Consider the following 53467-nt stretch of genomic DNA (forward strand, 5'->3'; position numbering starts at 1 on the left):
GCCGTTGGTCTTGGGCTGGCTGATGTAATCCTTGAACCGCCCCGGCACCGCGCGCCAGCGCTGATGGATGGCGCCCAGCACCGAATAGCAGTCCTGCTCGCTTTCGGTGATCACGCGGAATCCGTAGATGTCGGAGAGGCGGGAAAACCCCTGCTTCTTCTCCTCCATCTTGCGCCAGATCGAATAGGGTTTCTTGGCGCGGCCGAACACATCGGCATTGATGTCGCGGATTTCCAGCTCGTGCCGGATATCGTTGGTGATCTTGTGGACCACATCGCCGGTTTCGCGCTGCAACGTGATGAACCGGCGCAGGATGGAATTGCGCGCCTCGGGGTTGAGCACGCGAAAGGACAGATCCTCCAGCTCCTCGCGCATCCACTGCATCCCCATGCGCCCGGCCAGAGGCGCATAGATATCCATCGTTTCGCGCGCCTTCTGGCCCTGCTTTTCGGGCCGCATCGCCTTGATCGTGCGCATGTTGTGCAGCCGGTCGGCCAGCTTGACCAGGATGACCCTCAAATCCTTGGACATCGCCATGAACAGCTTGCGGAAATTTTCCGCCTGCTTGGTCTCGGTCGAAGCCAGTTGCAGGTTGGTCAGCTTGGTGACGCCGTCGACGAGCTCCGCGATTTCGGGGGTGAAGCGTTCCGCCAGCTCGCTGTAGGTCGAGCCGGTGTCCTCGATCGTGTCGTGCAGCAGGGCCGTCACGATGGTCGCGTCGTCAAGCTGCATCTCCGTCAGGATCGCGGCGACCTGAACGGGGTGGGTGAAATAGGGTTCGCCCGAGTGGCGGAACTGGCCTTCGTGCTTGATCTGCCCAAAGGCATAGGCGTCCGCGATCATCCGCGCATTGCTGCGCGGATTGTAGTTGGCGACCAAAGCGATCAGATCTTCGACCTCGATCATCCGAGCCGCCGGCGTCGCACGGTCAAGGGATCAGCCCTGACCCTGTGCTTCCATGAGGGCACGCAGCAGCTTCTCCTCGGACATGTCGTCCTCGGCGGGCTTGTCGGATTCGACGCCCATCAGCAGGGCCATCGCATCTTCCTCGGGCTCATCGACCTCGATCTGCGACTGGTTCGCCTCGATCATGCGCTCGCGCAGCTCGGCCGCCGACTGGGTTTCATCCGCGATCTCACGCAGCGACACGACGGGGTTCTTGTCGTTGTCGCGCGCCACGGTCAACTGGCTGCCCGAGGCGATTTCCCGAGCGCGATGCGCAGCGAGCATCACCAGCTCGAACCGGTTCGGAACCTTGTCAACGCAATCTTCTACCGTCACGCGGGCCATGAGGGGACTCCAGTCTTACTCAGGAAGGTATCAGTCGGTGTATGTATGACCTTCGGCACCGAATGGCAAGGCCCGGACCGCCCGCCCGCGCCTGTGGCGCCCGCGTCATTCGATCCTGTCCACCTCGCCCGGACCGGGGGTCGCGATCTGCTGCACATCGGCCACCTGGTCACGCGGCAGCCGGGCGATCATCTGGTCGATGCCCTGCCCCAGAAGCGGGTGGCGCCAGTCCGGGGCGACGTCGCGCATCGGCACCAGAACGAAGGCACGATCCTGCAGGCGCGGATGCGGCAGAATCAGTTCGCCGGGGGCGTCGGCCTTCTGCTCTTCCAGCGGCAGCTCCATCCAGCTCAGCAGGGTCTGAGGGTCGGGCAGAATCAGCTCCCCCGCCGCCACGAGATCCAGATCAAGCGTCCGCGGCCCCCAGCGCTGCTGCCGCTGTCGGCCGAATTCCGCCTCCACCCGGTGGAGGGTTTTGAGCATGTCCTGCGCCGTCGCGTCGCAGCGGATGCGCAGGGCGGCGTTCACGAAATCCGGCCCCGATCCGACAGGAAACGCAGATGTGCGGTAAAATTTACTGATTTTCTCGGCCGATAGGCCCAATTCGCCGAGCCGCAGGACAGCCTTCAGCAGCGTCCGCGTCGGCGATCCGGCCGGTGACGTTGCGTTACTTCCCATCGCGACTATACCAAAGGTTACCCGTTCGTAACGTCCTTTAGGTTGCGACAAAATGAAATCTCCCTATTTTCTCGGGTACCCCTGCGGTACGGCGCCACTCATCTAACGACCCACTCACGGACGCTCGCCGGGGCTTTTTACCGGAAGGACACTTGATGTTTTACAGAGACGAACGATTGGCGCTCTTTATTGACGGCGCCAATCTTTATGCCGCGGCTAAGGCGCTTGGCTTCGATATAGACTACAAGCTGCTGCGGCAAGAATTCATGCGCAGGGGAAAGCTGCTGCGGGCGTTCTACTACACCGCCCTGCTGGAAAACGACGAGTATTCGCCGATCCGGCCGCTCGTCGACTGGCTGCATTACAACGGCTATTCCATGGTGACCAAACCCGCAAAGGAATACACCGACAGCCAGGGCCGCCGCAAAGTCAAAGGCAACATGGATATCGAACTGACCGTCGACGCGATGGAACTCGCGCCGCATGTCGACCATGTCGTGCTGTTTTCGGGGGACGGCGATTTCAAACCCTTGCTGGCCTCGTTGCAGCGCCAGGGCGTGCGGGTTTCCGTGGTTTCCACGATCCGCTCGCAACCGCCGATGATTTCCGATGACCTGCGGCGTCAGGCCGACAACTTCATCGAGCTTTCGGAGCTGAAGGACGTGATCGGCCGTCCGCCGCGCGAAAACAACGAGGACGCATCGCGCACGACCGAATCAGTCGACGGCTGAGCGTCCTTGGGGTGGGGCAATGAAAAGGCCGGGGTTCGCCCCGGTCTTTTTTGTTGGCGCCTCGCCCTTTACGCCGTCGACGCCGACGCCGACAGCCGGGCGCCGTCGGGGCTGGAACCTGATCCGCAGAAGCTTTACCTGTACCGACAGGAGGACGCCGATGACCAAACCCCCGCTTGATCTCTATCTTGCCGCCCCGCGCGGCTTTTGCGCGGGCGTGGACCGCGCCATCAAGATCGTCGAAATGGCCCTGGAAAAATGGGGCGCGCCGGTCTTCGTGCGCCATGAGATCGTGCACAACAAATTCGTCGTCGACGGGCTGCGGGACAAGGGCGCCGTCTTTGTCGAGGAACTGGACGACTGCCCGGTGGACCGCCCGGTGATCTTTTCCGCGCATGGCGTGCCGAAATCCGTTCCGGCAGAGGCCGCCGATCGTCAGATGATCTACGTCGACGCCACCTGCCCCCTGGTCAGCAAGGTCCATATCGAGGCCGCGCGGCACCATCAGAACGGGTTGCAGATGGTGATGATCGGTCACGCGGGCCACCCGGAAACCATCGGCACGATGGGCCAGCTGCCCGACGGCGAGGTGCTGCTGGTCGAAACCCCCGACGATGTCGCCACGCTGAAGGTGAAAGACCCCGAGCGTCTGGCCTTCATCACGCAGACCACGCTGTCGGTCGATGACACCCGGCACATCGTCGCCGCGCTGCGCGCCCGGTTTCCCGCGATCATCGGCCCCCACAAGGAAGACATCTGCTACGCCACGACCAACCGGCAGGAGGCGGTCAAATCCGTTGCGCCCCGCGTCGACGCCATGCTCGTGATCGGCGCACCCAACTCGTCCAACTCCCGTCGTCTGGTCGAGGTCGGCGCGGCCGCGGGCTGCCGGTATTCGCAGATGGTTCAGCGGGCCGCCGATATCGACTGGCGCGCGCTGGAAGGCATCCGCTCGGTGGGCATCACCGCCGGCGCCTCGGCGCCCGAGGTTTTGATAGAGGAGGTCATCGACGCCTTTCGCACCCGCTTCGACGTCACCATGGAAATCGTCGAAACCGCGCAGGAAAATGTGGAATTCAAGGTGCCGCGCATCCTGCGCGAACCTGTCTGACCCCGCCCGGAGGAAAAGACGGATGACCGCCCGACCGACGCTCTATTCGATGCCCAGTTCCGGCAACAGCTACAAGATCCGGCTGCTGCTGGCGCATCTGGGGATGACCTATGATCGGGTCGATTGCGAAAACGCCACGCCAGAGCTGGCGGAGGTCAAAGCACGGGGATTGCTGCCGCAGGGAAAGCTGCCCGTGTTCGTGCTGGCAGACGGCACCGCGCTGGTCGAATCGAACGCCATCCTGTGGCACCTGGCGCGGGGCTCCGACTGGATACCGAAAGATCCGTTGCCGCAAACGCAGATGCTGGCATGGATGTTCTTTGAGCAAAACCGCCATGAACCCGTGATCGCCATACGCGCCTCGATCCGCTGCTATGCCGACCGCAGCGATCAGGCCACGCCGGAACGGTTGTCGCAACTGCTCGAACAGGGTCACGCCATCCTGGGCGTGATGGACGACCACCTGCAGGGGCGCGACTGGTTCGTCGGTGACGCACCCAGCCTGGCCGATATCGCGCTTTACGCCTATACCCACAGCGCCGCGACACGCGGCGGCTATGCGCTGGAACGGTTCGCCGCGGTCGGGCGCTGGCTGAACCGTTTCGCCGCCCTGCCCGGCCACATAGCACTGGACCATGCCGCATGACCGAACTTCTGGCCTATACCGACGGCGCATGTTCGGGCAACCCGGGCCCCGGTGGCTGGGGCGCCCTGCTGATCGCCCGCGAGGGAGACAAGGTTCTGAAACAAAAAGAGCTTCAGGGCGGAGAGGCGCAGACCACCAACAACCGCATGGAATTGATGGCCGCCATCAGCGCGCTGGAATCGCTCAGCCGCGCGTCGAATATCATCGTCGTGACCGACAGCGCCTATGTGAAGAACGGCGTCAGCCAGTGGATTCACGGCTGGAAGCGCAACGGCTGGAAGACCTCCACCCGCAAGCCCGTCAAGAACGAGGATCTCTGGCGTCGTCTCGATGCGGCGCAGACACGACACACCGTCGAATGGCGCTGGATCAAGGGCCATGCCGGACACGCGGAAAACGAACGCGCCGACGAATTGGCGCGCGCCGGAATGGCCCCGTTCAAACCCGGGCGCGCCCGGGCGTGAGCGCCCGGCCCTGAAAAAACCGGGCCTGAAAAAACCGGCCCCGAAGACCGGGCAACCCGCCGCCGCGCGCCGCCTGCCTAAGCCAGAAAGGCGGGCAGCGTCGCCCCGCGCAGGAATTCCGCGCTGTCCATCGGCTTTTTGCCCTGCCGCTGCACCTGGGTGATGGTGACCGCGCCCGAGCCACAGGCGACGATCAGGTCGCGCAGCACCTGACCGGGCGCGCCCTTGTCCCCCGCGCCCGCGACGCAGGAGCGTAACAGCTTGACCCGCTCCCCGCCGATGTCGCACCAGGCGCCCGGGAAGGGCGACAGGCCGCGGATCAGACGGTCGACCTGATCGGCCGGGGCGTTCCAATTCACCCGCGCCTCCGACTTGTCGATCTTGGCGGCATAGGTGACGCCCGTGTCCGGCTGCGGCGTGGCCTTCAGGTAATCGAGCGACAGCAGCACCTCCTCGATCAGCCCCGCGCCCATGATCGACAACCTGTCATGCAGATCGGCGGTCGTCTCCTGCGGGCCGATTTCGGTGGCCTCGCACATCAGAACCGGGCCGGTATCCAGACCCGCTTCCATCTGCATGATGCACACGCCGCTTTCCGCGTCGCCCGCCATGATCGCCCGGTGGATCGGGGCCGCCCCGCGCCAGCGCGGCAGCAGGCTGGCGTGAATGTTCAGACAGCCGCGCGCGGGCGCGTCCAGAACGGGCTGCGGCAGGATCAGACCGTATGCCACCACCACGGCCGCCTCCGCCTTCAACGCGGCGAATGCCTGCTGCGCCTCTTCGCTTCGCAGGCTTTCGGGATGGCGCACCGTCAGGCCAAGCTCTTGCGCCCGCGCGGCCACGGGCGAGGGACGCGGCCGCCTGCCCCGCCCCGCAGGCCGCGGCGGCTGCGTATAGACGGCGGCGATGTCGTGCCCGGCCTGCGCCAGCCCGTCCAGGGCGGGCACCGAAAACTCGGGCGTGCCCATGAAAACAAGCCTCATCTCGCCATCTTTCGCGCTTTCCTCAACAGCATGTCGCGTTTTGTCCGCGACAGGCGGTCAATATAAAGCAGACCATCCAGATGATCTATCTGATGCTGCACACTGGTGGCCCAAAGGCCGGTGAACAGGCGGTCCACCGGCCGACCCGCACGATCGAGAAACCCCACCCGGACCTCTGCCGGGCGCCTTACCCGTGCGGAAACGCCGGGCAGATTGGGGCTGGCTTCCTCATGCGCGCGCAACCCGGCGCTGACCGAAAGCAATACGGGATTGGCCATCGCCACCGCCTGCCCCCGTCCGTCCGAGGCGTCGACCACCGCAAGGCGGCGCGAAATGCCGACCTGAGGCGCCGCCAGCCCGACGCCCGGCATCGCCTCCATCGTGTCGATCATGTCGTCCCAGATCGCGCGCACCGCGTCAGCCACCACCGCCACCGGCTGCGCCTTGGACCGCAGGCAGGGATCGGAGTAGGCGACGAACGGCAGCACGCTCATTTCCGCGCCAGCTCGCGCTTCAGCTTCTGCATCTTGCGGGTGATCATCTGACGCCGCAACGGCTTGAGGTAGTCGATGAACAGCCGACCGTCCAGATGGTCGATCTCATGCTGCACACAGGTCGCCCAGAGCCCACCGAAATCTTCCTGTTGCTCGACCCCGTCGCGGTCGATCCAGCGCACGGTGACCTCTGCCGGGCGCACGACCTCGCCGTATTGTTCCGGGATCGACAGGCAGCCTTCCTCATAGGTGTTCAGCTCATCCGAGGCGGCCAGGATCTCGGGATTGAACATCGCGAGCGGACGCGGCGCCATGCCTTCGCCCTTGACGCAGTCGAGCACGATCAGCCGCTGCAACCGTCCGATCTGCGGCGCCGCCAGCCCGATGCCCGGCGCGTGATACATGGTCTGAAGCATGTCATCGGCCAGCACGCGCAGCTCGTCCGACAGGTCGTCGATCGGTTTGGCGAGGCTTTTCAGACGCGGATCGGGGTGGATCAGAATGGGGTGCACAGTCATGACGCTGATGTAGGCGAAGGCACCGCCCATCGCAACGGCCTTGCGCCGCCTTGCCAACACGTTAGCTTGCCCAAAACAGGAGAACGCCATGAATTTTGACGAAGAAATCAACCGTTTCGGCACCCACTCCTCCAAGTGGGACATGATGGAGCCGACCTACGGCGTGCCGGCTGCGGACGGGCTGGCGATGTGGGTGGCCGACATGGATTTCCGTCCCCCCGCCTGCGTGCAGGAGGCGGTCGAGCAGATGGCGCGCATGGGGATCTACGGCTATTTCGGGGATGAGCGCGCGTATCGCCAGTCGATTGTGTGGTGGATGGCGAACCGCCACGGCTGGCAGCTCGACCCGGACGCCATCTTTTCGACCCATGGTCTGGTGAACGGCACCGCCATGTGCATCGACAGCTTCACCAGCCCCGGCGACGGCGTGGTGGTGATGACGCCCGTCTATCACGCCTTCGCCCGCGTGATCCGGGCGGCGGGGCGCAGGTTGGTCGAATGCCCCCTGCGCCTGTCCGAAGGCCGCTATGAGATGGATTTCGATCGGTGGGATGCGCAGATGACCGGCAGCGAAAAGATGCTGATCCTCTGCTCGCCGCACAATCCCGGCGGACGCGTCTGGACCCGGGCCGAATTGCAAAGCGTGGCGGATTTCGCCCGCAGGCACGACCTGCTGCTGGTCTCAGACGAAATTCATCACGATCTGGTCTATCCCGGCCACCGCCACACGCCCGCCGCGCTGATCGATGGGATCGAAGACCGGCTGGTGATGATGTCCGCGACCACCAAGACCTTCAACATCGCCGGCAGCCATCTGGGGAACGTCATCATCGCGGATATGGATCTGCGCCGGCGGTTTGCCGACCGCATGGCCGCGATGGGCAGCAGCCCGAATTCTTTCGGCCTCTTCATGGCAACGGCGGCATATTCCCCGCAGGGCGCGCAATGGGTCGATGCGCTGATGCATTATCTGGACGGCAACCGCCGCGTTTTCGACGAAGGGATAGCAGACCTGCCCGGTGTCCGCTCCATGCCGCTGGAGGCGACGTATCTGGCCTGGGTGGATTTCTCGGGCACCGGCATGACAGCCGCCGAATTCACCGGCCGGGTCGAGCGTCACGCCCGGATCGCCGCCAGCCACGGCCACACCTTCGGCACCGGGGGCGAGACATTCCTGCGCTTCAACCTCGCGATGCCGCGCGCCCAGGTGGTAAAGGCCGCGGAAAGGCTGCGCGAGGCCTTCGCCGATCTGCAATAGCCCCTTGCGCTCGCCGCCGCGCCGCTCCGGCGCACTCTGGCGCAGATCACGCCGCCACCGTCGGCCCCTATCGTCCCAGCAGCGCGATGGGGGCTTCCGGGTCGGCATAGAAATCCAGCGGGGCGGTTGCGCTTGCCGGGGTGTGGCGTTTGAAATCGTAGCAAATCTCGCCCTCCTCGACATGGGAGGCGACGATCAGGCAGCTATAGAGATGCCGCGCCCCGCTATAGAGGTCGACAAACCCGCGCAGACGCGGGGCATCCTCGCCTTCCAGCGCGAAACCGTTTTCCCAGATGCGCTGGACCGGAAATTCGGCGCCATCGGCACGGATGCACAACCGTTCCTTCTTTGATTTCTGGCGCTGACGAGCGATTTCCAGCTCCGCCCGCACCTCTTTCGGCAAGAAATCCGACATCCGTTCCCCCCTTCAATTCCCGCCGTCGCGACGAATCGAGCGGCTCATGACAACCATACCCCAAGATCTAGAACGGTCTAATGAAAGAACCATGAATGTGCGGCAATCGCTTGGCAGGTCTGCGCTGGCGCGGCTTTTCCAATCTTAACTTCGGCTTAAGTGTCGCTGGCGTAACAGAAGGGGCGGTGCGATGGGTCGGCTGAACAAGGGTGAATGGACGACGGACTGGTACGATACGACGTCGACCGGCGGGCGGTTCGAGCGGTCCACGACCGCCTTTCGCAACTGGATCACGCCGGACGGGGCCCCCGGCCCCAGCGGCGAAGGCGGCTTCAAGGCAGAAGCGGGCCGGTATCACCTCTATGTCTCCTACGCATGTCCCTGGGCGCATCGAACGCTCATCTTTCGGGCGCTCAAGGGGTTGGACGCGCTCATCGACGTCTCGGTGGTCCACCCGCATATGCTGTCGGACGGCTGGAGCTTCGCGACGGATTTCCCCGGCGCCACCGGCGACACGCTCGCGGGCGCGCGATTCCTGCGCGAGGTTTACACCCGCACGCAGCCCGACATCTCCGGCAGGGTGACGGTCCCCGTCCTGTGGGACAAGCAGCGCGGCACGATCGTCTCGAACGAATCGTCAGAGATCATTCGCATGTTCAACAGCGCCTTCGATGAGATCACCGGCAACACGCAGGATTTTCACCCTGCGGATCTGCATACGGAAATCGAGCGGGTGAACGCGCGGATCTATGACACTGTGAACAACGGCGTCTACAAGGCCGGGTTCGCGACGACCCAGACCGCCTATGACGAGGCCGTGACGGCGCTGTTCGATACGCTTGACCGGGCGGAGGAACTCCTGTCCCGGCAGCGCTATCTGACCGGCGCGCGCGTCACCGAGGCCGACTGGCGCTTTGCGGTCAGCCTGTTCCGCTTCGATCTCGTTTACCATCTGCACTTCAAATGCAACCGGCGGCGGATCGTGGATTACCCCAATCTATGGGCCTATACGAGAGAGCTCTACCAATGGCCCGGCGTCGCCGCCACGACCCGTTTCGATCACATCGTGGAACATTACCACTACAGCCACGATACGATCAATCCGCACAGGATCATCCCGATCAATCCGATTCTGGACTGGACCGCGCCGCATGGGCGCGGCTCTCAGGAGGCCGCGGAATAATGCTGGGCCAGCGCGCCCAGATCCTCGGGCGCGATATCCTCGGGCACCATCATGCAGGCGTTCTTGACGTGCTGGAAAAGCGAGCCGTCTGAAAAGAACGTCGAGCTTGTGACGAAGATGATCTTGGCCTGCGGCCGCCGGTAGGCCGCGAAATCGGCAATCGCGAAGGCGCTTTCGCCCGGCAGGATCAAATTCAGGATCATCAAGCTAATGGGTTGATTGCTGAGCGCGGCGATCGCCTCATCCTGCCCGGAACACAGGAACGCATCGGCGTTCTGGCGCGCGATATGCCCGTGCCACAGCCTGCCCAATTCACGGTTATGCTCGACGATTAAAATCAAACCTCTTGCCTCACAGATTCTTCGTTCTTTGACGTTTCAACTCAAAATCAGGCAACATCTTTAACATTCTGTTAAATTGAGGTGTCCGCGCCAGCTGACGGCCGAAACCCGCGGCCGGAGCCTTGCAACATTCCGCCAAATCCTTTTCAACACGTCCAAACCGGAGGCGCGATGACAACCTGGATCACAGTGTGCGACACATGCAAGCAAGCTGACTGGGCCGACAGATCCGTCGAGCGCACCGATGGCGAGGTCTTTGCCGAACGTATAGAGCATCACGCCCAGGCGGTGAGCGGCCTGCGCGTGCGCCGCCATTCCTGTCTGATGGGCTGCGCCAATGCCTGCAATGTGACCATACAGGCAACGGGCAAGCTTTCCTACACCATGGGAAAATTCGACGGCACCGAGCCGGATGCAGAAGGCGTGGTCGCATACGCGGCGCTGCACGCGCAGTCACCGGCCGGGCAGGTGCCCTATCGCCAGTGGCCCGCGGCGGTCAAGGGGCACTTCATCACGCGCCACCCGCCGTTGCCGGACAACGAAAATTAGCGGCCGCGCCGCCCCTGGCCGCGATCACGGCGGCGGCATCGACGCGGCGCGGCAGCGCTGGGGCGGAGCGCGCGCCGACTGGATCGACCTGTCCACGGGCATCAATCCCGTCCCCTACCCCTTCGGCGCGATCCCGTCCGAGGCATGGACCGCCCTGCCGGACCGCGGCGCACTTGACCGGCTGCTCGATGCCGCACGCCGGTTCTGGTCCGTCCCCGAGGGTGCCGCCATCCTCGCCGCGCCGGGGGCCTCGGCGCTGATCGCACGGATGCCCGAGCTGCTGGCGCCAGGCAGCGTGCGCATCGATGCGCCGACCTATAACGAACATGCCGCGTCCTTCGAACGTGCGAAATGGCGGCCTGCGGACGCCGCCGCGCCGCCTGCGGTGCGGGTCGTCGTGCACCCGAACAATCCAACCGGCAGCTTCTGGCGCGAAACGGGTGCGGGAACCGAACTGACGATCATCGACGAGAGCTTTTGCGATGTCGCGCCAGGGCGCAGCCTGATCGCCCGTACCGCGGCCCCCGGCACGGTCGTGCTGAAAAGCTTCGGCAAATTCTGGGGGCTGGCAGGCGCGCGACTGGGGTTCGCGATCGCAGAGCCGTCACTGATCGCGGATCTGGCCGAGCGCCTGGGGCCCTGGCCGGTGTCGGGTCCCGCGCTGGACATCGGCGCGCAGGCACTGACCGATACCGGCTGGGCGAGCGAGACGCGCGCGCGGCTGGACCGCGACGCGGCGCGGCTGGACGCGCTCATGCAGAGGCACGGGAACCACCTGGTCGGCGGCACGAGCCTGTTCCGCCTGTACCGCCTGTCTAAGGCCACGCAATTGCGCGACCGGCTGGCCCGCGCGCACATCTGGACGCGCACGTTCCCCTATGATCCGACCTGGCTGCGGCTGGGCCTGCCGGGACCGGTCGAGGCCTGGGAAAGGCTGGAACGCGCGCTGGCTGAACCGCCGCGGACCTCATGACGACCGCCGCCATCCTGGCGATCGCCCTGATCCTCGATGCGCTCTTCGGCGAGCCGGAATGGCTGTGGCGGCGCTGGCCGCATCCGGCCGTCATGATGGGCGCGCTCATCGCGCACATCGACCGGCGGTTCAACGAGGGTGCGGCGCGGCGGTGGCGCGGCATCGCGGCCATGGCGGTGCTGTCCGCCGGCGCATGGGCCCTCGGTCTGGTGCTGGACACCCTGCCGGCGGTGGCGCAGGCGATTGTGGTGGCCGTGTTGCTGGCACAGCGCAGCCTATGCGATCATTTGCGCGATGTGGCCCTTGCCCTGCGCCGCGACCTGCCCGAGGGACGGCGCATGGTTGCGCGCATCGTGGGCCGCGACGTCGAGACGCTGGACCGATCGGATGTGGCGCGGGCCGCGATCGAAAGCGGCGCGGAAAACCTGTCGGATGGCATCGTGGCGCCCGCGCTGTGGTTTCTGGTCTTCGGCCTGCCGGGGCTCATCTTCTACAAGATCACGAATACCGCCGACAGCATGATCGGCTATCGCACCGAACGTCATGCGGAATTCGGCTGGGCGGCGGCGCGGCTCGACGACGTCGTGAACTGGCTGCCCGCACGGGCGACCGCCGTGCTGATCGCGCTCAGCCACGCCAGCAGGGGCGCAATTCGGATCGCGCGGCGCGATGCCCGCCTGCACCGCTCCCCGAATGCGGGCTGGCCCGAAGCCGCAATGGCGGCTGTTCTGAACGTCGCGCTCGCGGGGCCGCGGTATTATCACGGCGAATTGACCGCATATCCGCTCGTCCATCCCGAGGGGCGCAAAACCCTCTGCCCGCAAGACATCGAGGGCGCGATCCGGGTGCTCTGGCGGGTCTGGCTGCTGCTGCTCACAGGCGCGATCCTGCTTGCCGCGCCGGGCTGAGCGTTGCGGCGCGGCTAGGGAATGCTAGGCTCAGCCCGCATTCAGGAGGACTTCATGCAACGCAAGGCACTGCTCACCGCCACGACCCTCACGCTCGCTGCCGCCGCTATGTTTGCCGCCACGATCACCGCAGGTGCCGGTGCCGCGCGCGCCCAGACGCAGCCCCAGTGCGGCGGCGATTTTTCATCCTGGCTGGACGCCCTGCGTCAGGAAGCGCAAGCCAAGGGGTACGACCAATCCACGATCGACGGTTTCCTTCGCACCGCGCGGCTGGACCGGAACGTGCTGAAAGCGGATCGGGCGCAGGGGGTTTTTCAACTGCCCTTCATCGAGTTTTCCCGCCGCCTGATCAGTCAGAACCGGGTGGAAAACGGGCAAAAGCAGGCCAGAAAGTGGAACGCCGTTTTCGACCGGGTCGAACGGGACTACGGCGTCAGCCGGGGCGTGCTGCTGGCCTTCTGGGCGTTCGAGACCGATTTCGGACAGGTGCAGGGCGATTTCAATACCGTCAACGCGCTGCTCACCCTCAGCCATGACTGCCGCAGGCCGGAGCTTTTCCGCCCGCAAGTCATGGCCGCGCTGGAGCTCTACAAGCGCGGAGAGATCGACCCCGCCACCACCACCGGCGCCTGGGCCGGAGAAATCGGCATGGTCCAGATGCTTCCCGCCGACATCCTGGAAAACGGCGTGGATGGCGACGGCGACGGCAAGGTCAGCCTCAAGTCCTCGCCCCCCGATGCGCTCATGTCCGGGGGGAGGATGCTGCGCGCGCTTGGCTGGCGCGCGAATGAACCCTGGCTGCAAGAGATCGAGATGCCCCGCGATTTCGACTGGGCCAGCACCGGCTTGAACCACACCAGGACCGCCAGCGAATGGGCGGCGCTGGGGGTGCGGCCGCGCGAAGGCGCACTCAAGGGGCCGGACCTGCCCAGTTCGATCCTGCTGCCGCAGGGCCGCAAAGGTCCCGCCTTTCTGGCCTATCCGAACTACAGCGTGTTTTTCGAATGGAACCGTAGCTTCGTCTACGTCACCACCGCGGCCTATTTCGCCACCCGCCTCGAGGGCGCGCGCATATACGATGCGGGCAACCCCGACCCCGCATTTTCCGGCGACCAGATGAAGGAGCTGCAACGCAAGCTGGTTGCGCGCGGCTACGATGTCGGTTCCGTCGACGGGATATTGGGCGAGCGCACGCGCGAAGCCGTTCAGATGGAGCAGATCCGTCTCGGCCAACCCGCCGACGCCTGGCCCACGCGCGCCCTGCTGGACGCGCTGTAAGCGGCTGCTTCTTCTGGTCTCAAATATCCAAGTCCCTGCGCCGGACAGAATTCCGGCGCAGGGAAGACCGCGATGGGCGGGATCTGGATATTTTCCGACCAGAAGAAAACCCGCGTCACGCTCAGGCGACCATGGCCTCGGCCTTTTTCAGATCGACGCTGACCAGCTGGCTGACCCCCTGTTCGGCCATGGTGACACCGAACAGCCTGTCCATACGGCTCATGGTGATGGCGTGATGCGTGATGATCAGAAAGCGGGTGCCGGTGCGGCGCGACATCTCGTCCAGAAGGTCGCAGAACCGCGTGACATTCGCATCATCCAGGGGCGCGTCGACCTCGTCCAGCACGCAGATCGGCGCGGGGTTGGCCAGGAAGACCGCGAAGATGAGGGCCATCGCGGTCAGCGTCTGTTCTCCCCCCGACAACAACGACAGGGTCGAGAGTTTCTTGCCGGGCGGCTGGCACAGGATTTCAAGCCCGGCGTCCAGCGGGTCGTCGCTTTCGACCAGGACCAGCCGCGCCTCGCCGCCGTTGAACAGATGGGCGAAGAGCATGGCGAAATTCCTGTTCACCTCCTCGAACGCGTCCAGCAGCCGCGCGCGGCCCTCCTTGTTGAGGCTCGCCACCGCCAAGCGCAGCTGCGCCACCGCATCCGCGAGATCCTGCCTGTCGCGGGCAAGGCCGTCATGTTCTTCGCGCACGGTGCGGGCGTCCTCCTCTGCGCGCAGGTTGACGGCGCCCAAGGCGTCGCGTTGGCGCCGCAGCCGATGAACCTCGGCCTCCACCGTCGCGGCGGGCGGCAAGGGGGCCGCCCCCAGGCCCAAGGTGCCCTCCAGCGTCTGCGGGTCGCAATCCAGCGCCTCCTCGATCCGGGCGGCGGCCGCTTCGACAGCCTGAAGCGCCGCGTCCGAGCGCGCGTCGGCCACCGCGCGGCGTTCGCGCGCGGCGGAGGCCGCGCGCTCGCCGTCGCGTTCGGCCTGGTCCGCCTGTTGCAATTCCGCCTCCGCCCGGGACAGGGCATGTTCCGCCCGCTCATGCCGATCGGCCGTTTCGGCGGTCCGTTGGTCAAGCGAGGCGGCTTCCGCATCCAGGTCCCGCGGCAGCGCCCGCGCGGCGCTCAGCTCCGTCTCGCTGGCCTGCAATCGCTGGGATAGTTCCGCGATGCGGGTCTCCGCGCTGCCGCTGCGCGTCAGCCACATCGCATGATCCTGCGCGATCTGACGCAGCCGGGCGGCGCGCGCCTCGTCATCGCGGCGCTGCTCCGATTCGGCCGCGCGCCGCGTCAGCATCGTCAAACGCGCGGCCTCCACCGCCAGGCGCAGCTCATCGACCTGCACCTCGAGCTGGCCCAGATCGCCCAGCGCGCTCAGACGTCCGCGCGCCAGCGCCAGCTCTTCCTCCGCGGTCTGATGCTCCGCGCGCAGCGCTTCCAGCGCGTGCGTCGCGGTCTCGACCGCGGTATTCGCGCGCGTGCGGTCGGCCTCCGCCTTGCTGTCGGCGCGGGATGCCTCGGCAAGGCGTTGGTCGGCGGATTTGACGGCGCCGCGACAGGCTTGCTCCTCTTCCCTGCACTGGCGCAACTCCGCCAGCAGGGCCCCATGGCGCTGCGTGCAGGCATCGAGATCGCGCTGCATCTCATCGATCTGATCTTGCAGGGCGGCGCGGCGATTGACTTGCTGCAAGTGCAGCGCGGCGGCCGAGGGCGCATCATCCACCGAAAGCCGCAGCCCGTCCCAGCGCCACAGATCCCCCGCCTGACTGACCAGTCGCTGCCCCGTCGCCAGCCGCGCCTGCATCGCGGCCCCCTCGGCAGGGGCGACGACCCCGATCTGCGCCAGCCGCCGCGCCAGCACCTGCGGCCCGCCGACAAAGCGCGACAACGGTACGGCCCCCTCGGGCAGCGCCGGCATGTCGTCCCGCACCGGCAGCGCGATCCAGCCCGTGTCCGCGCCCGCCTCGGCCTCCGCCTGCCGCAGATCGTCGGCCAGCGCGGCGCCCAATGCGGGCTCGTAGCCCGGCGTCACCTCGACCAGATCCAAAAGCCGCCCCCCCGTCGCCGCGTCGGGACGCAACAGCCGGTCGAGCGCCGAGAATTCCGCCGTCAGGGCAGCCGCCTCACCGGCAAGCGCGGCTTTCTCGCGCGCGGCGTCGGCCTCCCGAACGGCAAGCTCGGCCCTGGTCTTTTCCGCCTGGTGCAGATCCTGCACGGCCCTGTCCGCATCCTCTTCGGCCTGCCCAAGGGCCTGTGCCGTCCGTGCGACCTGCGCGGAAAGATCGCTGAGCGCTGCTCGCGCCTGCGCGGCATCGCCTTCGCGGCGGGAGATCTCCGCCGCCACGCGGTCCAGCTTGCGCTGCACGTCCTGCTGTTCCTGCACCGCCGCGTGATGCAGGGCGGATTGCCGCGCCAGCTCCTCGGCACGGCGCGCATGTGCCGCCTCCCGCTCGGACAGGAACGCCCCGGCCTGTTCAGCCGCGGCATGTGCGGCATGAAGCCGGTCCGCCGCGCCCGCGTCCTGCTGCTGCAATGCCGCCTGTTCCTGCGCCAAGCGCGCGATCGTGCTGCCCGCGTCCTCGCTGAGCGCGGTTTCGCGTTCCATGTCGCGGCGCAACTGTTCGATGCGCGCCTCCAGCCGGGTGATCGTCTCGGCCGCGCGGGCACGCTTTTCTGCTAGCTGGTCCATGTCCTGTTGCAACTGTTGGCGCAGCGCGGCCGCGATCGTGCGCTCCTCGCGCAGGGGGATCATCGCGGCTTCCTGCGTCTGGCGCCGCGCGCGTGCCTCTTCGGCGCGGCGTTCCATCGAGACAGCCTCCGCGGCCAGGTTCGCGGCCTCGTCGCGGGCTTTGCGCGTCTGCTCTTGCGCCGTGTGCCAATGGCGGTAGAGCAACAGCCCCTCGGCCTGCCGCAGATCGGCGCCGATTTCGCGGTAGCGTTCGGCCTGTCGCGCCTGACGCGCCAGTTGCGCCAACTGTCCGGCAAGCTGTTCGAGCACATCCTCGACGCGGGCCAGATTGGTCTCGGTACCCTTCAGCTTCAGCTCCGCCTCGTGGCGGCGCTGGTAGAGCCCGGAAATACCGGCGGCCTCCTCCAGAATGCTGCGGCGCGCTTTCGGTTTGGCGTTGATCAGCTCCGCGATCTGGCCCTGACGGACCAGCGCGGGCGAATGCGCCCCGGTGGAGGCATCCGCGAACAGCATCTGAACATCGCGCGCCCGCGCCTCCTTGCCGCCGATCTTGTAGGACGAACCGGCATTGCGCGTGATCCGGCGCACCACCTCGAAACTGTCGGCGTCGTTGAAACCGGCAGGGGCCAGACGCTCGGCATTGTCGATGGTCAGCACGACCTCGGCGAAGCTGCGTGGCGGCCGCGTCTGCGCGCCGGCAAAAACCACATCCTCCATCCCGCTGCCGCGCATGGCGCTGGCCCGGTTTTCGCCCATGACCCAGCGCAGGGCCTCCAGCAGGTTCGACTTGCCACAGCCGTTAGGCCCCACCACGCCCGTCAGCCCGTCGGAGATCACCAGATCCGACGGGTCCACAAAACTTTTGAAGCCGTTCAGTTTCAATCTGCTCAGACGCAAGGATCAGGGTCCGTTTTGATTCCATCAAGTCCGCGCTTGTCGAAGCGTGAACCGCCCCTGTCAATCGCTGCCCGCAGGATAAGGCAATAGATCGCCATCCCGCCAGCCGACATTGTCCGGCAGCCTGCGGCGCGACCGACCCGCCAGGGCACGATTCCCGCCCATCCTGCGCGCGCGCCCTTGACCCTGCCCCGCCGGTAGGTCTAGCGTCAGGGTCACATGGTCTTCCGCGGGCGCAAAGCGCCTGGAAGTGAAATGGGAATTCGGTGTGGGTGACCCAATCAGGGGCCCGATGCCGAAGCCGCCCCCGCGACTGTAAGCGGTGAGCGCCCCGTCGATATGCCACTGGCGCAAGGACGCGCCGGGAAGGCGACGGATGCGTTTTGACCCGCAAGCCAGGAAACCAGCCGTGTCACAAGTGAAACCTCCTGTCGGGTGTGACAGGCAAAGGAGTATGACGATATGACCACCAAGGCAATTCTGGCTTCCAGCGAGACCTCCGATCTGCGCGGCATCGGTGCCGCCGTGCTGGCCGGGCTCGTGCTGCTGTTCGCGGCGGGCATTTCGCAGGCGTCGGTGCTGCACAACGCGGCCCACGACCAGCGCCACGCCATCGCTTTCCCCTGCCACTGATCCGATGACCAAACGGATTTTCGTCAGCGCGCTGTTCGCTGGCCTGGCCGCGGGGCTTGTCGCCGCGGCCCTTCAGCTGTGGCTGATCGTGCCGCTGATCCTGCAAGGCGAGCTTTATGAGACCGGCGCGCAGGTGCATTTCACCGACGGCGCCGCCCAAAGTGCGGCCCCGATGACCGGCATCGGCGCGGATCTGTCGCGCCACGCGATGACCGTCGGCATGAATGTGGTGGCCTTCACCGCCTTTGCCTTGTTGATGGTCGCGGGGTTCGCGATAGCCGGGCTGCGCGGCCGCCCGGTTTCTGCCCGCGCCGGCGTGATCTGGGGGCTGGCCGGTTTTCTCGGCTTCGCGCTCGCCCCGTCGGTGGGCCTGCCGCCGGAGCTGCCGGGCACGATCGGCGCGGCGCTCGAATCGCGACAGCTGTGGTGGGGGCTGACGGTGATCTGTTCGCTCTCGGGGCTGGGTTTGATCGCCTGGGCCGGGCGGTGGTCGGGCATCCTTGCCGGAATCGCGTTGATATTGCTACCGCATCTCATCGGCGCGCCACGTATCGACACCTATTTCGGCGTCGCCCCGCCGGAGCTCGCCTCGCTTTTCGTGGCGCGAAGCCTTGCTGTCTCCGCCGTGAGCTGGGCGTTTCTGGGGGCTGTCGCCGCGTGGTTCTGGACCGGTGGTGGACGGGACGCCAAAGCGGCCGATAACATCCGCCCATGACAAACCGATATGTGGAAATCACGGTAATGTCGGCCCTGGCCGCCGAAAGCCGGGATCTGATCGACGGCAGCCAACGGGCGCTTCTGGCGGTATATCCGCCGGAAGAGGTCTATTCCCTTTCGGCCGAGGAGCTGGAGGCACCGGACATCCGTTTTTACGTGGCCCGGCTGGACGGGACGGCGCGCGGCTGTGTCGCCGCGCTGGAAAAGCCGGACTATGTCGAGGTCAAGCGCCTCTACGTCGCCCCCGAAGCCCGCGGCCACGGCCTGTCGCGCCACCTGATGCAGCGGCTGGAAGCGGATGCGGCGCGCGGTGGCCACCGAGTTGTGCGGCTGGAAACCGGTCCCGGCCTGCAAGCGGCGGTCAGCCTGTATCGCCGGATGGGCTACAGCGAAACCGGACCCTTCGGCGAGTATTCCGATCATCCGTCGAGCCTGTTCATGGAAAAGGCGCTGTATCAGGCGATGAGCGGCGCCGACTGACCACGCACAGCGCCGCTTGAGGCCCGGCCCGCTCCTCTGGCCGGGGGGTCGCCAGACCCCAAGCCCGATGCCCGCTTTTTCCGAAGCGGCATCCAATACCCCCTGCACCGACAGCCCCCGCCGACGCAACGCCGCCGTCCACCCATCGCGGAAGCCATTGTACTTGCCTTCTCAGAGCACTGCTGACAGGACTAGCTCATGCAAGAGCCTCCGCAACAGACACAAAGCGTCCACGACCCGCTTGACCCGGCACGGGTGATAGCGCTGCATCACACGCTGGGCCACAGCGGCACGGCGCCGGATACCCTGCCTCCCTTGGGCCATTACCTGTATTTCTGGGACCCTCGGCCCCCGGACGCGCTTGGCCGCGACGGCCATCCGAAGGTCGGCGATTTCATCCCCGATCTGGGTCTGCCGCGCCGGATGTGGGGCGGCGGACGGTTGACATTTCACGCACCGATCGCACTGGGCCAGCCCGCCGAAAAGCGCAGCAGGATCATCCGGGTCACGCGCAAGAAGGGCAACAGCGGCCCGCTCGGCTTTGTCACCCTATGCCATGAATTCTTTCAGAATGGTGAACGCTGCCGGATCGAGGAACAGGACCTGATCTACCGCGAAGATCCCCGCCCCGACGCGCCCGCGCCGCTGACGATCGACGCCCCCATGGACGAGGACCACCTGGAACACGCCGGTTTCGACAGCACGCAGCTGTTCCGATATTCGGCACTGACCTTCAACGGGCACCGCATCCACTACGATCAGGATTATTGCAGCCGGGTCGAAGGTTATCCTGGGCTGGTCGTCCACGGGCCGTTGCTGGCGCAACTTCTGGTAGATATGGCGCAGCGTCTGATCGGGCCGATCGCGTCTTTCAAGTTCCGCAGCACGGCGCCGCTGTTCCTGTTCGAGACGGCGGAGCTCTGCGCGCGCGAACGCAACGGCGGGTTGATGCTGTGGGTGCGCGGCCCGGACGGTCGGCAATGCATAGTGGCCGACGCGACGCCGCACCTATCCTAGCAGGTCGCGTCACAAGTTCGCCTTTACCGCGAACCGCTCCGGGATCTCGTCGCGCCCCTCCAGGATCAGCCCGGCCATCACCTCGCCGACCTTCGGCGCCATGCCGAAGCCGATCTTGAAACCGCCGTTGGCGATGAAGACATCGGGCAGCGTCGGATGCCGCCCCAACATCGGCGCCCGGCTGCGCGCGCGCGGGCGCACCCCCGCCCAGCGGTCGACAACCGGCGCGCGCGCCAGCGCCGGCATCGCGGCCATCGCGCGATCATGGAGCGCATCGAGCTGCGCATCGACGCGATCCGGCGCATCGAAAAACCGTTCGCTGGTCGAGCCGATCGCGAGCGTGCCGTCGTCATGCGGCACGAAGTGCAGCGTGTCGGCAAAGATCTGCGGCAAGCCCGCCGCGTCGTGGCGCAACAGCAGCGCCTGCCCCTTGACCCCGGCGCCGACCGCGCGCGGCGCCCCCTTGGACAGCGCGGCCAGGCCTTGGTATCCCGTCGCCCAGACCTGAATGCCCGCAGGCGGCGCGGCCTCGGTCACCTCGATCACCCCCCCGCGCGCCACGAAGGCCCGGGCCAGCGCCAGGGTCGCCCGCCGCGGATGGATCAACGCCGAAAGCGTGTCGTGGATCAGATAGCCGGTGGCCGATGGCGGCGCCCAATGCGGAAAATCCGATGTCTTGCACACCCGCCAGCGCGCGGCCCCCTGCCAAAGCGCATCGGCCGATGCCTGCCTGTCGCGCGCACGGTCAAGTGCGGCCGCATCGGGGACCGGCTGCAACCGACCGCTGCGCCGATAGCCGCTGGAACAGCCCGAAACCTGCTCCACCTCGGTCCAGAAGGCTTCCGCCGACAGCAGGCTTTCAAACTGGAACGCCTTCTTTTCATTCCAGTTTTCCGGCGTGTGCGGCGCCAGCGCCCCGACAATGCCGCCCGATGCACCCGCCGCCACCCCCCGGCGGTCGACCACCCGCACGCGGGCACCGCGACGCTGGCAGGCCCAGGCCACCGAAAGGCCGAAGATCCCCGCTCCCACGACGGTCATGTCCCGCATTGCCATTACCTCGCCGCTCGCTCATCTTGCCCGGGAAATTCTGACTTAGGACATCCGATGCACCGCGACCAGAGCGCAGAGCTGGACTGGAAAGACGATCTCATCCCGGTGTCGACCAGATTCGCGGATCCGTATTTTTCCATCCACGACGGGCTGGAGGAAACCCGTCACGTCTTTCTCGCGGGCAACGACCTGCCCGCGCGGTTTCGCGCCGGGTTCCACATTGCGGAGCTCGGCTTCGGCACCGGGTTGAACGCGCTCGCGGCCTGGCGGTGCTGGCGCGAAAGCGGCGCGGCGGGGCCGCTGCGGTTTACCAGCTTTGAGGCCTATCCGATGTCCGCCGATCAGATGGCGCGCGCGCTGCGCAGCTTTCCGGCGCTCGACGAGGAAGCCGACGCGCTGGTCCGGGCCTGGGCGCGCGCGCCGGGGCGGCTTTTTGCGGAGGGGCTGGAGTTGCGCGTGATCTTCGGCGATGCGCGCGCGCAGCTGCCGCGCTGGCCGGAACGCGCCGATGCATGGTTCCTCGACGGGTTTTCGCCCGCCCGCAACCCGGAAATGTGGGGCGCCGATCTGATGCGACAGGTCGCGGCGCACACAGCCCCGCAGGGCAGTTTCGCGACCTATACCGCCGCGGGTCACGTCCGCCGGAGCCTCGGCGACGCCGGCTTCGCCGTGCAGCGCAGCGCGGGCTACGGCACAAAGCGGCACATGAGCAGCGGACGCATTGGAATGGCCCGATGAGAGAGCAAAACGTCAGGCTGGGCATCTTTCTGATGATCGCGACGACCCTGGTGTTTTCAGTGCAGGACGGCGTTTCGCGGTATCTGGCCGGAGAATACAACATCTTCATGGTCGTGATGATCCGGTTCTGGTTTTTCGCGACCTTCGTCATCACCGTGGCCAGCCGCCGGGTGGGCGGACTGCGCGCGGCGGTCCGGACCGAGCAGCCATTTCTGCAAATCTTTCGCGGTTTCCTGCTGGTCGCCGAAATTTGCGTGATGGTGCTGGCGTTCGTCACGCTGGGCCTTGTCGAAAGCCATGCGGTCTTCACGACCTATCCGCTGCTGATCGCGGCGCTGTCCGGCCCGGTGCTGGGGGAAGCGGTCGGATGGCGGCGGTGGCTGGCGATCGGTTTCGGCTTTCTCGGGGTGCTGATCATACTGGAGCCGGGCTACGGCGTGTTTACCCCGGCCGCGATGATCCCGCTGGCGGCGGCGCTGATGTTCGCGCTCTACGGCTTGCTGACCCGCTACGCGGCGCGCAAGGACAGCGCCGCCACCAGTTTTTTCTGGACCGGGGCGACCGGGGCCCTGGCGATGACGCTGATCGGGGTCTGGTTCTGGGAACCGATGACCCCCACCGACTGGATCTGGATGGGCAGCCTGTGCATCACGGGCGCGCTGGGCCACTGGCTGCTGATCAAGTGCTACGAGGTGGCCGAGGCCAGCGCCGTGCAGCCCTTCGCCTATCTGCAACTGGTCTTCGTGTCGGTCATCGGGTTGAGCGTCTTCGGCGAGACCATTCGCCCCAACGTGGCCCTGGGCGCGCTGCTGATCGTGGCGGCGGGGCTCTTCACGCTCTGGCGCGAACGCCAGGCGCGAAGACGGTCCGCCTGACCTGTCGGCCTAGCGCAGCTTCAGCTCCTCCGTCGGGCGCAGGGGCTGCACCTCCCCGATCAGGCGCATCTGGTAGATCGGGATCGATTCCATCACCCGCATGATATAATTGCGCGTTTCGCGGAACGGCACATGTTCGACCCAGTCGACGGGATCGACCTTTTCGCTGCGCGGATCGCCGTAGCGCGCCATCCAGGTGCGCGGACGCCCCGGCCCCGCGTTGTACCCGGCCGCGACCAGCGCCATGTTGCCGTCGAACTGTTCGATCAGCTCGGCCAGATAGGCGCTGCCCAGCCGCGCGTTGTAGGGACCGTCCGTGACCAGCCGTGCCGAGGAATAGGCAACGCCCTCCTGCTTTGCCATCATCTTGGCGGTGCCGGGCATCAGCTGCATCAGACCGCGCGCGCCCACCGGGCTGATCACTGCGGGGTTGAACTCGCTCTCGCGGCGCGCGATCGACAGGGCCAGGGGTTTGCCCACCGGCAGAACCGACTGCGTCAGCTCCGTCACCGGGTAATAGGCCTCCTGCAAGACGAATCCGCGCTGCGCGGCGTCCTTCGCCAATTTCAGCGCGGCGTAGGTTTCGTCGAGGTCCAGCATGAGGCGGGCCAATTTGCCCATCGTCGCCTCATCGAGGGTCTCGCTCAACTGCCGCACGAAACGGGTGCCCAGCATCCGCTCGTTCGATTTGAAGAGCATCAGGCTCGCCCTCAGCAGATCGGATTCGATCAGCGCGGTCTTTTGCCAGCCGGTATGATCCTGGCGCCCCATCAGCGCCGGATCGGTCGGTGCGTCGATCTTTTCCGCGGCGAGTTGTCCGTAAAAGCTGGTCTGGTGCTTCGCGCCCTCGGCATATGCGGCGCGCGCCTTTTCGGGCTGGTTCATCGCCTCATAGGCACGCCCCATCCAATAGCCGGCCCTGCCCAGGCTGATCGGGCTGGAAACGGCATCGCGGTGATTGGTGAAATGCTTCAACGCCAGGTCGGGCTTGTCGAGCTGGCGCAGCGCGACATAGCCCGCGATCCATTCCAGATCCGCATAATCGGAACCGCTCGAAAGCCCGTGCTGGGAAGCGAGCGCATAGGCTTCTTCGCCCTTGTCGTCGCGCATGGATTGGCGCGCCATGGCGCGGCGGCGATTGGCCCAGGCCTCCGCCTCGCCCAGATCGCCCGACGCGCTCTGCGCGCGCAGCAGATCAAGGGCGCTGTCGTAGCGCTTCTTGCCGAGGCGCCACAGGAACCGCTCATAAGCCAGACCGGGATCGTCGCGCAGCTTTTCCGGCACGGCGGCGATCGCGGCGTCCACTCCGGCCTGTTTGCGCCGCAGCGCGATCCGCGCGCGCGCGAGGGCCTTCATGTCGTCGCCGACCAGCGGGAACATCGCCTCGGCATCCGAAAAGCGGCCGCGCCACAACAGCATGTCCAGGCGCGCATCATGCTGATCCTTGAGCAGGCGGGAGTGTCGCGCGAGGTAGAGCGCCTGCATGTTCTCGTTCATCGGGATGGTTTTCCACGCCTCGACGATGACGCGGTCCGCATCTGCGGCGCGACCTTGCGCGCGCAGCGCGGCACCGTAGCGCAGCGCACCGGCCGAGGTGCCGGGCGCGGCGTCGGCGAAATAGGCGATCACCTGCGCATCGGTGACCCTGCCGTCGATGCTGCGCTCGCCCTTGATGCGCAGCAGATCCAGCCCCGGCCAATCGGCGTGATCGCGCAGGAACGCGACGTATTCGTCAAAGTCGCCCACCCCCGCGCGCAGCCGGTGCCATTCGCCCAGCGCCTGCACGACCGGATCGTCGGAGGTGGTCAGATTGTCCCAATCGCGTGCCCTGACCCGCATCATCAGGCGCGACACGTCGCGCACGTCGGCAGCCTGCGCCAGGGCCGCCGCATCGCGGCGCGACGCCAGCACCGCGGCGGAGGGCAGATCGCGTGCGACGGGGCGAAGCATCTGCTCCTCGACGCTGTCGGGATTGCGCGTGCTCGCCCTGGCATCCACCGGGATCGAGTCGATCACCTCCGGCCGCGGGATCGGGCCGTCTTCCACTTCGGCGAGCGTGCCGCCCGCGGAAAGCCCGCCTGCCAACATTGCCGTTACAAAAATACCACGCACCATCACAAACTATCCTCCTCGGTTAACGCAGGACTGTATCGTGAACGGAAGTTCCAGCAACTCACATCTTTCAAATGGCCCATCACCCGGCTAGGTTCCGCCAGTTTTCAACAGCGGCGACTCGACCGCGGAGAGGAGAAGCGCGAGATGTTCAGAGGTTCCATTCCTGCCCTGGTCACGCCGTTCAAAGACGGCTCCGTGGACATTGATACGCTTAAATCCTTAATAGAATGGCATATTTCCGAAGGCACCAACGGGCTCGTCCCGGTCGGCACCACCGGCGAGAGCCCCACGCTCAGCCATAGGGAGCACGAAGCCGTCGTGACCGAGACGGTGAAGGCCGTGAACGGGCGCATCCCGGTGATTGCGGGCGCGGGGTCCAACAACACCACCGAATCGATTCGCCTGGTGGAACACGCGCGCTCGGTCGGCGCCGATGCGGCGCTTGTCGTCACGCCCTATTACAACAAGCCCACCCAGGCCGGATTGATCGCGCATTACAACGCGTTGAACGAGGTGGGGCTGCCCATCATCATCTACAACATTCCCGGCCGCTCGGTTGTGGATATGTCGCCCGAGACGATGGGCACCCTGGCCCGGCTGGAAAACATCATCGGCGTCAAGGATGCGACCGGCGACATTTCCCGCGTGTCCTTGCAGCGGATGCGGTGCGGCACGGATTTCATTCAACTCTCGGGCGAAGATGACACCGCGCTGGCCTTCAACGCGCATGGCGGCGTCGGCTGCATTTCCGTCACCGCGAACATCGCGCCGCGCCTCTGCGCCGAATTCCAGCGCGCAACGCTCGAAGGCGACTTCGCCAAGGCGCTGGAATATCAGGACCTGCTGATGCCGCTGCATCAGGCCGTCTTCACCGAACCGGGGGTCGTCGGCGCCAAATACGGCATGTCCTTGCTGGGCAAATGCCGCGAGGAGGTCCGCCTGCCCCTGACCGAGATGACGGCCGGCACGCGTCAGATCATGAAGGACGCGATGGTGCACGCGGGGCTTTTGACCTAGGTGGCGCGCAACGGACGCGGCTTGGCCATCGGCGCGATTCACACTATATCGGCCTGATCATGGCAAATGCGAAATCAGACCCGAATTACAAGGTGATCGCCGAAAACCGGCGCGCGCGCTACGACTATGCGATCGAGGACGACCTGGAATGCGGCATCATGCTGGAAGGGTCCGAGGTCAAATCGCTGCGCACCAAATCCGCCAATATCGCCGAAAGCTATGCCGCCGTCGAAGAGGGGGAGCTGTGGCTCGTCAACAGCTATATCGCCCCCTATGAGCAGGCCAGGACCTTCGGCCATGAGGAACGGCGGCGACGCAAGTTGCTGGTCTCGCGCAAGGAGCTTGCGCGCTTGTGGAATGCCACCCGCCGCGAAGGCATGACGCTGGTGCCGCTGGTGATGTATTTCAACCACCGGGGGATCGTGAAGCTCAAGATCGCGATCGCCAAGGGCAAGAAGAACCACGACAAGCGCCAGACGGAGGCCAAGCGCGACTGGCAGCGCCAGAAGGCGCGCCTGTTGCGGCACAACGCCTAGATCCCTTGCCAGCCCGTCGGTGCGTCGGTAGGTCAGTACCACGCGCTGAAGGAGGCCGAGATGAGCGAAAGCGATCCCAAGACCCTAGTTTCCACAGATTGGCTGGAGCGCCATCTGAAAGACCCCGATCTGCGCATCCTGGACGGCTCGCTCTATTTGCCCGACGCGCAGCGCGACGCCCGTGCCGAATACGACAACGCCCATATCCCCGGCGCGCGGTTTTTCGACATCGACGACATCTCTGACAATCGCTCGGATATGCCGCATATGGCGCCCAGCCCGGAAAAGTTCATTTCCCGCCTGCGCGCGATGGGCGTGGGCGACGGACATCAGGTGGTCGTCTACGACGGCGCGGGATTGTTTTCGGCCGCGCGGGTCTGGTGGCTTTTCCGGCTGATGGGAAAGACGGATGTGGCCGTGCTGGACGGCGGAATGCCGAAATGGCAGGCCGAGAACCGCCCGACGGAGGACCTGGCCCCGATGATCCGCGACCGCCACATGACGGTGCAGAGACAGGCGCCGCTGGTCCGGGATGTCACCCAGGTCGCCGCGGCGTCCAAGCTGGGCGATCATGAGATCATCGACGCCCGCTCGCCCGGCCGTTTCCGCGGCGATGAGCCCGAACCGCGCAAAGGGCTGCGCGCGGGCCACATCCCCGGATCGCGCAACGTGCATTACCGCAGCCTGCTGAACGACGACGGCACGATGAAGGACGCCGAGGCACTGCGCGGCATCTTCACCAGGGCCGGCGTGGATCTGGACAAGCCTGCCATCACCACCTGCGGATCAGGCGTCACCGCGGCGGTCCTGTCGCTGGCGCTGGAACACCTCGGCCACCGCGACCATGCGCTCTATGACGGCTCATGGGCCGAATGGGGCATGTACGGCGACCTGAAAGTCGCGACAGGAGACGCCTGATGTTCGAAAATCTGAAGGAACACCCCGCCGACAAGATCCTGGCGCTGATGCAGACCTTTCGCGACGATCCGCGCGACGACAACGTGGATCTGGGCGTCGGCGTCTTTCGCAACGCGCAGGGTGCCACCCCCGTGATGCAGGCGGTGAAACAGGCCGAACAGCGCCTGTGGCAGCAGGAAACCACCAAAAGCTATGTCGGGCTGACCGGCGATCCGGCCTTTGCCGATGCGATGATCGCGCTGCTGCTGGGCGACGCGGTCGCGCGGGCGCGCATCGCCGCGGCGGCCACGCCCGGCGGCACCGGCGCCGTCCGGCAGGGGCTGGAGCTGATCCGCATGGCGCAGCCGGACGCCACGGTCTGGGTTTCCGATCCGACCTGGCCCAATCATCTGAGCATTCTGAAACATCTGGGGGTGCCGACACGCCCCTACCGCTATTTCGACAATGCCACCGGCGGCGTCGATTTCGACGGCATGTGCGCCGATCTGGAAGCCGCCCACCCCGGCGATGTCGTGCTTTTGCATGGCTGCTGCCACAACCCCACCGGCGCGAATCCGACCATGGCCCAGTGGGCGGAGCTGATCGCCCAGATGCAGGAACAGGGGCTGACGCCTTTCGTCGATATCGCCTATCAGGGCTTCGGCGACGGGCTGGAGGACGACGCGGCCGGGCTGCGGATGGTGGCCTCCGAGATGCCCGAGACGCTGATCGCGGCGAGCTGTTCCAAGAACTTCGGCATCTATCGCGAGCGCGCGGGCATCCTGCTGGCCGTTGGCGACGCCGGGGCTGCGCGCGATCTGACGCAGGGCAACCTGGCCTATCTGAACCGGCAGAATTTCTCCTTTCCGCCCGACCACGGCGCGCGGCTGGTCACGATGATCCTGACCGATGCGGAGCTGCGGGCCATGTGGCAAGAAGAGCTTGAGCAGATGCGCCGCGGCATGCTGGATCTGCGCCGGCAGCTGGCCGAGGAGCTGCGCCGCCGCAGCAATTCGGAGCGTTTCGATTTCCTCGCCGAGCATCGCGGCATGTTCTCGCGTCTGGGCACGACGCCCGAAAACGTGGAGAAACTGCGCCGCGATCACGGGATCTATCTGGTCGGTGACAGCCGCATGAACATCGCGGGACTGAACGCGGAAACGGTCCCGCATCTGGCCCGCGCCATCGTCGATGCGGGCATCTGAAAGACCTCCCGGCCGCCCGACCGCGAAGGTTTTCGACAATCGACCGGAACCTTGGTACATTCAGTTTGTTGAATACACGAAATTGGAATTGAATCGGGTGCCGCATGTTTCACAGAACCAGTCCGTCCAACGGAAAGGGCTCTCCTCGCGTCGAAGGCTTTTACGACAAGGCTTCGGGAAGCTGTCAGTATATCGTCATCGACGAGGCGACGAAGGCTGCCGCACTTGTCGATATCGTGCTGGACTTCGATCCGGCGCAAGCCGCGACCGCGACAGACAGTGCGCAGGAAATCGTGGATTTCGTCAAATCCGAAGGACTTAAGGTCGAGTGGATACTCGACACCCACCCGCACGCCGACCATCTGATGGCAAGCGCGTGGCTCAAGGAACAGCTGGGCGCGCCCGCCGCGATCGGCGCCAAGGTCCGCGATATCGCGCAGCTGTGGCGCGGCATCTACAACACCCCCGACGCCTTTGACGTCGACCGCGATTTCGATCGGCTTTTCGACGATGGCGACAGTTTCACCATCGGCGAGCTGGAGGCGCGCGTCATGCTGTCCACCGGCCATACGCTGGGCTCCATCAGCTACATCATCGGCGATGCGGCGATGGTGCATGACACCTTCATGCATACCGACGCGGGCACGGCGCGGGCGGATTTTCCGGGTGGCTCGGCCTCGGATCTCTACCGCTCGCTCCAGCAGATCCTGTCGCTGCCCGACGAGACGCGGCTATTTGTCGGCCACGACTATGGCACCGAGCAGCGCGAAGACCCGGCGTGGGAATCCACCGTGGCGGAGCAGCGCGCGCACAACACCCATATCGGCGGCGGCGTCGATGAACAGGAATTCGTCACCCTGCGCGAAAAGCGCGACGCGACCCTGTCGCTGCCCGACCGGATGCTGCACGCGCTACAGGTCAACCTGCGCGGCGGCCGTCTGCCCGAGGCCGAATCCGACGGGCATCATTATTTCAAGATACCGGCGAATAAGTTCTGACCCGGATACCCGGACGGATTCACCCGACAGGAGACGATGCGATGAAGAAGGAAAACACCGACGGCGGCGTTCTGGAAACCTGGGACGTCGATGAGGTTCAGGGTGCGCTCGCCGACAATGAGATCGTGCTGATCGACGTGCGCACGCCCCAGGAATACATGCTGGAACACATCGAGGGCGCGCTGCTGATGCCCTTGCCGTTTTTCGACGCGAGGAACCTGCCGACGCAGGATGGCAAGCGGCTCGTGTTCCACTGCGGCTCCGGCGTGCGCTCCGAAAAGGCGGCACGGCAGGCGCTGGCGGCGGGGATCGACCCCGTGGCGCATCTGGGCGGCGGTTTCGGCGCGTGGAAAAAGGCGGAACAACCCTATGTCTCGACCGACATGGCCACCGGCGGCTACAAGGACGTCGCGGGCAAGGGCTGAGGGCATCTCCGCGCCGGCCCGACGGCGCGCGGATCATGTGCCAGGACAAAACCGCCCGGCAGCACTGCCGGGCGTTTTTTTTCGCGCAAATCTCAGCGGCTCAGCCGCGCGCAAGCTCGGGGTAGGCTTCCATCCCCAGCTCTGCCATGTCGAGGCCGGTGGTCTCCGCCTCTTCGCTGACGCGGATTCCGCTCACCGCCTTCAGGATCAGCCAGACCGCCGCCGAGGACGCGACCACGAAGGCCCCCACGATCAGGATGGAATAGACCTGCACCAGAAGCTGCGCCTCGGGGTTGGTCAGCACCACGGCCAGCGTGCCCCAGATCCCCGCGAACAGATGCACCGGGATGGCGCCGACCACGTCGTCGATCTTGAGCCGGTCGAGAAACGGCACCGCAAAGACGACCAGGGCCCCGCCCACGCCGCCGATCAGCGCGGCCATGCCGAGCGACGGGGTAAGCGGTTCCGCCGTGATCGACACCAGACCCGCCAGCGCGCCGTTCAGGATCATGGTCAGGTCGGGCTTGCGGTACATAAGCTGCGTCAGGATCAGCGCGACGACCGCGCCGCCGGCGGCACCCGCGTTGGTGTTGGACAGGATGCGCCCCACATCGGCCGCGTCACCGACAGATCCCATTGCAAGCTGCGATCCGCCGTTGAAACCGAACCAGCCGAACCACAGGATCATCGTGCCCAGCGTCGCCAGCGACAGGTTCGAGCCGGGCATCGGGATCGTGCGGCCGTCCTTGTATTTACCCAGACGCGGCCCCAGGATCAGCGCGCCGGTCAGGGCCGCCCAGCCGCCCACCGAATGCACCACGGTCGAGCCCGCGAAATCCAGAAAACCCATCGCATCCAGAAAACCACCGCCCCATTTCCAGCTGGCCTGAAGCGGATAGATGAAGCCCGTCAGCACCGCGGTGAAAATCAGGAACGGCCACAGCTTGACCCGTTCCGCCATCGTGCCCGAAACGATCGAGGCCGTCGCCGCGCAGAACATCAACTGGAAGAAAAAATCGCTGGAAGTCGCGGCATAGGTGATATCCGACGCGCCCGCCGCGGTGATGCCCACCGCCTCCATCACGGCGACGGACGGAAAGGCACCCGACAGCCAGCCCGCGACGGCCCAGCTGTCGCCTGGATACATCAGCGTGTAACCGACCGCGTAATAGACCAGCGCCGCGATCGACAGCAGGGCGATGTTCTTGGTCAGCTGCATCGCCACGTTCTTGTTGCGCACCAGACCGGCCTCCAGCATCGCGAAGCCGGCCGCCATGAAGAACACGAGGATGCCGCTGATCAGAAAAAGCAGCGTGTTCAAAACGAACACCACCTCGCCGGGCACGGCCGCACCCGCTGCAACTGTTTCTGCACCCGTCGCTGCGGCGTCCTGCGCCAACGCGGGCGATGCAAGCTGCGCGCCCAGCAGCAGCACCAGCGTCAGCGTCAGCGTCAGGGAACGTCCCTTGCCAGCCGCGCGCAGCCCGCCCCGATCCGCGACCGGCGGCGGCGTTTCGGCGACTTTTCTCAAAGCATTCATGGATTGCATGGCTCGGTGATCCTTCGGATTTCTACGAATTTCAGATTGCATTGGCGTTGACCTCTCCGGTGCGCACGCGCACCGCCTGCTCGACATCGAGAACAAAGACCTTGCCGTCGCCGATCCGGTCGGACCGGGCGCTTTTCAGAATGGCGGCGACCGCGCTCTCGGCCACGTCATTCTCGACCACGACCTCCAGCTTGACCTTGGGCACGAAATTCACGGCATATTCCGCCCCCCGGTAGATCTCGGTGTGACCGGACTGGGCGCCAAAGCCCTTGATCTCGGTAATCATCATGCCGCGCACGCCGGTGGCGGTCAGCGCCTCGCGGACCTCCTCCAGCTTGAACGGCTTGATCGCTGCGATGATGAGTTTCAATTCGGTTCCCCTCGTCTGGCGGGCCGTCGGGACCCGCGATGACCTCAGGCAACCCGCCCCGCGCCCGAATTCGCAAGGCTGCCGGGGGGCCGGCGGGGGCCGCCGACGCGAAACTTGTCGAAGACAGGCAGAAAAAAGCGGCCTTCGCCTAATTTCTGCGCAAAAGATTAAATGTCCTTGCCCCGGGTTAGCGGCTCCACTTTCGCAGCCGTGGGCGTTATGGTCCCCGTGCAGGCAAACAGACAGAGCATGGTATGAGTAAGCCACCAGGCAGAAAACCCGGATTGATCGCGGAAAAACGCTACGCTGCGGCCAAGACCGCCAAGGCGCGCGCCCCCAATTCCGGTTCAACGACACGGCGACGCAAGGCCGCGCGCCGGAAACCCGCGCGCCCGCGCGGTTTTCTCGGGCTGATCGCGCTGCCGTTTGCCTGGGCGCTTCGCCTGATCTGGCGGCTGACCTGGCGCGCGACGGCGGTGGTGCTGCTTTTGGTGGGTATCGCGGTGGCCTATGTCGCCTCGACGCTGCCGCCCGCGACGGCGCTGATGGACGGGCGCGCACGCGGCTCCGTCACCATGCTGGACCGGAATGGTGATGTCTTTGCCTGGCGCGGCCAGCAGTTCGGCGGCGCCATCACCACGGAGACGGTTTCGCCCTACGTCAAGAACGCCATCGTCGCCACGGAGGACAGGCGGTTCTACAGCCACTTCGGGCTGGACCCGCGCGGCATCGCCAGCGCCATCCGCATTAACCTGAGCGAGGGGCGCGGACCGCTTTCGGGCAACGGCGGCTCCACCATCACGCAGCAGACGGCCAAGCTGATCTGCATGGGCACGCCCTATGATCCGACCAGCGGCCAGAGCGAACGCGAATACGAGGAAGAGTGCCGCCGCACGACCCTGTGGCGCAAGGCCAAGGAGGCGATCTACGCGCTGGCGATGGAGCTGCGCTATTCCAAGGACGAGATCCTCGACATCTACATGAACCGCGTGTTCCTGGGGTCCGGCGCGCGCGGCTTCGAGGCCGCAAGTCAGCGGTATTTCGGCAAATCCGCCGCGCAGGTCAATCCGGCCGAGGCCGCGATGATGGCGGGGCTGCTGGTCGCGCCCACGCGCTACGCGCCCACGAACGATCTGGAACGATCGCAAAACCGCGCGGGCGTCGTCATCGGCCTGATGGCGCAGCAGGGTTACATCACCCAGGCGCAGGCGGACGCCGCGCTGGCCAGACCGGCCGTGCTATCCGACGCGGCGGAGGCTCAGGCGGGCGGCTATTTCGCCGATTGGGTGATGGAAAGCGGCCCCGACTTCCTGACCCGCGACACCACCGAGGATGTGATCATCAAGACCACATTCGACGACCGCATCCAGAAAGCCGCGGAAACCGCCCTGAAATCGGTGTTCGACGACCGACTCAAGGAAGGCTCGGAGGCGGAGGCCGCGATCGTGGTGATGTCGGCGGACGGCGCGGTGCGCGCCATGGTCGGCGGACGCCGCACCAAGGTCACCGGCGCCTTCAACCGCGCCACCCATGCCAACCGGCAGACCGGGTCGGCATTCAAGCCCTTCGTCTATGCCGCGGCGCTCGACATGGGCTATTCCCCGAACGACCTGATCGACGATTCGCCACTGACCATCGACATTCCCGGATCGGGGCCCTGGTCGCCCAAGAACTACGACAACAAGTACCGCGGCCGGGTTACCCTGACCGAGGCGTTGCAGAATTCGCTGAACATCCCCGCCGTGCGCCTGTCGGAGGCCGTGGGCCGCGAGGCCGTGCGTCAGGTCGCCTCCGACTTCGGCATCGAAAGCGATCTGGCCGCCGGTCCGGCGCTGGCGCTGGGGGCGTCGGGATCGTCGCTGCTGGAAATGACGGGCGCCTATGCGGGCATCCTGAATGGGGGCCGTTCGGTGACGCCCTATGGCCTGACCGAGCTGCGCCTGATGACCGACGACAAGGTGCTGATGGGCCAGGAAGGCGGCATGGGCGAGCGTGTCGTTTCCGAAAAGGCCGCGCGCTATCTGACCTACATGATGAGCAAGGTCGTCGAATCGGGCACCGGCAAGCGTGCGCAGCTGGCGGATCGTCCCGCCGCCGGCAAGACCGGCACCACGCAGGCGGCGCGCGATGCCTGGTTCATCGGCTTTACTGCCGATTATGTGGCCGGGGTCTGGATGGGGTTCGACGACAACACGCCGCTGAAGGGCGTCACCGGCGGCGGCCTGCCGGCCGCGATCTGGCGCGAGACGATGGCACGGGTCAACGAGGGCATTCCCGCCTCGCCGCTGCCGATGCAGGAACCCGAGGCCGCCGCGCGCCCGGTCGCGCAGGACAGCGCGCCCGAGCAGCAGCAGCAGCCCCGTCAGCAGCAGCAGCCGCGCCGCAAGGGCGACGTGGCCGAACGTATCATCCTGGAAGTTCTGGGAAAGATTCTGGGCAACTGAGCCCGCCCGGATCAGGGGCGCGTTGCAAGGCCGGGGGGACGACAATCCGATGTCGCCCCCTCGGCCTCGTGGTGCGGGCCGGCAGGAGCCGCGCTAGCGGCGCCGCAGTTGCGCGCGCCGCCGCGTCAGATAATCGTTGCGCGTGCGGGTATAGCTGTCGAGGGCATCCCCCCCCACGGCGCCATCGGCAAGGCCCGGGTAATCGCCTGGCCGGGCCAGCGTGCCGGCCAGTCCCAGCCCGCTGATGTACGTGCTCTCGGGGCTTTGGAAGAGATATCCGACCGGGTTGATCGCCAGGTCGACGACACGACCGAAGGCGTCCCGCTCCGTCGAGGGGCCAAGCACCGGCAGTTCCAGATAGTCCCCCTCGCCCGCGCCCCAGGTATAAAGCGTCTCGCCGAAATCGGTGTCGCGCGCGGGCAGACCGAAGCTCGTCGCCGGGTCGAAAAAGCCCGCCACGCCGACGGTTGAGTTGACGACGAACCGCGCCGTGTTGACGAGCGCGTCGCCCGGGCGCGCCTGCAACAGCTTGTTCACCGCGGCGCCGGGCATGTCGAGGTTCGAGGCGAAGTTGATCAACCCGCGCCGCACCCCGGTGGGCCGCGCAGGCGCACCGTCGCCAGAACCGCCGTCGCCAGAACCGAAGCGCCCTGTGACCGGCTTGATCAGATTGCGCTCGATCGCCTGATTGTCCGCGTGGCGCGCCCGGTTCTCGAGCTCGTAGGGGTCCGACACCCCCCGCGCGACAGGGGCGGGCGAACAGGCGGACAAAATCAGCGCGCCGGACAGCAGCAACCCGGCCGTCAGCAAAGATCTTCGGGGGATGGATGTAAGCACGGATACCTCTGCACATTGGACCGGACCGGGCATCGCGCCACCGGGCCGTTGGTCCAGCGATACGCGCCGCCGCCGCGCGACGCAAGCGAAGCGGGCCCGCATGGCCTGCGATCCGCGGCCGGCTTTGCTGTTTCCAGCGCCTCCGCGACAGGCTAGTTTCATCGCGAACAACAGATGGATACCGCTATGACCGCTTCGATCGACCAACGCCTGAAAGACCTGGGCGTGACCCTGCCGGACGCGCCCGCGCCGGCGGCGAACTATGTGCCCCATGTGCAGGTGGGCGACATGCTGTACGTCTCGGGCCAGATTTCCAAGGGCCCGGACGGGCTGATCACCGGCAAGCTCGGCGCCGACCTCTCGGTCGAGGAGGGCGCGGCGGCGGCGCGCGCCTGCGCGCTTTCGCTGCTCGCGCAGGTGCGCGCGGCCTGCGGCGGGGATCTGTCGCGGCTGCAACGGGTGGTCAAGCTGACGGGCTTCGTCAATTCGACCGACAGTTTCAGCGACCAGCCGAAGGTGATCAACGGCGCCTCGGATTTCATGGTCGAGCTGCTGGGCGAGGCCGGTCGGCATTCCCGCTCCGCCGTTTCCGCCGCCGCGCTGCCGCTTGGCGTCGCGGTGGAAATCGAAGGCATCTTCCAGGTTTCGTGATGCCGCCGCTGCCCGAGGCCTTTCTGTCCGTCCCGCTGGCGCATCGGGGTCTGCACGCCCGCGCCGCGGGGCGGATCGAAAATTCCCCTGCCGCGATCCGCGCCGCGATGGATGCGGGCTATGGCGCGGAAATCGACGTGCAGCTGACCGCCGACGGGCAGGCCGTGGTGTTCCACGACGAACGCCTGCCCCGGCTGACCGGGTTTGACGGCGCCGTGCGCGCGCTGAGTGCCGCCGAACTGGGGCGCATCCCGCTGTCGGACAGCGAGGAGACCATCCCGACGCTGCCCGAGGTGCTGGATCTGGTGGACGCGCGCATACCGCTGCTGATCGAGATCAAGGATCAGGACGGTGCGCTCGGGTCCGACGTCGGGCCGCTGGAACGCGCCGTGGCCGCCGCGCTGGCGGGCTATCGCGGCCCGGTGGCGGTCATGTCGTTCAACCCGCACAGCATCGCACGCATGGCCGCATTGCTGCCCGACGTGGCCCGCGGCCTGGTCAGCTGCGCTTTCGACGCGGCCGATTGGCCCGACGTGCCTGTCACGCGCCGGGCCGCGCTGCGCGCGCTGGCCGATTTCGCCGCCAGCGGGGCGTCTTTCCTGTCGCATGACGTGGCCGATCTGCAAGCGCTTCACGTGAAGCAAAAGCGCGACGCGGGCGTTCCGTTGCTGTGCTGGACCGTGCGCAGCCCCGGACAGGAGGCCCAAGCGCGCGCGCTGGCCGACAACATCACCTTCGAGGGCTACCTGCCGCGCCGGCCGACCCGCGGACCGGCCCCCGCACCGGCCCCCGCACCGGCTTGACCCGGCCCCCGGCAAGCCCATCTAGTGCCCCGACGCATCGGGCAGGAACATGAGCGAAACCGAAGTAGAAATTTCCGTGGTCGGCTCGTTGCAGGACATCGCGCCCGCCGACTGGGACGCCTGCGCCTGCCCCGAGGCCGAAGCCGGGGCCAAGGGCGGTGCCAGGGCAGACGGGCGCCCCGCCGATCCCTTCACCACGCACCGCTTTCTGATGGCACTGGAACGCTCGGGATCGGTCGGCCCCGGCACGGGCTGGCAGCCGCAGTATCTGCTGGCGCGCGTTGCCGGGCAGATCATCGCCTGCGCCCCGCTTTACGCGAAATCGCACAGCCAAGGCGAATATATCTTCGATCACAACTGGGCCCATGCCTATGAGCGTGCGGGCGGGCGCTATTATCCCAAGTTGCAGATGGCGGTGCCTTTCACCCCCGCCACCGGGCGCAGGTTGCTGACCCTTCCCGAATTCCGGCAGATCGGAGAGGCGGCGCTGCTGCAAGGGGCGCTGCAAATCGCGCGGGACAATCATCTTTCGTCGCTGCACATCACCTTTTGCACCGAAGCCGAGGCGGAGCGCGGCGCGCAGATGGGGCTGATGCCGCGCAGCAGCCAGCAATTCCACTGGTTCAACGAGGGTTATGCCGATTTCGACGCGTTCCTGGCCACTCTCTCGTCGCGAAAGCGCAAGAACATCCGCAAGGAACGCGCGGCGGCCGCCGGTTTCGGCGGGCAGATCGTGGCGCTCGGCGGCGACGAAATCCTGCCCGAGCATTGGGATGCCTTCTGGAATTTCTATCAGAACACCGGCGCGCGAAAATGGGGCACCCCCTATCTGACGCGCGCGTTCTTCGACGAGGCCCAGCGCAGCCTGCGCGACGACATGCTGCTGGTGCTGGCGCTGGTGGAGGACAGGCCCGTGGCCGGGGCGCTGAACTTCATCGGGCGCGACGTGCTGTACGGACGGTATTGGGGCTGTACCGATGACTTTCCGTTTCTGCACTTTGAATTATGCTACTACCGCGCGATCGACTATGCCATCGCCCATGGGCTGAGCCGGGTCGAGGCCGGCGCCCAGGGCTCCCACAAGCTGGCGCGCGGCTACATGCCGGTCGAAACCCATTCGCTGCATTGGGTCGCGGACGAAGGCTTCGCGCGCGCGATCGCCCAGTATCTGGAGGCAGAGCGCGCGGCGGTGGATGAGGAAATCGAGGTGCTGACCAGCTTTGGCCCTTTCAAGAGGACGGGAATGCAGGACGAATGAGCGAAAAACTGACCCAAGCCGAACGCGACACCGATCTCAGGCCCCTGCTGGACAACGGCTGGAGCCTGACGGAAGGCCGCGACGCGATATGCAAATCCTTCAAGTTCGCCAGCTTCAACGCGGCCTTCGGCTGGATGACACGCGTGGCCCTCTGGGCCGAAAAGCTGAACCACCACCCCGAATGGTCCAACGTCTACAACCGCGTGGAGGTGACGCTTTCCACGCATGACGCGGAAGGCCTGACCGGGCTCGACATCAAGCTGGCGAACAAGATGGACAAGCTTTCGCAATGATACACGACATTCTGAATACGCAGATCACCGCCGGGGTCACGCTGGGCGACGTGCTGACCGTTCAATGGCTGGCCTCCGTTCTGGGCAATCTGATCGTCGCGATCCTCATCATCTTCATGGCCTTCGTCGTCGCGGGCTGGATCCGGGCGCGCATCATTGCCATCGCGCATCGCTACAAGCGGATCGACGACACGTTGTTCGCGTTTCTGGGAAATATCGCGCGCTATGCGATACTCGCCTTCGCCGCGGTCTTCGTGCTGAACAGGTTCGGGGTTCAGACGGCCTCTCTTGTGGCGCTGATCGGGGCGGCGGGCCTGGCCATCGGCCTGGCGCTGCAAGGCGCGCTGTCGAATATCGCCTCGGGCGTCATGATGGTGATCTTCCGCCCCTTCAAGGTCGGCGATTTCGTCGAAGTGGCGGGCCATTCGGGCACGGTCAAGGATATCTCGATCGTGATGACGGAACTGGCGTCGCTGTCGAATGTGCAGATCATCATCCCCAACAGCGACGTCTGGCGCAGCTCCATCGTCAATTATTCGGTCTATCCGACGCGCCGCGCGGAATGGACCTTCGGCGTGGGCTATGGCGCAAATCTGGCGGATGCCGAACGCATCATCACCGACACCATCATGGCGGACCCCCGCTCGCACAGTACGCCGGAACCCTTCGTGAAGGTCAACAACCTCGGCGCCAGTTCGGTCGACTTTCTGGTCCGGGTCTGGTGCAGCAGCGCGGATTACTTCGCCTATCAGGCGGACATGAAACGCAAGGTCAAAGAAGCCCTGAATGCCGGCGGCGTCGACATCCCCTTCCCGACCCGCACCATCGTCATGGAGAAGCCGACAACGGAATGACCGGAGCGGCGCGCGAGGCAGTCGCCCGCGCGCGCCCCTCGCCCGCGCGTCGCCCGCTCAGCCCATGTCGGCCAAAAGACTTTCTCCGGCGGATGTCTCGCACAGGCCGGGGCCCGCTTCCTTGTTGAAGATGCGCACCTCGCCGTCCTCGACCAGCATCGCGTAGCGGGCGGATCGGTTGATCAGCCCGGCCGGCGGCGCGCTGAAATCGACGCCCAGCGCCTTTGTATAGCTGGCGTCGGCATCGGCCAGCATGACAATGCCCGCCTGCGTCGCGCCGGTCGCCTCGCCCCAGGCCTTCATCACGAAGGGATCGTTGACCGAGACACAAACGATTTCGTCCACGCCCTTGGCCGCGAACTGGTCCCGGGTGCGGATGAAGCTGGGCACATGCGCGGACGAGCAGGTCGGCGTGTAGGCCCCCGGCACCGCAAAGATCACCACCTTCCGGTTCCTGGTCAGCTCGGCCACCGAGACGGCTTCGGGGCCATCGGCACCCATGCGGATCAGGGTGGCATCGGGCAGTTTGTCACCGACGGAAATCTTCATGTTGGGCGGCCTCGTCCTTCGTTGCATTCAATAGGTGATGGTATAGGCTCCCCAAGTCGAATGACCAGAAGGGAATGGCATGGCGCAAATCATAGTGGCGGGGGCCGGACAGGCGGGCGCATCGCTGGTGGCAAAGCTGCGCACGCTGGGGTTCGACGGGCAGATCACCCTGATCGGCGAGGAATCCGTTCCGCCCTATCAGCGCCCGCCGCTGTCCAAGGCCTATCTGATGGGCGACATGGAGATGGATCGCCTGCTGTTGCGCCCCGAACGGTTCTACCGCGAAAACGACATCGACCTCAGGCTCGGCCAGCCGGTCACGGCGTTGGACGCGGCGGCGCGAACCGTGACGGTGGGCGAGGACATCCTGCCCTACGACCAGCTTGCCCTGACCACCGGGTCGCATCCCCGGCGCCTGCCCGCTGCGATCGGGGGTCACCTGAAAGGTGTCCATGTGGTGCGCACGCTTGCCGATGTGGATGACATGGCCGAGAACTTCCGCCCCGACCGCCGGGCGCTGATCGTCGGCGGCGGCTATATCGGGCTGGAGGCCGCCGCGGTGGCCGCCAAATGCGGTGTTCAGGTGACATTGGTGGAAATGGCGGACCGTATCCTGCAACGCGTCGCGGCGCCGGAGACATCCGCCTACTTCCGCGACCTGCACGGCGGCCGCGGGGTGCAGATCCTCGAAGGCGTGGGCCTTGAGCGGCTGACGGGCGACGACCGCGTCACCGGCGCAAAGCTGAGCGACGGGCAGGCGCTGGATCTGGATTTCGTGATCGTCGGCGTCGGCATCGCCCCGGCCACGCAGCTGGCCGAAATGGCGGGCGTTGCGCTCGACAACGGCATCGCGACCGATGAGTACGGGCGCACCTCGGACCCGGCGATCTGGGCTGCCGGCGATTGTGCGTCCTTTCCCTACAAAGGCGCGCGCATCCGGCTGGAAAGCGTGCAAAACGCCATCGATCAGGCGGAGACGGTCGCCGCCAACATGCTGGGCGCACAGAAACCCTATGTACCCTGTCCCTGGTTCTGGTCGGATCAATATGAGACGAAATTGCAGATCGCGGGGCTGAATACCGGCTACGATCGCATCGTGACCCGTCCCGGCGAAAAGCCGGGGGCGACGTCGTTCTGGTATTTCCGGGGCGACGAGTTGCTGGCAGTCGATGCGATGAACGACCCGCGCGCCTTCATGATCGGCAAACGCCTGGTGGAAGCGGGGAAATCCCCCCCTGCCGACGTTCTGACCGACCCTGCGGCCGATCTGAAAGCGCTGCTGAAATAGGCCGATGCGGATCATCTCGGGGAAAAATCGCGGGCAGCCGCTGGCTGCCTTGGGCAAGGGCGACGACGCCGCGCATCTGCGCCCCACCAGCGACCGCGTGCGCGAAAGCTTGTTCAGCCACCTGCTGGGCGGCAGCTATGGCGATCCGGTCGCCGATGCGCGCGTGCTCGATCTTTTCGCGGGCACCGGCGCGCTGGGGCTCGAGGCCCTGTCGCGCGGGGCGGCGACGGCCTGTTTCGTCGACGACGGCGCCAAGGCGCAGGGGCTGCTGCGGCGCAATGTGGATCTTACCGGCAATGCCGCCTGCGCCACGGTGATGCGGCGCGACGTGCGCAGACTGGGCCGGAACGGAGGCGCCCCCTATGATCTGATCTTTCTCGACCCTCCCTATGGCCGCAACATGGGCCAAGCTGCGCTTGGCGCCGCGGCGAAGGGCGGATGGATCGCACCCGAGGCCCTGATCGTCTGGGAGGAAGGATCGGACCAGACCGCGCCCGCGGGCTTCGCCATCGTGACGCTGCGGCGCTATGGCGGCACGGTGATTCACATCCTGCGCCCCGAGGACCGGGGTTGAGCGGGCTACCTGCCCGCCCCCCTTTATCTGTGCCCTTTGCCTGCGCCCCGTACCCCGTGCCCGGTCAATCCCAGGTGGGGTGAAACTTCCCGGCGGGGGAGAGGGTGAAAATCTCGCACCCCGTCGCGGTCACGCCGATCGAATGCTCGAATTGGGCGGAAAGCGACTTGTCGCGCGTCACGGCTGTCCAATCGTCGGCCAGAACCTTGGTTTCCGCCCTGCCCAGGTTGACCATAGGCTCGATGGTGAAAAACATGCCTTCTTCCAGCTCGGGGCCGGTGCCGGGGCGGCCGTAGTGCAGCACATTGGGCGGCGAATGGAACACACGGCCCAGCCCGTGGCCGCAGAAATCGCGCACAACCGCCATGCGGTTGGCTTCCACGAAGGTCTGGATCGCGTGGCCGATGTCGCCGAACGTGTTGCCCGGCCGGACCGCCGAAATCCCCTCGAACAGGGCGTCATGCGTGACCTGGATCAGCCGCTCCGACTTGCGCGACAACTTTCCCGCGACATACATCCGGCTGGTGTCCCCGAACCAGCCGTCGACGATCACGGTGACGTCGACATTCAGGATATCGCCGTCCTTCAGCCGCTTGTCGCCTGGAATGCCGTGGCAGACCACATGATTGACGCTGATGCAGCTCGCGTGCTGATAGCCCTTGTACCCGATCGTGGCAGAGGTGGCGCCCGCCTCATCGACCATCCGGGTGATCGCGGCGTCGATCTCGCCGGTGCTCTGCCCCGGATAGACAAGCGGCGCCACCCGGTCCAGGATCTGCGCCGCGAGGGCACCGGCCTTGTGCATACCCGCAAAGTCGGCCTCTTGATAAATGCGAATGCCGTCCTTGGTCACTCGTCCACTGTTATGCTCGTCCAAAATCCGCTCCGCGCATATTCGATACCACTGGGTCAGGCCGCATTTTAAGGTATTCCTTCGCAATCTGCCAGTTCTAAGCGGCCTGCGTCGAGCCACGGTCGCAATAGCGGCGGATGAGGGGGTTTGAAACGCCCCGCGCCGCGATCTATACCGCCCGTGGGGCGACTGAAAGGGGCTCGAATGGGCAATCCAACCGCAGCCATGCTGGTCATCGGCGATGAAATCCTTTCCGGGCGCACGCGGGATGCGAACATGCATCATCTTGCAGGCGAGCTGACCGGCCATGGCGTCGACCTGAAGGAGGTCCGCGTTGTGTCCGACGATCACGCCGCGATCGTTTCCGCGCTGAACGATCTGCGCCGGGCCTGGGATGTGGTGTTCACCTCGGGCGGAATCGGCCCCACCCATGACGACATCACCGCCGACGCCATCGCCGACGCGTTCGGCCTGGGCATCGACGTGCGCGACGACGCCCGCGCCATCCTGGCCGCCCATTACGCGCGCTCGGGCACCAAACTCAACCCCGCGCGCCTGCGCATGGCGCGTATCCCCGACGGCGCCACGCTGATCGACAACCCGGTTTCCGCGGCGCCGGGATTTACCGTCGAAAACGTGCATGTCATGGCAGGCGTGCCCGCGATCTTTCAGGCGATGGTCGCCTCCGTCCTGCCCCGCATCATCGGCGGCGCGCCCGTCCTGTCGCGTTCGGTGCGGATCGAACGCGGCGAGGGCGATATCGCCGGGCCGCTGTCGGCGCTGGCCGCGGCACACCCGGACCTGTCGCTGGGCTCCTACCCGTTTCAGGGGCCGAATGGACGCTACGGCTCGAACGTGGTGCTGCGTGGCAGCGACGCGCAGGCGCTGCAAACCGCGGTCGACGCGCTGCTGGCCGCTTTCCCCGAGGCGCGGGAGTGACCCCCGACATCACCGAGATCTACCGTGCGACGGAGGCCACCTGGCCCCCTGCCCGCACCTGGCGGCTGGGCTGCTGGACCCTGCGCGACGGCGCGGGCGGGGGCAAGCGCGTGTCGGCGGCCACGGTGGACGGCCCCGCGACCGACACGGTCACCGATACCGATATCGCGCAGGCCGAAGGCGCGATGCGCGACAGGGACCAGGCCCCGCTGTTCATGATCCGCGAGGGCGACGACCGGCTCGATGCGGCGCTGGCCGCACGCGGCTATGCCCTGGTCGATCCGGTCACCGCCTATTGCCTGCCGGTGGACCGGCTGGCCGCTCCCTCGCCGCCGATGACAAGCTTTGCGATCTATCCGCCGCTGCACATCATGAAGGAGCTGTGGCGCGACGGCGGCATCGGCACTGAGCGGCTGGCCGTGATGGACCGGGTGAAGGGCCCCAAGACCGCGATCCTCGCACGGATCGCCGACCGTGCGGCGGGAACCGCCTTTGTCGCCATGCACGAGCGAATCGCCATGCTGCATGCGCTTGAAGTTAATGAAAAGTTTCGGCGCAAGGGCGTCGGTGCGCTTATCTTGCGTCGCGCCGCGCTTTGGGCACAAGATCAAGGTGCGGAAACCTTCGCCCTCGTCACGACAAGCGATAATCTGCCGTCGAACAGGCTGTATGCTTCCCTGAAAATGGGGATTGTGGGACATTATCACTATCGGGGGGGCCAACTGGCCGAGGGATAAGTTTCATTGCGCAAAGACAATGATCGATTGGCAGGATCGCACCTGCCTGCTGTGGCACCGTTATCCGCAGCCTCACCCCGAGACTCCGATTTTCACAACGGCGCATCAGCGGGCCGCGGCGCGCGATCCGGCAGTCGGCGCACAATGACACGCGGGGCGTTTTTCGCGGTGATCGGTGTCGCGCTGCCAACGATGGCGGCGGCCACGGCGCTGAATCTGCCGGGCACCGCCAGCCAGACGGCGGCCCGCGCGGCGGTGCTGGGCAGCTATGCGATGCCGGTGGGCCCCTGGCGCGCAGGCACGATACCCACCCTCAGCACCGAGGGCCCCGTGACGCGGCGCGCCTACCGCCTGCCCGGATCGGACCGGAACACCCTGGAAATGCTGACGCCCCTGCGCGCCCAGCTGGAGCAGGAGGGGTATGAAATCCTGTTCCAGTGCAAGACACGCGATTGCGGCGGATTCGATTTCCGGTTTCAGACGGAAATCCTGCCCGATCCCGAAATGCACGTCGATCTGGGCGACTTCCGTTTCCTGGCAGCGCGAAAACCGGCCGCGGACGGCGCCGCCCCTGCCGAGGTCGTCAGCCTGATGGTCAGCAAGAGCCGCGGCGCGGGTTACATCCAGATCACCCGGGTCGGTGCGTCGGCCTCTGCCGACGCGTCCAGCGACACACGCGCGCTCAAGTCGACCAAAACGCGCGTCGAATTGGACCGGGACACGCAGACGGCGGGCGACAGCAGCTTTTCGCGACAGCTGGAAGGCGCCGGGCGGCTGGTGCTGGGCGATCTGGATTTCGCCAGCGGTGCCACAGATCTGGCGCGCGACGATTATGACACGCTGAGCACCCTCGCGACCTATCTCAAGGCGCATCCCGACCGGCAGGTCGTGCTGGTGGGTCACACAGACGCGCAGGGCAGCCTTTCGGGCAACGTCGAGATCTCCCGCCAGCGCGCGCAGGCGGTTGTGGACCGAATGCTGACCAAATATGCGATCCCCGAGGCGCAGATCCGTGCCGAAGGCATCGGATTTCTGGCGCCGCGCGCAAGCAACCTGACCCCGGACGGACGCACCCGCAACCGCAGGGTCGAGGCTGTGCTCTCCTCCATCGAATAGCGGCAAAACGCATGAAAAAAGACCCGCGACAATCGTCGCGGGCCCAGTTTTGCACCTTAACTCAAATACACTTAACGCACTTACACATTAACAAAAACTTCAGATTGGCGTGTTCTGCTTGGCAAAATGCGCCGCCAGATAATCGATGAAGGACCGCACCTTGGGCTGGGTGAAGCGCCCCGGCGGGTAAACCGCGTAGATCCCCAGCTTTTCCACCGGCAGAGAGGGGATCGCCTCTTCGACCAGACCGGCAGCCAGCGCGTCGCGATAGAGAAAGCTGGGCAGATAAGCGATGCCCAGACCCGAGATCGCGGCGTTCAACAGCGACTGCCCGTCGTTTACCGTCAGCCACCCGGCGGAGCGGACCTGACGGCGTTCCCCCGAGGGGGCGGTCAGTTTCCAGACGTTGCCGTTCGACTGGTTCGAATAATGCAGCAGTTTATGCGCGTTCAGATCGTCGATCTTTTCGGGGCGGCCATAGCGCTCGAAATAGGCGGGCGAGCCGACCATGCGCCGCGTGGTTTCGGTCAGCTTGCGCGACCGAAGGGTGCTGTCTTCCAGCTCTCCGATGCGGATCGCCATGTCGAAGCCTTCGGAAATCAGCTCCACGAAACGGTTGTTGAGCACCATGTTCACCATGATGTCAGGATATTCCGCCAGGAAATCCCCCAGAATCGGGCTCAGATGATTCACCCCGAAATCCGTCGCCACCGACAAGCGCAACAGCCCGCTGGGCGCCGATTGCATCGAGGTGACAAGCGCGTCGGCCTCGCCCGCGTCATTCAGCACGCGCCGGGCACGGTCATAGTAAGCCAGGCCGATTTCCGTCGGGCTGACGCGCCGGGTGGTGCGGTTAAGCAGACGCGCGCCCAGCCGGGCCTCCAGCGATGAAACATGCTTGGAGACGGCCGATTTGGAAATTCCCATCTTCTTTGCCGCATCCGTGAATCCGCCCTGGTCCACAACCATTGCGAAAGCCTCCATTTCGGTCAATCGATCCATTCCCAAACCCTTTGGTACACAATCCCTACTGCGCCCAAATCTGACGCCCAATTCGGGCACGATTGCGGAGCGCGTCGGACAATTGAGCGGTATTGCTGAGAATGTATTTGGACAGGGAACAACGCAACAGCGGTTGCGCGACCGGCAACAACGGGCGCCCCCGCGCGGCGAAAGTTGCGTGCCTACAGCAGGTTCACAAGGTGGCGGCCAGCCGCGCGCCCTGATCTATGGCACGCTTCGCGTCCAGTTCCGCCGCAAGGTCCGCGCCGCCGATGACATGCGGGCTGCGGCCCAGCGCGATCAGCTCATCGGCCAGCGCGCGCTCGGGCAACTGCCCTGCGCAAAGCACGATCGTATCGACCTCCAGCACCGTGGGGCGTTCGCGAGTCTCGCCGAAACTGATGTGCAGGCCCTGGGCGTCTATCGCCTCATAGTTGACGCCACCCACCATCTGGACCTTTTTCATCTTCAGCGTCGCCCTGTGGATCCAGCCGGTCGTCTTGCCCAGCCCGCGTCCGGGCTTGGAGGCCTTGCGCTGCAACAGCGTGATCTGCCGTTCGGCCTGTTGAGGCCGTGGCCCGTCGGGCGACAGGCCGCCGCGCGCCTGCGCCGGATCGGCGATGCCCCATTCGTTCAGCCAGGCGGGCAGGTCCTCGGTGGTGGTGTCGCCGGGATGGGCGAGATATTCGGCCACGTCGAAGCCGATTCCCCCCGCGCCGATGATCGCGACACGGCGACCGACCGCCACCTTGCGGCGCAAGACGTCGATATAGCTGACGACCCTGTCGTCGTCCTGCCCCGGAATCTGCGGATCGCGCGGCAGGACGCCGGTGGCCACGATGACCTCATCGAACCCGGCCAGATCCGGCGCCGCGACCCTTTGCGACAGATGCAGCGAGATGCCCGAGGCCGCGACCGCCTTGCGATAATAGTCCACCAGGCCGTGGAACTCCTCCTTGCCGGGGATCTGACGCGCCATGTTCAACTGTCCGCCGATATCGTTCGCGCCGTCGAACAGGCTGACGTCATGGCCGCGGTGGGCCGCGACCAAGGCGGCGGACAGACCCGCGGGCCCGGCGCCCACGACCGCGATGCGCTTGCGCTGCGCCGCCCGGTTATAGGTCAGTTCGGTTTCATGGCAGGCACGCGGGTTGACCAGGCAGGTCGAAATCTTGCCGCTGAAAGTATGATCGAGGCACGCCTGGTTGCACGCGATGCAGGGCGCGATCCGCTCCGCCTGCCCGGCCTGCGCCTTGGCCACGAAATCGGCATCCGCAAGAAAGGGGCGCGCCATCGACACCATATCGGCGCAGCCGTCGGCCAGGATGCCCTCGGCCACCTCGGGCGTGTTGATCCGGTTGGAGGTGACCAGCGGCACACCCACCTGCCCCATCAGCTTGCGCGTGACCCAGGCAAAGGCCGCGCGCGGCACCGATGTGGCGATGGTGGGCACGCGGGCCTCATGCCAGCCGATGCCGGTGTTGATGATCGTGGCGCCCGCCGCCTCGACCGCGCGGGCCAGCTGCACGACCTCCTCGAAGGTGGAGCCGTCGGGGATCAGGTCGATCATCGACAGGCGATAGATGACGATGAAATCCTCGCCCACCGCCGCGCGCACGCGGGACACGACCTCCACCGGCAGGCGCATCCGGTTCTCGTAGCTGCCGCCCCAGCGATCCGTGCGCTTGTTGGTGTGGCGCACGAGGAACTGGTTGAGGAAATACCCCTCCGATCCCATGACCTCGACCCCGTCATAGCCGGCGCGGCGGGCTTGGGCTGCCGAATGCGCGATGTCGGCGATCTGCTTTTCGATGCCTTCCTCGTCCAGCTCTTTCGGAGCGAAGGGCGAGATCGGCGATTTGATGGCGCTGGGGGCGACGCAGGCCGGATTGTAGGCGTAGCGGCCCGCGTGCAGGATCTGCATCGCGATCTTGCCGCCCGCATCATGTACCCGGTCGGTCACCACGCGATGGTTGGCGATGTCCTCGTCGGTGAAAAGCCCCGCCGCCCCGGCGAAGACGCCGCCCTCGGCGTTGGGGGCCATGCCGCCGGTGACCATCAGCCCGACCCCGCCGCGCGCCCGCGCGGCGTAGAACTCGGCCACGCGGTTCCAATCCTTCGTCTCCTCCAGATTGGTATGCATGGACCCCATCAGCACCCGGTTCTTCAGCGTGGTGAAGCCCAGGTCCAGCGGGGCGAGCAGGTTCGGATAGTGGGACATGCGTGCGCTCCTTCGACCGCAAGGAAAATGCGCCGGGGCCCGCCGTCTTGTCACCCCCATACGCCGCGTAAGGCCCGGCTGAGCGCGACGGCGGCCCGCCGCCCGACCGGAGATGCGCCCCGACGGGCGCGCCTCAGTCCGATCCGCCGGTTTCCAGGCAGTGGCGGCGGAAGGCACGCTTGAGCATGTCAAGCTCCGCCCTCAGCAGGCCGATTTCCGCCCTCAGGTCGTCTTCCAGCGGCTGGCCGGTCACGATGGTGAAACTGCCCAGCCGCGCGTCGTCATCCGTGTCCCGGACCAGAAATGTCTGCACACCGTCCGACAAGGCGGCGGGCGGCACCGGCACGCGCAACAGCCAGGCGTTCGGTGCGCCGGGCACCTCGGTGAGAGAGACGCCCTCGACCGCGGTGTCGAGATGGGTCACCTCGATCCGGGGAATGCCGCTGCTGTCTTCGGGCAGGCTCAGCACCGCCTCCCAGACGCCGCCGTGCAGTCGCCGCTTTTCCAGGGTGATGTCGGTCATCGCGGCTTCCTCACAGTTCAGACCGCGGACGACGGGTCAGCGTCACATCGCGCAGGACGATCTGATTCAGTTCCGGCCCCTCGAATATCAGATCCAGCCACATCCGCTCCATGCGTTTTTCGTTGACCTTGGTGTAGGCCAGATCGAATTCCACCATGACCTCGCTCGCGTTCAGGGGCAGTTCGCGCACGATCTGTTCGGTGTTGGGACCATGCTTGATGTTCAGCCGCGCGAATATCTCCAGCGGTTTTTCCGTCTCGATGATGGTGTCGAGCCGCAGGACATGGCTGAGTTTCAGGCCCTCGACCGCGCTGTCGGGCAGATCGACGACGAGAGACAGAAAGCTGCCGTCGAAATGAAAGACATCCATCCGCAGACCGAAGGGCGCCAGGTCGTGATCGCGCTGATTGCGAATCTGGCGCAGCGTCAGTTCCGACACCTTGCAGTCATGGAAAATCTTGGCTTCGGACCCGTATTCGGTCTGGCTTTCCACTCCGGCGCAGCCCGGCGAACGGATGGGGCCGCGCCAGATCTCGGGCCGGTAGGCCCAGTCGCAATAAAGCGGCTTGCGGATCGCGTTCGAGCCGATCAGAGGCAGCGCCAGCCGCCCCTCCGCCACATGCAGCAGCTTGTCCAGACGCCGCCGCTGCTGGCGCGCGCGGCTGCGCAACAGGCGCAAGGTCGTCAGATCAAGCGTATCCGCGGCCTCGGCGGCGGCCTCCCAGCGGGCCAGCGCGCGTCTGTGGCGCTCCCTGCCGATAAGATCTTTGACTCTACCCAACATGTACTCTTTCCGACATCCGTGCACGGCACTGTGCCAAATCAAGCCCTGGCACACAAAGGTTTCGCAATGAATACCGGGCGATCGCCGCCGCAGCGTGACCCCGCGGACAACAAGACGGCAATCAGGCGCGGCCGGCCCCCCGGGCGAGCTGCGCGACGCAACGGGCGGGGAGGTTCACCCCCGCCCGCCCGCGCCTCAGAGGTCCATGTAGACGTGGGTTTCCGCATTGGCGCCGGGATGCGTGACCGCCCCCTTGCGGGTGGAGCCGACAAGCTGCGCGTATTTCCACAGCGCGCCCGAGGCATAGTCGGTCGGCCGCGCGCCGGTCCAGGCGGCCTTGCGGCTTTCCAGCTCCTGCGCCGTCAGATCGACGAAAATCTCGCCCTTGATCGCGTCGATGGTGATGATGTCGCCGTCTTTCAGCAGCGCGATGGGTCCGCCCTGCGCGGCCTCGGGACCCACGTGGCCCACGCAGAAGCCGCGCGTCGCGCCCGAAAAGCGGCCGTCGGTGATCAGCGCGACCTTCTTGCCCATGCCCTGGCCCGACAGCGCGGCGGTGGTCGACAGCATCTCGCGCATGCCCGGCCCGCCCGCGGGGCCCTCGTTGCGGATGACGATGACCTCGCCTTCCTCATAGCCGCGTTTCTGCACCGCTTCGAAGGCGTCTTCCTCGCATTCGAACACGCGGGCGGGGCCGGTGAAGACCTGCTCCTCCTTTGACATGCCCGCGACCTTCACGATCGCGCCTTCGGGGGCCACGTTTCCCTTCAGCCCGACGACACCGCCGGTGGCGGTCAGCGGGGTCGCGATCGCGTGGATCACGCGTCCGTCGGCCTCTCGGTCGATCTTGTCGAGCTCCTCGCCGATGGAATAGCCGCTGGCGGTCATGCAATCCACATGCACCAACCCGGCCTTGCGCAGCTCCTTCATCACGACGGGCAGACCGCCCGCATCGTAAAGGTCCTTGGCCACGAACTGGCCGCCGGGCTTGAGATCGACGAAATAGGGCGTGTCGCGGAAGATCTCGCACACGTCGTCGAGGAAGAAGTCGATGCCGGCCTCGTGCGCCATCGCGGGCAGGTGCAGGCCCGCGTTGGTCGACCCGCCGGTGCAGGCGACGACGCGGGCGGCGTTCTCGAAGGCCTCGCGCGTGCAGATGTCGCGCGCGCGGATGTTCTTCCCGATCAGGTTCATCACCGCCTCGCCCGAGGCCGCGGCATATTGGTCGCGGCTCTCGTAGGGCGCGGGCGCGCCGGACGAGTTGAAGAGCGCGAGGCCGATCGCCTCGGACACACAGGCCATGGTGTTGGCGGTGAACTGCCCGCCGCAGGCCCCGGCCGAGGGGCAGGCCACACGCTCCAGGATTTCCAGCGCCGCGTCGGATAGCGTGCCGTTCTGATGCCGACCCACAGCCTCGAACATGTCCTGCACGGTCAGGTCGCGGCTGGCGAAATCCCGGGGCACGTCGGCACCGGCGGGCACCTTGCCCGGCAGGATCGACCCGCCATAGAGAAAGACCGAAGGCACGTTCAGCCGGATCATCGCCATCATCATGCCCGGCAGCGACTTGTCGCAGCCCGCAAGACCGACGATCGCGTCGTAGCAATGACCGCGCATCGTCAGTTCGACCGAATCCGCGATCGCCTCGCGACTGGCAAGGCTCGAGCGCATTCCCTCATGGCCCATCGCGATGCCGTCTGTCACGGTGATGGTGGTGAATTCGCGCGGGGTGCCGCCGCCCGACTTGACCCCCAGCTTGACCGCCTGCGCCTGCCGGTTCAGCGCGATGTTGCAGGGCGCGGCCTCGTTCCAGCAGGTGGCGACGCCGACGAAGGGCTGCTGGATTTCCGCCTCGGACAGGCCCATCGCGTAGTAATAGGACCGATGCGGCGCCCGCGCGGGGCCTTCGGTCACATGGCGGCTGGGCAGCTTGGATTTGTCGAACGGGCGTTTCAGCATGGCGGGCTTCCTCTGGATGTGCTGTGCACGGGATAAAGCAGGGCTTATGAGCAGGCAAGGTCGATTGACCGGATTGCAACCCGGGCGCAGCCGCAATAGCTTGCCGCGCAGTCAGCCATGCGCCGGACCAGCCGCGCTGACTGTCCCGCCCCGCAACCACCGCCGGATGCCGCAATGCCAAACCCCACCTCGCGCAGCGCGTTGAATTGGCTGCCCGCGCGATTTGCAACCTACGTCCGACCCGCAGCGCGCTATCCGGCGATCTGGCGGCTGGTGCTTGGGCTGGTGATCGTGCTGATCGTATATCTGGGCTGGCTGGCGGGGCTGCTTGCGCTGGTGTGGGAATTGCGCGGCGGGTCCAGCCCGCTGAACGCGCTGGGACGCATCGCCCGCGCCGACACGGAAATCGACGCCTTTCTGGTGCTGTTCAGCTTCATCGGCATGGCGGCCGGTCCGCTGCTCGCCGCGCGTCTGCTGCACGGGCGCGGATGGCGCAGCCTGACGGGCCCGCTGCCGCAGGCGCTGCGCGAGGGCATCGTGGCTGCCCTGACCGTCGGCGCGGTCTTTGTCGCCGCACATTACCTGACCGGCGCGGATATCGAGCTCGACCCCAACATGCAGCCGTCGCTGTGGCTGATGCTGCTGCCGCTGACGCTGTTGGGCCTGATCGTGCAGACCGGCGCGGAGGAGCTGCTGTTCCGCGGCTATACCCAGCAGCAGCTTGCCGCGCGTTTTGCCTCTCCGCTGGTGTGGCTGGTGCTGCCCGCGGTCGTGTTCGGCCTGCTGCATTTCGATCCGGCGGGCGGCGCGACCAGCGTGCTTGTGGTGGCGGCCGCTATCCTTTTCGGTCTGATCGCGGCAGATCTGACCGCGCGCACCGGCAGCCTGGGCGCGGCCTGGGGCTTTCACCTGGCGAACAACTTTTTCGCCATCGCGGTGGTGTCGATGGAAAACTCGATCACCGGGCTGGCCCTTTACACCACCGGCTTTCCCATCGACGACATCGCCATCGTCCAGCCTCTGCTGCTGCGAGAGCTGGCGATCACGGCGGCGGCCTGGGCAGCCTGCCGGATCACCCTGTGGCGCTGAGGCGGCGTTGCATTCCGCAGGGCCGCGTTCTATCTGAATGCGAGGCCGCGCCAGCAGAGGACCCCGCATGAACTGGATCTCAAACTACGTCCGCCCGCGGATCAACTCGATCTTTTCGCGCCGCGAGATGCCCGACAACCTGTGGACGAAATGCCCGGAATGCGGGACGATGCTGTTCCACCGCGAACTGGCCGACAACCTGATGGTCTGCACCAACTGCGATCATCACATGGGCATCACCCCCCGCGCGCGGTTCGAGACGCTGTTCGACGGCGGCATATTCACCGTCGTGAAGGTGCCCCAGCCCGTCGCCGACCCCTTGCATTTCAAGGATCAGAAACGCTATCCCGACCGGCTGAAGGCCGCGCAGAAAGCCACCGGAGAGGCCGAGGCCATGCTGGTGGCTGAGGGTGAAATGGGCCGCACGCCCATCGTCGCCGCGGCGCAGGATTTCGCCTTCATGGCCGGGTCGATGGGCATGTATGTCGGCAACGCGATCATCGCCGCGGCCGAACGCGCGGTCGAGCTGAACCGCCCGCTGATCCTTTTTTCCGCCGCCGGCGGTGCCCGAATGCAGGAAGGTATCCTGTCGCTGATGCAGATGCCGCGCACCACCGTCGCCGTGCAGATGCTGAAAGAGGCCGGGCTGCCCTACATCGTGGTGCTGACCC

Annotated in this window: 56 protein-coding genes and 1 riboswitch; of the genes, 35 read left to right on the forward strand and 21 right to left on the reverse strand. The window is 66.1% G+C overall.

Features of this window, described 5'->3' with window-relative positions; all coding sequences use genetic code 11:
* From ACU0BR_RS13115 to folK, 3 genes are all read right to left on the reverse strand, one after another.
* Positions 1–906: HD domain-containing protein (locus tag ACU0BR_RS13115; RefSeq protein WP_446157280.1), on the reverse strand; the 906-nt coding region annotated here is incomplete at its 3' end.
* A 30-nt stretch (positions 907–936) separates the two neighbouring features.
* Positions 937–1290, reverse strand: a complete 354-nt coding sequence (rpoZ, locus tag ACU0BR_RS13120) for a DNA-directed RNA polymerase subunit omega (RefSeq protein ID WP_446157281.1) — start codon at positions 1288–1290, stop codon at positions 937–939.
* A 105-nt stretch (positions 1291–1395) separates the two neighbouring features.
* Positions 1396–1968: a 2-amino-4-hydroxy-6-hydroxymethyldihydropteridine diphosphokinase gene (folK, locus tag ACU0BR_RS13125; protein ID WP_446157334.1), complete on the reverse strand. Its 573-nt coding sequence runs from the start codon at positions 1966–1968 to the stop codon at positions 1396–1398.
* A 155-nt stretch (positions 1969–2123) separates the two neighbouring features.
* Between folK and ACU0BR_RS13130 the strand changes: the two genes are divergently transcribed.
* From ACU0BR_RS13130 to rnhA, 4 genes are all read left to right on the forward strand, one after another.
* Positions 2124–2699 carry a LabA-like NYN domain-containing protein gene (locus tag ACU0BR_RS13130; protein ID WP_446157282.1) on the forward strand — a complete coding sequence of 192 codons (576 nt, stop codon included), beginning with the start codon at positions 2124–2126 and terminating at the stop codon, positions 2697–2699.
* A 160-nt stretch (positions 2700–2859) separates the two neighbouring features.
* Positions 2860–3810: a 4-hydroxy-3-methylbut-2-enyl diphosphate reductase gene (ispH, locus tag ACU0BR_RS13135; protein ID WP_446157283.1), complete on the forward strand. Its 951-nt coding sequence runs from the start codon at positions 2860–2862 to the stop codon at positions 3808–3810.
* 22 nt (positions 3811–3832) lie between these two features.
* Positions 3833–4456: a glutathione S-transferase family protein gene (locus tag ACU0BR_RS13140; protein WP_446157284.1), complete on the forward strand. Its 624-nt coding sequence runs from the start codon at positions 3833–3835 to the stop codon at positions 4454–4456.
* Positions 4453–4920: a ribonuclease HI gene (gene rnhA / locus ACU0BR_RS13145; protein WP_446157285.1), complete on the forward strand. Its 468-nt coding sequence runs from the start codon at positions 4453–4455 to the stop codon at positions 4918–4920. The genes ACU0BR_RS13140 and rnhA overlap by 4 nt, the downstream gene beginning before the upstream one ends.
* Before the next feature lie 77 nt (positions 4921–4997).
* On the opposite strand, the gene fmt is transcribed toward rnhA, so the two are convergent.
* The 3 genes from fmt to def (ACU0BR_RS13160) are packed head-to-tail and all read right to left on the reverse strand — an operon-like array spanning position 4998 to position 6945.
* Positions 4998–5903 (reverse strand): methionyl-tRNA formyltransferase, encoded by a 906-nt coding sequence (gene fmt / locus ACU0BR_RS13150; protein ID WP_446157286.1) that lies wholly within the window; start codon positions 5901–5903, stop codon positions 4998–5000.
* Positions 5900–6397 carry a peptide deformylase gene (gene def, locus ACU0BR_RS13155; RefSeq protein ID WP_446157287.1) on the reverse strand — a complete coding sequence of 166 codons (498 nt, stop codon included), beginning with the start codon at positions 6395–6397 and terminating at the stop codon, positions 5900–5902. The genes fmt and def (ACU0BR_RS13155) overlap by 4 nt, the downstream gene beginning before the upstream one ends.
* Positions 6394–6945: a peptide deformylase gene (gene def, locus ACU0BR_RS13160; protein ID WP_446157288.1), complete on the reverse strand. Its 552-nt coding sequence runs from the start codon at positions 6943–6945 to the stop codon at positions 6394–6396. Before def (ACU0BR_RS13160) ends, def (ACU0BR_RS13155) begins: the two co-directional genes overlap by 4 nt.
* A 58-nt stretch (positions 6946–7003) precedes the next feature.
* Between def (ACU0BR_RS13160) and ACU0BR_RS13165 the strand changes: the two genes are divergently transcribed.
* The gene (locus tag ACU0BR_RS13165; protein ID WP_446157289.1) at positions 7004–8173 is read left to right on the forward strand and encodes a MalY/PatB family protein; all 1170 of its coding nucleotides are present in this window, start codon (positions 7004–7006) and stop codon (positions 8171–8173) included.
* A gap of 67 nt (positions 8174–8240) precedes the next feature.
* On the opposite strand, the gene ACU0BR_RS13170 is transcribed toward ACU0BR_RS13165, so the two are convergent.
* Complete coding sequence (locus ACU0BR_RS13170; protein ID WP_446157290.1) at positions 8241–8588, reverse strand: hypothetical protein; 348 nt, start codon at positions 8586–8588, stop codon at positions 8241–8243.
* Between the two features lie 190 nt (positions 8589–8778).
* Here ACU0BR_RS13170 and ACU0BR_RS13175 point away from each other — a divergent pair, with 190 nt between their 5' ends.
* Positions 8779–9771 (forward strand): glutathione S-transferase family protein, encoded by a 993-nt coding sequence (locus tag ACU0BR_RS13175; protein WP_446157291.1) that lies wholly within the window; start codon positions 8779–8781, stop codon positions 9769–9771.
* Here the strand turns inward: ACU0BR_RS13175 and ACU0BR_RS13180 are convergent.
* On the reverse strand, positions 9753–10112 hold the full coding sequence (locus ACU0BR_RS13180) for a hypothetical protein (RefSeq protein ID WP_446157292.1): 360 nt from the start codon (positions 10110–10112) through the stop codon (positions 9753–9755). The genes ACU0BR_RS13175 and ACU0BR_RS13180 overlap by 19 nt on opposite strands.
* A gap of 171 nt (positions 10113–10283) precedes the next feature.
* Here ACU0BR_RS13180 and ACU0BR_RS13185 point away from each other — a divergent pair, with 171 nt between their 5' ends.
* The 4 genes from ACU0BR_RS13185 to ACU0BR_RS13200 are packed head-to-tail and all read left to right on the forward strand — an operon-like array spanning position 10284 to position 13820.
* Positions 10284–10661, forward strand: coding sequence for a DUF1636 family protein (locus ACU0BR_RS13185; protein ID WP_446157293.1), 378 nt, complete (start codon positions 10284–10286; stop codon positions 10659–10661).
* A complete protein-coding gene (locus ACU0BR_RS13190; RefSeq protein ID WP_446157335.1) occupies positions 10657–11634 on the forward strand; it encodes a threonine-phosphate decarboxylase in 978 nt (325 codons plus the stop codon). Before ACU0BR_RS13185 ends, ACU0BR_RS13190 begins: the two co-directional genes overlap by 5 nt.
* A complete protein-coding gene (gene cbiB / locus ACU0BR_RS13195; RefSeq protein WP_446157294.1) occupies positions 11631–12542 on the forward strand; it encodes an adenosylcobinamide-phosphate synthase CbiB in 912 nt (303 codons plus the stop codon). Before ACU0BR_RS13190 ends, cbiB begins: the two co-directional genes overlap by 4 nt.
* Before the next feature lie 54 nt (positions 12543–12596).
* The gene (locus tag ACU0BR_RS13200; RefSeq protein ID WP_446157295.1) at positions 12597–13820 is read left to right on the forward strand and encodes a lytic murein transglycosylase; all 1224 of its coding nucleotides are present in this window, start codon (positions 12597–12599) and stop codon (positions 13818–13820) included.
* 121 nt (positions 13821–13941) lie between these two features.
* Here ACU0BR_RS13200 and ACU0BR_RS13205 read toward each other — a convergent pair whose 3' ends face one another.
* On the reverse strand, positions 13942–17397 hold the full coding sequence (locus tag ACU0BR_RS13205) for a chromosome segregation SMC family protein (protein ID WP_446157296.1): 3456 nt from the start codon (positions 17395–17397) through the stop codon (positions 13942–13944).
* A gap of 203 nt (positions 17398–17600) precedes the next feature.
* Positions 17601–17823: riboswitch (cobalamin riboswitch) on the forward strand.
* A gap of 36 nt (positions 17824–17859) precedes the next feature.
* On the opposite strand from ACU0BR_RS13205, the gene ACU0BR_RS13210 reads away from it, so the two are divergent.
* The 4 genes from ACU0BR_RS13210 to ACU0BR_RS13225 all read left to right on the forward strand — a co-directional run bounded on the left by ACU0BR_RS13210 (position 17860) and on the right by ACU0BR_RS13225 (position 20244).
* Positions 17860–18030 (forward strand): CbtB domain-containing protein, encoded by a 171-nt coding sequence (locus ACU0BR_RS13210; protein ID WP_446157297.1) that lies wholly within the window; start codon positions 17860–17862, stop codon positions 18028–18030.
* A gap of 4 nt (positions 18031–18034) precedes the next feature.
* On the forward strand, positions 18035–18745 hold the full coding sequence (locus ACU0BR_RS13215) for a CbtA family protein (RefSeq protein WP_446157298.1): 711 nt from the start codon (positions 18035–18037) through the stop codon (positions 18743–18745).
* Positions 18742–19227: a GNAT family N-acetyltransferase gene (locus ACU0BR_RS13220; protein ID WP_446157299.1), complete on the forward strand. Its 486-nt coding sequence runs from the start codon at positions 18742–18744 to the stop codon at positions 19225–19227. The genes ACU0BR_RS13215 and ACU0BR_RS13220 overlap by 4 nt, the downstream gene beginning before the upstream one ends.
* Before the next feature lie 198 nt (positions 19228–19425).
* Complete coding sequence (locus tag ACU0BR_RS13225; RefSeq protein WP_446157300.1) at positions 19426–20244, forward strand: FAS1-like dehydratase domain-containing protein; 819 nt, start codon at positions 19426–19428, stop codon at positions 20242–20244.
* 9 nt (positions 20245–20253) lie between these two features.
* Here the strand turns inward: ACU0BR_RS13225 and ACU0BR_RS13230 are convergent, their stop codons facing one another.
* The gene (locus ACU0BR_RS13230; RefSeq protein WP_446157301.1) at positions 20254–21300 is read right to left on the reverse strand and encodes an NAD(P)/FAD-dependent oxidoreductase; all 1047 of its coding nucleotides are present in this window, start codon (positions 21298–21300) and stop codon (positions 20254–20256) included.
* Between the two features lie 51 nt (positions 21301–21351).
* On the opposite strand from ACU0BR_RS13230, the gene mnmD reads away from it, so the two are divergent.
* Together mnmD and ACU0BR_RS13240 are read left to right on the forward strand one after the other, a co-directional pair.
* On the forward strand, positions 21352–22035 hold the full coding sequence (gene mnmD / locus ACU0BR_RS13235; protein WP_446157302.1) for a tRNA (5-methylaminomethyl-2-thiouridine)(34)-methyltransferase MnmD: 684 nt from the start codon (positions 21352–21354) through the stop codon (positions 22033–22035).
* Complete coding sequence (locus ACU0BR_RS13240) at positions 22032–22910, forward strand: DMT family transporter (protein ID WP_446157303.1); 879 nt, start codon at positions 22032–22034, stop codon at positions 22908–22910. The genes mnmD and ACU0BR_RS13240 overlap by 4 nt, the downstream gene beginning before the upstream one ends.
* Before the next feature lie 9 nt (positions 22911–22919).
* Here ACU0BR_RS13240 and ACU0BR_RS13245 read toward each other — a convergent pair whose 3' ends face one another.
* Positions 22920–25025 (reverse strand): lytic transglycosylase domain-containing protein, encoded by a 2106-nt coding sequence (locus tag ACU0BR_RS13245; protein ID WP_446157304.1) that lies wholly within the window; start codon positions 25023–25025, stop codon positions 22920–22922.
* Positions 25026–25169: 144 nt separating this feature from the next.
* On the opposite strand from ACU0BR_RS13245, the gene dapA reads away from it, so the two are divergent.
* From dapA to ACU0BR_RS13275, 6 genes are all read left to right on the forward strand, one after another.
* Positions 25170–26042, forward strand: coding sequence for a 4-hydroxy-tetrahydrodipicolinate synthase (gene dapA, locus ACU0BR_RS13250; protein WP_446157305.1), 873 nt, complete (start codon positions 25170–25172; stop codon positions 26040–26042).
* Positions 26043–26101: 59 nt separating this feature from the next.
* Entirely contained in the window at positions 26102–26578 is a 477-nt protein-coding gene (gene smpB, locus ACU0BR_RS13255) for an SsrA-binding protein SmpB (RefSeq protein ID WP_446157306.1), read from the forward strand.
* 60 nt (positions 26579–26638) lie between these two features.
* A complete protein-coding gene (gene sseA / locus ACU0BR_RS13260) occupies positions 26639–27496 on the forward strand; it encodes a 3-mercaptopyruvate sulfurtransferase (RefSeq protein ID WP_446157307.1) in 858 nt (285 codons plus the stop codon).
* Positions 27496–28680, forward strand: coding sequence for an amino acid aminotransferase (locus tag ACU0BR_RS13265; RefSeq protein WP_446157308.1), 1185 nt, complete (start codon positions 27496–27498; stop codon positions 28678–28680). The genes sseA and ACU0BR_RS13265 overlap by 1 nt, the downstream gene beginning before the upstream one ends.
* Before the next feature lie 104 nt (positions 28681–28784).
* Positions 28785–29678: an MBL fold metallo-hydrolase gene (locus tag ACU0BR_RS13270; protein ID WP_446157309.1), complete on the forward strand. Its 894-nt coding sequence runs from the start codon at positions 28785–28787 to the stop codon at positions 29676–29678.
* Between the two features lie 41 nt (positions 29679–29719).
* Positions 29720–30103, forward strand: a complete 384-nt coding sequence (locus ACU0BR_RS13275; RefSeq protein ID WP_446157310.1) for a rhodanese-like domain-containing protein — start codon at positions 29720–29722, stop codon at positions 30101–30103.
* Between the two features lie 100 nt (positions 30104–30203).
* Here the strand turns inward: ACU0BR_RS13275 and ACU0BR_RS13280 are convergent, their stop codons facing one another.
* Positions 30204–31652, reverse strand: coding sequence for an ammonium transporter (locus ACU0BR_RS13280; protein ID WP_446157311.1), 1449 nt, complete (start codon positions 31650–31652; stop codon positions 30204–30206).
* A gap of 31 nt (positions 31653–31683) precedes the next feature.
* A complete protein-coding gene (locus tag ACU0BR_RS13285; RefSeq protein WP_446157312.1) occupies positions 31684–32022 on the reverse strand; it encodes a P-II family nitrogen regulator in 339 nt (112 codons plus the stop codon).
* 254 nt (positions 32023–32276) lie between these two features.
* Between ACU0BR_RS13285 and ACU0BR_RS13290 the strand changes: the two genes are divergently transcribed.
* Positions 32277–34466 (forward strand): transglycosylase domain-containing protein, encoded by a 2190-nt coding sequence (locus ACU0BR_RS13290; RefSeq protein ID WP_446157313.1) that lies wholly within the window; start codon positions 32277–32279, stop codon positions 34464–34466.
* 93 nt (positions 34467–34559) lie between these two features.
* Here ACU0BR_RS13290 and ACU0BR_RS13295 read toward each other — a convergent pair whose 3' ends face one another.
* Complete coding sequence (locus tag ACU0BR_RS13295) at positions 34560–35303, reverse strand: MlaA family lipoprotein (protein WP_446157314.1); 744 nt, start codon at positions 35301–35303, stop codon at positions 34560–34562.
* A gap of 186 nt (positions 35304–35489) precedes the next feature.
* Here ACU0BR_RS13295 and ACU0BR_RS13300 point away from each other — a divergent pair, with 186 nt between their 5' ends.
* Genes ACU0BR_RS13300 through ACU0BR_RS13320 form a run of 5 tightly spaced genes read left to right on the forward strand, consistent with a single transcriptional unit; the run spans position 35490 to position 39162 of the window.
* Positions 35490–35954, forward strand: coding sequence for a RidA family protein (locus ACU0BR_RS13300; protein ID WP_446157315.1), 465 nt, complete (start codon positions 35490–35492; stop codon positions 35952–35954).
* Positions 35951–36757, forward strand: coding sequence for a glycerophosphodiester phosphodiesterase family protein (locus ACU0BR_RS13305; protein WP_446157316.1), 807 nt, complete (start codon positions 35951–35953; stop codon positions 36755–36757). The genes ACU0BR_RS13300 and ACU0BR_RS13305 overlap by 4 nt, the downstream gene beginning before the upstream one ends.
* A 49-nt stretch (positions 36758–36806) precedes the next feature.
* Positions 36807–38015, forward strand: coding sequence for a GNAT family N-acetyltransferase (locus ACU0BR_RS13310; protein ID WP_446157317.1), 1209 nt, complete (start codon positions 36807–36809; stop codon positions 38013–38015).
* Positions 38012–38308: a 4a-hydroxytetrahydrobiopterin dehydratase gene (locus ACU0BR_RS13315; RefSeq protein WP_446157318.1), complete on the forward strand. Its 297-nt coding sequence runs from the start codon at positions 38012–38014 to the stop codon at positions 38306–38308. Before ACU0BR_RS13310 ends, ACU0BR_RS13315 begins: the two co-directional genes overlap by 4 nt.
* The gene (locus ACU0BR_RS13320) at positions 38305–39162 is read left to right on the forward strand and encodes a mechanosensitive ion channel family protein (protein WP_446157319.1); all 858 of its coding nucleotides are present in this window, start codon (positions 38305–38307) and stop codon (positions 39160–39162) included. Before ACU0BR_RS13315 ends, ACU0BR_RS13320 begins: the two co-directional genes overlap by 4 nt.
* A gap of 57 nt (positions 39163–39219) precedes the next feature.
* Here ACU0BR_RS13320 and ACU0BR_RS13325 read toward each other — a convergent pair whose 3' ends face one another.
* Positions 39220–39711, reverse strand: a complete 492-nt coding sequence (locus ACU0BR_RS13325) for a redoxin family protein (RefSeq protein ID WP_446157320.1) — start codon at positions 39709–39711, stop codon at positions 39220–39222.
* A gap of 79 nt (positions 39712–39790) precedes the next feature.
* Between ACU0BR_RS13325 and ACU0BR_RS13330 the strand changes: the two genes are divergently transcribed.
* Both ACU0BR_RS13330 and rsmD read left to right on the forward strand, forming a co-directional pair.
* Positions 39791–40999, forward strand: a complete 1209-nt coding sequence (locus tag ACU0BR_RS13330) for an NAD(P)/FAD-dependent oxidoreductase (RefSeq protein ID WP_446157321.1) — start codon at positions 39791–39793, stop codon at positions 40997–40999.
* Positions 41000–41003: 4 nt separating this feature from the next.
* Positions 41004–41573, forward strand: a complete 570-nt coding sequence (rsmD, locus tag ACU0BR_RS13335) for a 16S rRNA (guanine(966)-N(2))-methyltransferase RsmD (protein WP_446157322.1) — start codon at positions 41004–41006, stop codon at positions 41571–41573.
* A 64-nt stretch (positions 41574–41637) separates the two neighbouring features.
* Here rsmD and map read toward each other — a convergent pair whose 3' ends face one another.
* Positions 41638–42450: a type I methionyl aminopeptidase gene (map, locus tag ACU0BR_RS13340; protein WP_446157323.1), complete on the reverse strand. Its 813-nt coding sequence runs from the start codon at positions 42448–42450 to the stop codon at positions 41638–41640.
* A 180-nt stretch (positions 42451–42630) separates the two neighbouring features.
* On the opposite strand from map, the gene ACU0BR_RS13345 reads away from it, so the two are divergent.
* The 3 genes from ACU0BR_RS13345 to ACU0BR_RS13355 all read left to right on the forward strand — a co-directional run bounded on the left by ACU0BR_RS13345 (position 42631) and on the right by ACU0BR_RS13355 (position 45218).
* On the forward strand, positions 42631–43365 hold the full coding sequence (locus ACU0BR_RS13345) for a competence/damage-inducible protein A (protein WP_446157324.1): 735 nt from the start codon (positions 42631–42633) through the stop codon (positions 43363–43365).
* Complete coding sequence (locus ACU0BR_RS13350) at positions 43362–44102, forward strand: GNAT family N-acetyltransferase (RefSeq protein WP_446157325.1); 741 nt, start codon at positions 43362–43364, stop codon at positions 44100–44102. Before ACU0BR_RS13345 ends, ACU0BR_RS13350 begins: the two co-directional genes overlap by 4 nt.
* A 144-nt stretch (positions 44103–44246) precedes the next feature.
* Positions 44247–45218, forward strand: a complete 972-nt coding sequence (locus ACU0BR_RS13355) for an OmpA family protein (RefSeq protein ID WP_446157326.1) — start codon at positions 44247–44249, stop codon at positions 45216–45218.
* Positions 45219–45317: 99 nt separating this feature from the next.
* Here ACU0BR_RS13355 and ACU0BR_RS13360 read toward each other — a convergent pair whose 3' ends face one another.
* The 5 genes from ACU0BR_RS13360 to ilvD all read right to left on the reverse strand — a co-directional run bounded on the left by ACU0BR_RS13360 (position 45318) and on the right by ilvD (position 51707).
* A complete protein-coding gene (locus ACU0BR_RS13360; protein ID WP_446157327.1) occupies positions 45318–46220 on the reverse strand; it encodes a LysR family transcriptional regulator in 903 nt (300 codons plus the stop codon).
* Between the two features lie 193 nt (positions 46221–46413).
* Complete coding sequence (locus ACU0BR_RS13365; protein ID WP_446157328.1) at positions 46414–48441, reverse strand: oxidoreductase; 2028 nt, start codon at positions 48439–48441, stop codon at positions 46414–46416.
* Positions 48442–48574: 133 nt separating this feature from the next.
* On the reverse strand, positions 48575–48964 hold the full coding sequence (locus ACU0BR_RS13370) for a hypothetical protein (RefSeq protein ID WP_446157329.1): 390 nt from the start codon (positions 48962–48964) through the stop codon (positions 48575–48577).
* Positions 48965–48974: 10 nt separating this feature from the next.
* On the reverse strand, positions 48975–49748 hold the full coding sequence (locus ACU0BR_RS13375) for a DUF6478 family protein (protein WP_446157330.1): 774 nt from the start codon (positions 49746–49748) through the stop codon (positions 48975–48977).
* Positions 49749–49943: 195 nt separating this feature from the next.
* Positions 49944–51707: a dihydroxy-acid dehydratase gene (gene ilvD, locus ACU0BR_RS13380; RefSeq protein WP_446157331.1), complete on the reverse strand. Its 1764-nt coding sequence runs from the start codon at positions 51705–51707 to the stop codon at positions 49944–49946.
* Between the two features lie 174 nt (positions 51708–51881).
* On the opposite strand from ilvD, the gene ACU0BR_RS13385 reads away from it, so the two are divergent.
* Entirely contained in the window at positions 51882–52796 is a 915-nt protein-coding gene (locus ACU0BR_RS13385) for a CPBP family intramembrane glutamic endopeptidase (protein WP_446157332.1), read from the forward strand.
* 67 nt (positions 52797–52863) lie between these two features.
* A partial coding sequence (locus ACU0BR_RS13390) for an acetyl-CoA carboxylase carboxyltransferase subunit beta (RefSeq protein WP_446157333.1) occupies positions 52864–53467 on the forward strand: 604 nt, incomplete at its 3' end.

The organism is Brevirhabdus sp., assembly GCF_052826345.1.

Coding starts and splice junctions, on each gene's coding strand:
- ACU0BR_RS13230 (WP_446157301.1), bottom strand. CDS start 21,300: ATGGCAATGCGGGACATGACCGTCGTGGGAGCGGGGATCTTCGGCCTT.
- ACU0BR_RS13165 (WP_446157289.1), top strand. CDS start 7,004: ATGAATTTTGACGAAGAAATCAACCGTTTCGGCACCCACTCCTCCAAG.
- ACU0BR_RS13300 (WP_446157315.1), top strand. CDS start 35,490: ATGACCGCTTCGATCGACCAACGCCTGAAAGACCTGGGCGTGACCCTG.
- ACU0BR_RS13185 (WP_446157293.1), top strand. CDS start 10,284: ATGACAACCTGGATCACAGTGTGCGACACATGCAAGCAAGCTGACTGG.
- ACU0BR_RS13330 (WP_446157321.1), top strand. CDS start 39,791: ATGGCGCAAATCATAGTGGCGGGGGCCGGACAGGCGGGCGCATCGCTG.
- ACU0BR_RS13210 (WP_446157297.1), top strand. CDS start 17,860: ATGACCACCAAGGCAATTCTGGCTTCCAGCGAGACCTCCGATCTGCGC.
- mnmD (WP_446157302.1), top strand. CDS start 21,352: ATGCACCGCGACCAGAGCGCAGAGCTGGACTGGAAAGACGATCTCATC.
- ACU0BR_RS13245 (WP_446157304.1), bottom strand. CDS start 25,025: ATGGTGCGTGGTATTTTTGTAACGGCAATGTTGGCAGGCGGGCTTTCC.
- ACU0BR_RS13360 (WP_446157327.1), bottom strand. CDS start 46,220: ATGGATCGATTGACCGAAATGGAGGCTTTCGCAATGGTTGTGGACCAG.
- ACU0BR_RS13315 (WP_446157318.1), top strand. CDS start 38,012: ATGAGCGAAAAACTGACCCAAGCCGAACGCGACACCGATCTCAGGCCC.
- ACU0BR_RS13370 (WP_446157329.1), bottom strand. CDS start 48,964: ATGACCGACATCACCCTGGAAAAGCGGCGACTGCACGGCGGCGTCTGG.
- rsmD (WP_446157322.1), top strand. CDS start 41,004: ATGCGGATCATCTCGGGGAAAAATCGCGGGCAGCCGCTGGCTGCCTTG.
- ACU0BR_RS13365 (WP_446157328.1), bottom strand. CDS start 48,441: ATGTCCCACTATCCGAACCTGCTCGCCCCGCTGGACCTGGGCTTCACC.
- smpB (WP_446157306.1), top strand. CDS start 26,102: ATGGCAAATGCGAAATCAGACCCGAATTACAAGGTGATCGCCGAAAAC.
- ACU0BR_RS13385 (WP_446157332.1), top strand. CDS start 51,882: ATGCCAAACCCCACCTCGCGCAGCGCGTTGAATTGGCTGCCCGCGCGA.
- ACU0BR_RS13240 (WP_446157303.1), top strand. CDS start 22,032: ATGAGAGAGCAAAACGTCAGGCTGGGCATCTTTCTGATGATCGCGACG.
- ACU0BR_RS13265 (WP_446157308.1), top strand. CDS start 27,496: ATGTTCGAAAATCTGAAGGAACACCCCGCCGACAAGATCCTGGCGCTG.
- dapA (WP_446157305.1), top strand. CDS start 25,170: ATGTTCAGAGGTTCCATTCCTGCCCTGGTCACGCCGTTCAAAGACGGC.
- ACU0BR_RS13215 (WP_446157298.1), top strand. CDS start 18,035: ATGACCAAACGGATTTTCGTCAGCGCGCTGTTCGCTGGCCTGGCCGCG.
- ACU0BR_RS13275 (WP_446157310.1), top strand. CDS start 29,720: ATGAAGAAGGAAAACACCGACGGCGGCGTTCTGGAAACCTGGGACGTC.
- fmt (WP_446157286.1), bottom strand. CDS start 5,903: ATGAGGCTTGTTTTCATGGGCACGCCCGAGTTTTCGGTGCCCGCCCTG.
- ACU0BR_RS13375 (WP_446157330.1), bottom strand. CDS start 49,748: ATGTTGGGTAGAGTCAAAGATCTTATCGGCAGGGAGCGCCACAGACGC.
- ilvD (WP_446157331.1), bottom strand. CDS start 51,707: ATGCTGAAACGCCCGTTCGACAAATCCAAGCTGCCCAGCCGCCATGTG.
- ACU0BR_RS13220 (WP_446157299.1), top strand. CDS start 18,742: ATGACAAACCGATATGTGGAAATCACGGTAATGTCGGCCCTGGCCGCC.
- ACU0BR_RS13355 (WP_446157326.1), top strand. CDS start 44,247: ATGACACGCGGGGCGTTTTTCGCGGTGATCGGTGTCGCGCTGCCAACG.
- sseA (WP_446157307.1), top strand. CDS start 26,639: ATGAGCGAAAGCGATCCCAAGACCCTAGTTTCCACAGATTGGCTGGAG.
- def (WP_446157287.1), bottom strand. CDS start 6,397: ATGAGCGTGCTGCCGTTCGTCGCCTACTCCGATCCCTGCCTGCGGTCC.
- ACU0BR_RS13270 (WP_446157309.1), top strand. CDS start 28,785: ATGTTTCACAGAACCAGTCCGTCCAACGGAAAGGGCTCTCCTCGCGTC.
- cbiB (WP_446157294.1), top strand. CDS start 11,631: ATGACGACCGCCGCCATCCTGGCGATCGCCCTGATCCTCGATGCGCTC.
- rnhA (WP_446157285.1), top strand. CDS start 4,453: ATGACCGAACTTCTGGCCTATACCGACGGCGCATGTTCGGGCAACCCG.
- ACU0BR_RS13325 (WP_446157320.1), bottom strand. CDS start 39,711: ATGAAGATTTCCGTCGGTGACAAACTGCCCGATGCCACCCTGATCCGC.
- ACU0BR_RS13310 (WP_446157317.1), top strand. CDS start 36,807: ATGAGCGAAACCGAAGTAGAAATTTCCGTGGTCGGCTCGTTGCAGGAC.
- rpoZ (WP_446157281.1), bottom strand. CDS start 1,290: ATGGCCCGCGTGACGGTAGAAGATTGCGTTGACAAGGTTCCGAACCGG.
- ACU0BR_RS13170 (WP_446157290.1), bottom strand. CDS start 8,588: ATGTCGGATTTCTTGCCGAAAGAGGTGCGGGCGGAGCTGGAAATCGCT.
- ACU0BR_RS13345 (WP_446157324.1), top strand. CDS start 42,631: ATGGGCAATCCAACCGCAGCCATGCTGGTCATCGGCGATGAAATCCTT.
- def (WP_446157288.1), bottom strand. CDS start 6,945: ATGGGCGGTGCCTTCGCCTACATCAGCGTCATGACTGTGCACCCCATT.
- ACU0BR_RS13130 (WP_446157282.1), top strand. CDS start 2,124: ATGTTTTACAGAGACGAACGATTGGCGCTCTTTATTGACGGCGCCAAT.
- ACU0BR_RS13140 (WP_446157284.1), top strand. CDS start 3,833: ATGACCGCCCGACCGACGCTCTATTCGATGCCCAGTTCCGGCAACAGC.
- ACU0BR_RS13175 (WP_446157291.1), top strand. CDS start 8,779: ATGGGTCGGCTGAACAAGGGTGAATGGACGACGGACTGGTACGATACG.
- ACU0BR_RS13290 (WP_446157313.1), top strand. CDS start 32,277: ATGAGTAAGCCACCAGGCAGAAAACCCGGATTGATCGCGGAAAAACGC.
- ACU0BR_RS13320 (WP_446157319.1), top strand. CDS start 38,305: ATGATACACGACATTCTGAATACGCAGATCACCGCCGGGGTCACGCTG.
- ACU0BR_RS13280 (WP_446157311.1), bottom strand. CDS start 31,652: ATGCAATCCATGAATGCTTTGAGAAAAGTCGCCGAAACGCCGCCGCCG.
- folK (WP_446157334.1), bottom strand. CDS start 1,968: ATGGGAAGTAACGCAACGTCACCGGCCGGATCGCCGACGCGGACGCTG.
- ACU0BR_RS13225 (WP_446157300.1), top strand. CDS start 19,426: ATGCAAGAGCCTCCGCAACAGACACAAAGCGTCCACGACCCGCTTGAC.
- ACU0BR_RS13200 (WP_446157295.1), top strand. CDS start 12,597: ATGCAACGCAAGGCACTGCTCACCGCCACGACCCTCACGCTCGCTGCC.
- ispH (WP_446157283.1), top strand. CDS start 2,860: ATGACCAAACCCCCGCTTGATCTCTATCTTGCCGCCCCGCGCGGCTTT.